The sequence below is a fragment of the Mycoplasma enhydrae genome (assembly GCF_025779955.1).
Taxonomy (GTDB): domain Bacteria; phylum Bacillota_I; class Bacilli_A; order Mycoplasmatales; family Metamycoplasmataceae; genus Metamycoplasma; species Metamycoplasma enhydrae.
Window position 1 is genome coordinate 1 of the sequence record NZ_JAOXHI010000002.1, and the last position, 57671, is coordinate 57671.

The 57671-nt window shown below is 25.8% G+C and carries 51 protein-coding genes, 1 tRNA gene and 1 other RNA gene (1 of these 53 running past the window's edge); 26 read left to right on the top strand and 27 right to left on the bottom strand.

All coding sequences use genetic code 4. The annotated features are described in order from the left end of the window. The 12 genes from OF364_RS00630 to OF364_RS00685 form a co-directional block, all read left to right on the top strand. Nucleotides 1–3424, top strand: a 3424-nt coding sequence (locus OF364_RS00630) for a hypothetical protein (protein ID WP_263773932.1), incomplete at its 5' end; no start/stop codon positions are given. 246 nt (nt 3425–3670) lie between these two features. Beyond that, nucleotides 3671–4105 (top strand): 50S ribosomal protein L13, encoded by a 435-nt coding sequence (rplM, locus tag OF364_RS00635; protein ID WP_205851258.1) that lies wholly within the window; start codon nt 3671–3673, stop codon nt 4103–4105. A 1-nt stretch (nt 4106) separates the two neighbouring features. After that, nucleotides 4107–4502: a 30S ribosomal protein S9 gene (gene rpsI, locus OF364_RS00640; protein ID WP_205851259.1), complete on the top strand. Its 396-nt coding sequence runs from the start codon at nt 4107–4109 to the stop codon at nt 4500–4502. A 49-nt stretch (nt 4503–4551) separates the two neighbouring features. Then, a tRNA-Ile gene (locus tag OF364_RS00645) sits at nt 4552–4628 on the top strand. 144 nt (nt 4629–4772) lie between these two features. Next, entirely contained in the window at nt 4773–5039 is a 267-nt protein-coding gene (gene rpsO / locus OF364_RS00650; RefSeq protein WP_205851260.1) for a 30S ribosomal protein S15, read from the top strand. Between the two features lie 164 nt (nt 5040–5203). Further along, nucleotides 5204–8428 carry a DEAD/DEAH box helicase gene (locus tag OF364_RS00655; protein WP_263752572.1) on the top strand — a complete coding sequence of 1075 codons (3225 nt, stop codon included), beginning with the start codon at nt 5204–5206 and terminating at the stop codon, nt 8426–8428. 53 nt (nt 8429–8481) lie between these two features. Beyond that, on the top strand, nt 8482–9009 hold the full coding sequence (locus OF364_RS00660) for a tRNA (cytidine(34)-2'-O)-methyltransferase (RefSeq protein ID WP_205851262.1): 528 nt from the start codon (nt 8482–8484) through the stop codon (nt 9007–9009). Between the two features lie 21 nt (nt 9010–9030). Next, a complete protein-coding gene (ylqF, locus tag OF364_RS00665; protein WP_205851263.1) occupies nt 9031–9876 on the top strand; it encodes a ribosome biogenesis GTPase YlqF in 846 nt (281 codons plus the stop codon). Between the two features lie 2 nt (nt 9877–9878). Then, nucleotides 9879–12020 (top strand): SGNH/GDSL hydrolase family protein, encoded by a 2142-nt coding sequence (locus tag OF364_RS00670; RefSeq protein ID WP_263773933.1) that lies wholly within the window; start codon nt 9879–9881, stop codon nt 12018–12020. Between the two features lie 185 nt (nt 12021–12205). Then, nucleotides 12206–12328, top strand: coding sequence for a hypothetical protein (locus tag OF364_RS00675; protein WP_263773934.1), 123 nt, complete (start codon nt 12206–12208; stop codon nt 12326–12328). A 219-nt stretch (nt 12329–12547) separates the two neighbouring features. Continuing rightward, nucleotides 12548–13078, top strand: a complete 531-nt coding sequence (locus tag OF364_RS00680; protein WP_263773935.1) for an HpyAIV family type II restriction enzyme — start codon at nt 12548–12550, stop codon at nt 13076–13078. A 2-nt stretch (nt 13079–13080) separates the two neighbouring features. After that, entirely contained in the window at nt 13081–14178 is a 1098-nt protein-coding gene (locus OF364_RS00685; RefSeq protein ID WP_263773936.1) for a DNA-methyltransferase, read from the top strand. A 170-nt stretch (nt 14179–14348) separates the two neighbouring features. Here OF364_RS00685 and ffh read toward each other — a convergent pair whose 3' ends face one another. Further along, on the bottom strand, nt 14349–15674 hold the full coding sequence (gene ffh / locus OF364_RS00690; RefSeq protein WP_263752562.1) for a signal recognition particle protein: 1326 nt from the start codon (nt 15672–15674) through the stop codon (nt 14349–14351). 230 nt (nt 15675–15904) lie between these two features. Between ffh and OF364_RS00695 the strand changes: the two genes are divergently transcribed. The 4 genes from OF364_RS00695 to OF364_RS00710 are packed head-to-tail and all read left to right on the top strand — an operon-like array spanning nt 15905 to nt 21602. Next, nucleotides 15905–17287 carry a glycine--tRNA ligase gene (locus OF364_RS00695; RefSeq protein ID WP_263773937.1) on the top strand — a complete coding sequence of 461 codons (1383 nt, stop codon included), beginning with the start codon at nt 15905–15907 and terminating at the stop codon, nt 17285–17287. 5 nt (nt 17288–17292) lie between these two features. Beyond that, nucleotides 17293–19194, top strand: coding sequence for a DNA primase (gene dnaG, locus OF364_RS00700; RefSeq protein WP_263773938.1), 1902 nt, complete (start codon nt 17293–17295; stop codon nt 19192–19194). A 3-nt stretch (nt 19195–19197) separates the two neighbouring features. After that, nucleotides 19198–20739: an RNA polymerase sigma factor gene (locus OF364_RS00705; RefSeq protein WP_205851270.1), complete on the top strand. Its 1542-nt coding sequence runs from the start codon at nt 19198–19200 to the stop codon at nt 20737–20739. Nucleotides 20740–20756: 17 nt separating this feature from the next. Next, nucleotides 20757–21602 carry a deoxyribonuclease IV gene (locus OF364_RS00710; RefSeq protein WP_205851271.1) on the top strand — a complete coding sequence of 282 codons (846 nt, stop codon included), beginning with the start codon at nt 20757–20759 and terminating at the stop codon, nt 21600–21602. Between the two features lie 48 nt (nt 21603–21650). Here the strand turns inward: OF364_RS00710 and msrB are convergent, their stop codons facing one another. The 7 genes from msrB to holA form a co-directional block, all read right to left on the bottom strand. Further along, a complete protein-coding gene (gene msrB, locus OF364_RS00715; protein ID WP_263773939.1) occupies nt 21651–22607 on the bottom strand; it encodes a peptide-methionine (R)-S-oxide reductase MsrB in 957 nt (318 codons plus the stop codon). A gap of 133 nt (nt 22608–22740) precedes the next feature. Beyond that, nucleotides 22741–23784 (bottom strand): aminopeptidase P family protein, encoded by a 1044-nt coding sequence (locus OF364_RS00720; RefSeq protein ID WP_205851273.1) that lies wholly within the window; start codon nt 23782–23784, stop codon nt 22741–22743. Between the two features lie 23 nt (nt 23785–23807). Further along, a complete protein-coding gene (gene rpmG / locus OF364_RS00725) occupies nt 23808–23960 on the bottom strand; it encodes a 50S ribosomal protein L33 (RefSeq protein ID WP_205851274.1) in 153 nt (50 codons plus the stop codon). A 137-nt stretch (nt 23961–24097) separates the two neighbouring features. After that, a complete protein-coding gene (gene pgsA / locus OF364_RS00730; protein WP_205851275.1) occupies nt 24098–25000 on the bottom strand; it encodes a CDP-diacylglycerol--glycerol-3-phosphate 3-phosphatidyltransferase in 903 nt (300 codons plus the stop codon). Continuing rightward, nucleotides 24990–25499, bottom strand: coding sequence for an MHJ_0274 family protein (locus OF364_RS00735; RefSeq protein WP_205851276.1), 510 nt, complete (start codon nt 25497–25499; stop codon nt 24990–24992). The genes pgsA and OF364_RS00735 overlap by 11 nt, the downstream gene beginning before the upstream one ends. A 102-nt stretch (nt 25500–25601) precedes the next feature. Further along, nucleotides 25602–27131 (bottom strand): alpha-amylase family glycosyl hydrolase, encoded by a 1530-nt coding sequence (locus OF364_RS00740; RefSeq protein ID WP_263752548.1) that lies wholly within the window; start codon nt 27129–27131, stop codon nt 25602–25604. Between the two features lie 15 nt (nt 27132–27146). Beyond that, nucleotides 27147–28124, bottom strand: coding sequence for a DNA polymerase III subunit delta (gene holA / locus OF364_RS00745; protein ID WP_263752546.1), 978 nt, complete (start codon nt 28122–28124; stop codon nt 27147–27149). A gap of 81 nt (nt 28125–28205) precedes the next feature. On the opposite strand from holA, the gene OF364_RS00750 reads away from it, so the two are divergent. The 3 genes from OF364_RS00750 to OF364_RS00760 all read left to right on the top strand — a co-directional run bounded on the left by OF364_RS00750 (nt 28206) and on the right by OF364_RS00760 (nt 30871). After that, the gene (locus OF364_RS00750) at nt 28206–28937 is read left to right on the top strand and encodes a YebC/PmpR family DNA-binding transcriptional regulator (protein ID WP_205851278.1); all 732 of its coding nucleotides are present in this window, start codon (nt 28206–28208) and stop codon (nt 28935–28937) included. Between the two features lie 111 nt (nt 28938–29048). Continuing rightward, nucleotides 29049–29567, top strand: coding sequence for an MAG0490 family ComEA-like DNA-binding protein (locus tag OF364_RS00755; protein ID WP_263773940.1), 519 nt, complete (start codon nt 29049–29051; stop codon nt 29565–29567). Further along, nucleotides 29492–30871: an MAG0480 family ComEC-like protein gene (locus tag OF364_RS00760; RefSeq protein ID WP_404824617.1), complete on the top strand. Its 1380-nt coding sequence runs from the start codon at nt 29492–29494 to the stop codon at nt 30869–30871. Before OF364_RS00755 ends, OF364_RS00760 begins: the two co-directional genes overlap by 76 nt. Here the strand turns inward: OF364_RS00760 and ligA are convergent. Genes ligA through OF364_RS00780 form a run of 4 tightly spaced genes read right to left on the bottom strand, consistent with a single transcriptional unit; the run spans nt 30850 to nt 35620 of the window. Next, on the bottom strand, nt 30850–32853 hold the full coding sequence (gene ligA, locus OF364_RS00765) for an NAD-dependent DNA ligase LigA (protein ID WP_263773942.1): 2004 nt from the start codon (nt 32851–32853) through the stop codon (nt 30850–30852). The two genes, OF364_RS00760 and ligA, sit on opposite strands and share 22 nt — an antisense overlap. 3 nt (nt 32854–32856) lie before the next feature. Further along, on the bottom strand, nt 32857–33807 hold the full coding sequence (locus OF364_RS00770) for an energy-coupling factor transporter transmembrane component T family protein (RefSeq protein WP_205851282.1): 951 nt from the start codon (nt 33805–33807) through the stop codon (nt 32857–32859). Next, nucleotides 33807–34832 carry an ATP-binding cassette domain-containing protein gene (locus OF364_RS00775; RefSeq protein ID WP_205851283.1) on the bottom strand — a complete coding sequence of 342 codons (1026 nt, stop codon included), beginning with the start codon at nt 34830–34832 and terminating at the stop codon, nt 33807–33809. The genes OF364_RS00770 and OF364_RS00775 overlap by 1 nt, the downstream gene beginning before the upstream one ends. Continuing rightward, nucleotides 34817–35620 (bottom strand): energy-coupling factor transporter ATPase, encoded by an 804-nt coding sequence (locus tag OF364_RS00780; protein ID WP_205851284.1) that lies wholly within the window; start codon nt 35618–35620, stop codon nt 34817–34819. The genes OF364_RS00775 and OF364_RS00780 overlap by 16 nt, the downstream gene beginning before the upstream one ends. Nucleotides 35621–35798: 178 nt before the next feature. On the opposite strand from OF364_RS00780, the gene OF364_RS00785 reads away from it, so the two are divergent. After that, nucleotides 35799–37853 (top strand): hypothetical protein, encoded by a 2055-nt coding sequence (locus OF364_RS00785; protein ID WP_263773943.1) that lies wholly within the window; start codon nt 35799–35801, stop codon nt 37851–37853. Nucleotides 37854–37880: 27 nt separating this feature from the next. On the opposite strand, the gene hpt is transcribed toward OF364_RS00785, so the two are convergent. The 13 genes from hpt to ruvA form a co-directional block, all read right to left on the bottom strand. Beyond that, entirely contained in the window at nt 37881–38447 is a 567-nt protein-coding gene (gene hpt, locus OF364_RS00790; protein WP_205851286.1) for a hypoxanthine phosphoribosyltransferase, read from the bottom strand. Beyond that, nucleotides 38429–39088, bottom strand: coding sequence for a deoxynucleoside kinase (locus OF364_RS00795; protein WP_263773944.1), 660 nt, complete (start codon nt 39086–39088; stop codon nt 38429–38431). The genes hpt and OF364_RS00795 overlap by 19 nt, the downstream gene beginning before the upstream one ends. A 172-nt stretch (nt 39089–39260) precedes the next feature. After that, nucleotides 39261–40145: a bifunctional 5,10-methylenetetrahydrofolate dehydrogenase/5,10-methenyltetrahydrofolate cyclohydrolase gene (locus tag OF364_RS00800; protein ID WP_263752531.1), complete on the bottom strand. Its 885-nt coding sequence runs from the start codon at nt 40143–40145 to the stop codon at nt 39261–39263. A 5-nt stretch (nt 40146–40150) separates the two neighbouring features. Beyond that, nucleotides 40151–40327 (bottom strand): DUF2188 domain-containing protein, encoded by a 177-nt coding sequence (locus OF364_RS00805; protein ID WP_205851289.1) that lies wholly within the window; start codon nt 40325–40327, stop codon nt 40151–40153. Nucleotides 40328–40556: 229 nt separating this feature from the next. Next, nucleotides 40557–40942, bottom strand: a transfer-messenger RNA (tmRNA) gene (ssrA, locus tag OF364_RS00810). 7 nt (nt 40943–40949) lie between these two features. Continuing rightward, nucleotides 40950–41381, bottom strand: a complete 432-nt coding sequence (smpB, locus tag OF364_RS00815; RefSeq protein ID WP_205851290.1) for an SsrA-binding protein SmpB — start codon at nt 41379–41381, stop codon at nt 40950–40952. 32 nt (nt 41382–41413) lie between these two features. Next, nucleotides 41414–43558: a ribonuclease R gene (gene rnr / locus OF364_RS00820; RefSeq protein ID WP_263773946.1), complete on the bottom strand. Its 2145-nt coding sequence runs from the start codon at nt 43556–43558 to the stop codon at nt 41414–41416. Nucleotides 43559–43561: 3 nt separating this feature from the next. Then, the gene (secG, locus tag OF364_RS00825) at nt 43562–43816 is read right to left on the bottom strand and encodes a preprotein translocase subunit SecG (protein WP_205851292.1); all 255 of its coding nucleotides are present in this window, start codon (nt 43814–43816) and stop codon (nt 43562–43564) included. After that, nucleotides 43809–45494 (bottom strand): aspartate--tRNA ligase, encoded by a 1686-nt coding sequence (gene aspS, locus OF364_RS00830; RefSeq protein WP_263773947.1) that lies wholly within the window; start codon nt 45492–45494, stop codon nt 43809–43811. The genes secG and aspS overlap by 8 nt, the downstream gene beginning before the upstream one ends. Further along, entirely contained in the window at nt 45494–46753 is a 1260-nt protein-coding gene (gene hisS / locus OF364_RS00835) for a histidine--tRNA ligase (protein ID WP_205851294.1), read from the bottom strand. Before hisS ends, aspS begins: the two co-directional genes overlap by 1 nt. A 36-nt stretch (nt 46754–46789) precedes the next feature. Then, nucleotides 46790–49432 carry a protein translocase subunit SecDF gene (gene secDF, locus OF364_RS00840; protein ID WP_205851295.1) on the bottom strand — a complete coding sequence of 881 codons (2643 nt, stop codon included), beginning with the start codon at nt 49430–49432 and terminating at the stop codon, nt 46790–46792. 68 nt (nt 49433–49500) lie between these two features. Further along, the gene (gene ruvB, locus OF364_RS00845; protein ID WP_263773948.1) at nt 49501–50460 is read right to left on the bottom strand and encodes a Holliday junction branch migration DNA helicase RuvB; all 960 of its coding nucleotides are present in this window, start codon (nt 50458–50460) and stop codon (nt 49501–49503) included. Then, nucleotides 50444–51055: a Holliday junction branch migration protein RuvA gene (ruvA, locus tag OF364_RS00850; protein ID WP_263773949.1), complete on the bottom strand. Its 612-nt coding sequence runs from the start codon at nt 51053–51055 to the stop codon at nt 50444–50446. The genes ruvB and ruvA overlap by 17 nt, the downstream gene beginning before the upstream one ends. Before the next feature lie 108 nt (nt 51056–51163). Between ruvA and OF364_RS00855 the strand changes: the two genes are divergently transcribed. From OF364_RS00855 to OF364_RS00865, 3 genes are all read left to right on the top strand, one after another. Next, complete coding sequence (locus OF364_RS00855; RefSeq protein WP_263752519.1) at nt 51164–51712, top strand: inorganic diphosphatase; 549 nt, start codon at nt 51164–51166, stop codon at nt 51710–51712. A gap of 159 nt (nt 51713–51871) precedes the next feature. After that, nucleotides 51872–52273 carry a hypothetical protein gene (locus OF364_RS00860; protein ID WP_205851299.1) on the top strand — a complete coding sequence of 134 codons (402 nt, stop codon included), beginning with the start codon at nt 51872–51874 and terminating at the stop codon, nt 52271–52273. 214 nt (nt 52274–52487) lie between these two features. After that, a complete protein-coding gene (locus OF364_RS00865) occupies nt 52488–53591 on the top strand; it encodes an MHO_1580 family protein (protein WP_205851300.1) in 1104 nt (367 codons plus the stop codon). Nucleotides 53592–53621: 30 nt separating this feature from the next. Here OF364_RS00865 and nadE read toward each other — a convergent pair whose 3' ends face one another. Further along, the gene (gene nadE, locus OF364_RS00870; protein WP_205851301.1) at nt 53622–54377 is read right to left on the bottom strand and encodes an NAD(+) synthase; all 756 of its coding nucleotides are present in this window, start codon (nt 54375–54377) and stop codon (nt 53622–53624) included. Between the two features lie 102 nt (nt 54378–54479). Between nadE and efp the strand changes: the two genes are divergently transcribed. The 3 genes from efp to OF364_RS00885 are packed head-to-tail and all read left to right on the top strand — an operon-like array spanning nt 54480 to nt 57187. Beyond that, the gene (gene efp, locus OF364_RS00875; RefSeq protein WP_205851302.1) at nt 54480–55037 is read left to right on the top strand and encodes an elongation factor P; all 558 of its coding nucleotides are present in this window, start codon (nt 54480–54482) and stop codon (nt 55035–55037) included. Nucleotide 55038: 1 nt separating this feature from the next. After that, nucleotides 55039–55350: an MMB_0454 family protein gene (locus OF364_RS00880; protein WP_205851303.1), complete on the top strand. Its 312-nt coding sequence runs from the start codon at nt 55039–55041 to the stop codon at nt 55348–55350. Then, complete coding sequence (locus OF364_RS00885) at nt 55343–57187, top strand: transketolase family protein (RefSeq protein WP_263773950.1); 1845 nt, start codon at nt 55343–55345, stop codon at nt 57185–57187. The genes OF364_RS00880 and OF364_RS00885 overlap by 8 nt, the downstream gene beginning before the upstream one ends. Here OF364_RS00885 and OF364_RS00890 read toward each other — a convergent pair. Then, nucleotides 57184–57671: the 3' portion of a pseudouridine synthase gene (locus tag OF364_RS00890; RefSeq protein ID WP_205851305.1), read on the bottom strand. It continues 232 nt past the right edge of the window; 488 of the gene's 720 nt are visible here — the last part of the coding sequence; its start codon lies off the right edge, out of view; the stop codon is at nt 57184–57186. The two genes, OF364_RS00885 and OF364_RS00890, sit on opposite strands and share 4 nt — an antisense overlap.

Genomic DNA, 57671 nt, shown 5'->3' on the forward strand with positions numbered 1-57671 from the left:
GCTTTTAGAGAGCCTAAAAGAATCTTTAAAAACTGCTGAAGATAAAGCTAAGGGTGAAGAAGAAAGAATTAAAGGTATTATTGAAGAAATTGATAGAAAACTTCAAGAAACAGCTCAAAAACTTCAAGCTGCTAAAAATGCTGAAGGAAAATATGATACTTCTGTAACTGCTCTTGATGCCTTAAATGCCCAAATCACTCAAAATAATGATTATCAAACAAACCTAAATAAAGATGCTAAAAATAAAACTCCTCAAATTAAAACTAAATTAGAAGAACTAAAAACTAAAACAACTGAAGCTAAAAATGCATATGATAATTTAGTAGCAAAAAATAATCAATTGAAAACTCAAGTAGAAGCTAAATATACTGACGCTCAAAGTTCATGAAGCACAGCTAGAACAGGTTTAGATGCAGCTCTAACAAACAAGAATGAAACAAAACTAAAAGAAATAAAAACTGCTTTAGAAGCTTCATTAGAATTAGCTAAAGCTGCTAAACAGCTGGCAGCTGATAAAGATTATGGTGCAGTTAGAATAAATTCAGATGATTTAATCAATAACATTGAAAGAGATCTAACTAAAATCAAGGATGCTCTAGAAGGTGTTGAAAGAGACAGAATTGCTAAAGTTAAGGAAAAACTTGAAACTGTTATTAAATCTCTAGATGATTTAATTAAGAAAAATGATCATGCTAATAAATATGACAGTACAAGAGCATATGTAACTCAATTAAATAATTTAATCAATACCATTGAAAATGATGTTTATGATATATACAACAAACCAGAAAATACTAGTGTTCCTGAACTAAATCAAAAATTAACAGAACTTAAAAATAAACTTGATGAAGCTAAAAGACATTCTGAAGCACAAACTAAAGCAGCTGATGACATCAAAAAAGCTCACGATGACGCATATCAGAACTGAAAAAATAATGAATATAAACAAGCCAAAGATGCTGATAACGCTAATCCTCAAACAGAAGTTAAAATTAATAATGCTATTGGCAAATTCAATACAGCAAAAACTAAGCTCGAAACATTGATGGCTAGGGCTTTAGCTCAAGAATACAATGACAATAAAGCAGATCAACAACAAAAACTAGATGAAATAAATACTAAAATCCAACAACTAGAAGACAAGATTAAAGAAACTGTTTGAAAACAAAAAGCACAAGAACATGCTCAAAAAATTCAAGAAATTTATAATCGACTTGAAATGCTTACTAACTTCAAGAAAATTAATGAAGATATAGCAGCACTAGAACCTTTAATCTCAGCTGCTCAAGACTTTATTAATAATGAAGTTAAGGACAGTAATGCTGCTTTCTTGACAAACCTAAAAAATACAATTCAACTAGCTCAAACTTTAATTCAACAAAAAAGAGATTATATTGCTCAAGAAACAACAAAACACAAAACAGAGTATGAAAATATTAAAAATCAACTGGAACACCTTATTAATTTATTTAATTCTATTGGTACAAAATCAATCGAATTAACAAATGCGGAATTCTGACGAGCAAACGAAAACATTTTATCTAATGAAAATTTAGGAAAATTAAATAATACAGGGGATAAATTTGCAGAATTAGCTAAAAAAACGAAAGAATTAGGTGATGATAAATATGAAAAGTTAGCTCTTGAAGAATTAGAACCATTAATTTCTAAAGCAAGAACTTTATGATGATTAAAAAAAGCTCAAGGTTTAGAATTTTCTCTTAGTCACGCACATCAATTACCTTCTTCTGTTGTAACCGCCAACATTACTTCAATTGGTCATGAACATGATAGATATGACTTTGTAGTTGAAAAAATGACCTATAACGATTTAAAAGGTTATGTTAATATAAGAGTTAAATATTGATTTAAAATATATGGCGATACTTTAACTGAAACAAGAGATTATAGAATAAAAACTACTATAAAATATGAAGCTTTTGAGTTTAAAAATTTACAACTAAAAGAAAATGTTTATGATTATGAGGCAATGAAAAGAAACTTACAGTATGATAATAGTTATGAAATTTTTAAAAAATACTTTGCATGAGAAAACAATAAACTTAGTTATGAACTAATACTGATTGAAAATATATATGAAGATAAACTTAAATTCATTGTAAAAGCACAAGTTCCTAATTCAGAGCATCCAGATGCCCAAACAGATAAATCTAATACTGAATATGTTGTTGTAAACTTTCCTATAAAAGCAAAAATTATTGAAAACCGTAATAAATGAATTGAAGATAATAAAAGTGCTATAGCTAATAGTTGAGAATTAAAGCGAACAGATTTAATTACATCTCTAATAACTGTCAACGATGTGAAATTTAAACCTGATGCTTTAAATTTAATACCAAATTTAGAAATTATTCCAGCCTTTATTAGTCCTAATGATCATGAAGGTACTTTAAAAATTCACTTTAATATTCATGATAAAATATCTAATTCAAATATAGAATGATATTCTAAGACATTTAGTGGACTAAAAAAATATGAACCTACATTTAATTTTCAATTTAGTGATTATTTTATGAATTTAATAAATAAATGAAGAGATTTTGGTCGTGCACTTAGAAATTTAACACATACGGGTGCAAACTTAAAAATTGATAATAATCTTTTTACAACACATTATAAATTAATTTGAAATACAGATAGTTCATCAACTGATCCTAAAACAAAAGATCTTAAAGATGTATCAATAAGATTCTCAGATGATAGACATGGATTAATATTTAATTATAAAATTAAATACTCTTTTGTATTAGGAAGAACAGCCCCCGGGCAAGATATTATAGATTTTAGAGAAGTTGAAGTAAAAGATAAATATATAGATTACAGTTTGGTAGCCAAATTAACATTTTTTATTCGAATGATTACAGACGATTTAAATAGAGAATCTGTAAATGGCTATCATCTATTTGACAAAGATTTGAAACATTATCGGGAAGGCGGGGATTTAGGTTTAATTAGGTTCAAATATAGTAAAATTTATCAATTCGATGGACCATATAGACTTTTCTGACGAAACTGACCACGAATTAAAAAAGATTCTCAAGTAGTTAAAATAGCAAACAAATACAAGGATAATAATGATGGTTTTTTTCAAAGTTTCCAAGATAACTTAGTTCTTCAAAAAGATCTTTTGCAAAATTGATTGCAAATTGCCAACAATGTTAATATCCTGTTGAAATATATTGAACTAAAAACACCCGACGAGTATAAAGATAATTTTAATTCCGAATGTGAAGAATGAAAATTCACCGGTTATGTCACAAAAAGAGAAGGTAACCCAGATAGACTATTTAAAGAATCAGTTATATTTATAGGTGACAATGAAGACCAATCTAATATCAGAAATTATATTCAAAGAGAATTTGACATTTTAGAAAAAAAACTAAAGGAATCAAATAAACCTTAATCACAACAATATTGTAAAATATAAATGTGTAACACTGAATATTTCATTTAAGAATCAAGATTAAAAAAACAATCTTGATTTTTTTTAATTCATTAAAATGAAATAGGCTTTTGGATTAATTCAAATAAGTACACTAATTTCTAAATTTTAAATCCACAAAAATTTTTTTGTTATAATTGATAAGCATATTTAAATTGCAATTTAAAACAAAATTATAAATACTATAAATACATAGAAAGAGAAAGTATGCGTCAAACTACAATTATTAGAAAAGAATTAGTTGATAAAAAATGATACATCATTGATGCAGCCAACGTACCGCTAGGTAGACTTTCAACTCTTGTAGCTTCAATCCTTAGAGGAAAAAATAAACCGACATTTACTCCAAATGTTGACATGGGCGACAATGTAGTTGTTATTAATGCCAAAGATGTTCTTTTGACAGCTAAAAAAGATGAAAAGAAAATTTATTACCACCACACCGGATATCCAGGTGGTTTAAAACAAATTACTGCAGCACAATTAAGAGCTAAAAAACCACAAGTTCTTGTTGAAAAAGCAGTTAGAGGTATGTTACCTCATACAACCCTAGGTCGTAAACAATTTAAAAACTTATTTGTTTATGCTGATGCAAATCATAAGCAAGAAGCACAACAACCAGTTAAAATAGAGGTTAAATAATATGGCAGATAAAGTTAGATACAATGGTCTAGGACGTCGTAAATCATCTGTTGCCAGAGTTTATTTAGTTCCAGGTAAAGGAAACTTTTTAATTAATAATAAACCTGCAAAAGAGTACTTAAATTCAGAAATCTTATTAAAAGATGCTTTAAGTCCTTTTGTAGTAACAGAAACACAAAATCAATTTGATATTTTTGCAAATGTTAATGGCGGTGGTTTAACAGGTCAAGCAGGAGCAATCAGATTAGGTATTGCTAGAGGACTTTTAGAGTCTTCAACTGAATATCGTAATAAACTAAAAGATGCTGGTTTTTTAACAAGAGATGCACGTGTTAAAGAGCGTAAAAAATTCGGATTGAGAAAAGCCAGAAGAGCAAGACAATTTTCAAAACGTTAATTTATTATGATATACTTATATGGGTTTTTTGTACACCCATATTTATTATGCGAGCATAGCTCAGCTGGTTAGAGCACACGACTGATAATCGTGAGGTCGATGGTTCAAGTCCATTTGTTCGCACCATTTCAATTTAATTGATCACAACATGCAAAATTGCATGTTTTTTATTCAAGTATTTTTTTGTTTTTATTATATAATTTACCTTGAATATTATTTATTCCTTGGTAATAATTATGATTATTGCTAGGTTATGAAAGGATTTTAATTATGGTATCAAAAGAAAGAAAAAGTGAACTAGTTAAACAATTTGGTAGAAATGCCAAGGATACAGGATATCTACCAGTTCAAATTGCAATTTTAACTGAAGATATTGAATCTTTAAAAAAACACTTTGCTATTAATAAAAAAGACCTACACTCAATGCGTGGTTTTATGGCAAAAGTTAATCATAGAAAAGCATTACTAAATCACTTAAAATCTGAAAATTACTCACTATATCAAGAAACAATCAAAGCTCTAAATATTAGAAAATAAACCTTCTTGAAACTTTCTAAAGCGCAAATTGCGCTTTTTTTGTTTTAGTTTTAAGGACATTAAAAAATATAATTAAAATAATTTTATTAGTTAATGAGCATAATGCTTATTAATGTATAATTTATTTAAATTTACAAAAATGATTAATACTAAGGGGCTTGTGCATGAAACAAATATTTGTTCCAGATTCAACATCAATAAAAAAAGTTGATATTAAAAAACTTCATTCATCAAAATACTTAAAACTAGTTAATAATTTACTTGATATAAAAAGTCGTGGAGATAATGCCACATTTTTTAAAACTTCGAATTTAAGCTTAGATTTAAAAAAAATTATAGGTGCCAAAAATCTTCGTTACATATTTAAAAATAGAGAATTTAAGATTCCTCTAAAAAATTCTTTTGATTCAAAATCATTAGTAGAGCTTAAATATGTAAAAACCTATCAAGAATTTATTACTTGAGCTAAAGAATATGATTATTCAATTACACCTAAAATGACTTCTAATTTAGAATCAAACTATGAAAAATGGCTTCCAGCTTACAAAAATCGAATCTTGGACCAAAATAGTGATTTTATTAAGACATGAAAAACAAATGCTAAAAGAATTGAAGAAATTTATGCTGAAACTAGTATTTGGCCTCTATTTATTGGAACTTATTTTATTAAATATCGCAAAGATGATGTGTATTTATATGCTCCTTTTATTTTAAAATCAGCAAAAATTACTTTTTCTGGAAATTCTGTATATTTAGAAAATGCTGATGAAAATATTATTATTAATGAAAAAATCAAATATTTAATAGAGCAACATAGTGACACTAAATTACCAATTTTAGTTAATGGTGAAGAAACAACTATTTTTGATGCTATAGAAAGCATTAAAAATATAAAAGAATTGCAATTTATCAATAACTATGATGAAAACATTTTTTTTGAAAGCTTAGTTGAAATGTCAAAAAATGATTTTGCTAATGATGGTAATTTAGAAATTTATCCTGGTACTACTTTATTTGAAGTAAATCCTGGCGGTACTAAACTGCGTAAAGCAATGATCAATTTAATCTTAGGAGATAAAATTGATAATCTAATTAGAATTGATGACTTACGTGATTATAGCAAAGAAGCATATGAAAAAGCTTTAGAAAAAAATAATATAGCGCGTGTAACTCCTTCGGATTTTAGTCAAGAAAAAGCTATTGTTGGAACTCTAAATAATTCTTCAATTATTATTGGCCCACCTGGAACAGGTAAATCACAAACTATAGCTAATATTTTAATTAACATTGCTAAAGCCAATAAGACAGCATTATTTATTTCACAAAAAAAAGTGGCTTTGGACGTGGTTTTAAAAAGATTAAATAAATATCAAAATATGATGTTTCAATTTTCAGAATCGGCTAAGGTTAACCAAAGTGAAAAAGAATATTTCTACAAACCTATAATTGAATATTTCAAGCAAATAAACACTGCTTATAAATTTAGTGATTTAAGTGATTATAATTCAAGTTTTTTTACCAAAAATGAACTAAATTATTTAGATGCCAAAGCTGAATTGGGTGAGATATTTGCTCGTGATCTTAAAGCATATCATGGTATAAAAAACCGTGGCATGGTGCATCAAAATATTCAAAATTTTGCACATTTTTATAAGCTGTATAACAAAATGACCTCAAAAGTCGAGTTTTTAAAAATATTTGAAAATTACAAAAAAATATCTCGGCGTAAATTAGCCAAAAAATTAGGTTATGCCAAAAAAGAAACTTCTTTATTTCAAATTCCTAGTTTGAAATTTGTAAAAATTTATAATAATGCCAAACGGGTAATTAATTTTTACAATTCAAAACTAGCAAGATATGACATAAAAGATTTAGTGCAATTATCTAATTTTATTAGACTAAATTCATTTATTGAATTTGATGAAAAAGAAAAAGATTACACTAAATACTGAGACCTTAAAAAATTGGATAACACCACCCCTGAAATGTTAGAAGCAATTTATGATAACTCAGCTTTTTTAGCTAAAAAAAGATTAGATGAATATCGCCAGCAAGGCGAAAATGAGCGCCAAAAACTTAATAGATTTTTTGGAAGACTAGAAAGAAAAATAACTCCTCCATATATAGTTACATCACTATTTTCAGATATTATTAAAAAAGTTTATAACATCTATGTTGGAACTCCAGAAATTTTGGGCAACTTTGTTGATTTTGAAAAAGATCATTTTGATTATGTAATTTTTGATGAGGCTAGTCAGATCTATATTGAAAAAGCTATACCTTTTATTTCAATTGCTAATAAAGTAATTGTGGCGGGTGATAGCCAACAAATGCAACCTTCAAATTGATTTAGTACTCGTGATGAATCCGAAGATGAATATAGCGAAGAAGAAATTACATCATTATTAGATTGAGCAATTAATAACCACCTTCCAAAATATGTACTAGAAATGAACTATCGTTCAAATTCTAGTGAATTAGTTTTATTTTCAAGTAAAGAATTTTATGATTCTTCTTTAAAAGGCTTAGATAGCTATGCTAAAAGAGAAAAAGCAAGTGTGGAAGTTATTGATGTAAATGGAGAATGGATTGATAATAAAAATGCTGTGGAATGTGAAAAATTAATCAGCATTTGTGAAAAGAACTTAAAAAAATATAATTCAATAATCCTACTAGCCTTTAATAGAAAACAACAAGATTATATTCGAGAGCAAATTGCATTATTATCACCAAAAATCTTTGAAGTTCTTGAAGATAAAGTAATTTTAAGAAATATAGAAAACATTCAAGGTGACGAAGCTGAATTAGTTATAGCTTCTGTAGGTTACACTGCTAAAACCTCTTTACATTCAACTTATATTGGCTCTAAAAAGGGCAGAAATGCGCTTAATGTGGCCATCACGAGAGCCAAAGATAAAATGATAATAATTAAAAGTATTAAAACAAATGAAATTGATCCTAAAAATGAAAACTTGATGACTTTCAAGCGTTGATTAAACTATATTCAACTAAAATCATCTGACCAAAAATCATATGTAAATGGCAATACTTCTGAATTTAGTCGTTCTGATAAGAGTCAATTTATTTTTGAAATTCAATCATGACTAAATGAACAAAGTTTTGCTGCAGATATTAAAACTGAACTAAAATACTGTGTTGGTTCATACAATATCGATATGGCAATTTTGGACAATAGAAACAATTTTATAGTTGGTCTAAACATTGATGATTCTTCTAATGATGTTAATTTAGATAGCTTTATTGAAAAAAGAATTAAAACTGACTTTATGTCAGTTAAGGGTTATCCAATTTATCGGATTTCAAGTTTTAGATTTAATGAAAATAAACCATCTATGTTTAAGTTTATTAATACATTAATTAACAAATAATGAAAGCACCTAATCTTAAAAAGATTAGGTTTTTTTACTATAATATATAAATTATGATTAACATTATTTTATATCAACCAGAAATAAGCCCAAATACTGCAAATATTATTAGAACAACATTTGCAGCTAAGGCTAAATTACATATTATTAAGCCTACTGCTTTTGATTTACATCCACATTGACTAAAGCGTAAAGCTGCAGGCCATTTTCTAAGTGAAATTCAGCATGAAATTCATGAAAATTATGATTCATTTTATGCTAAATATGGTTCTAAAAATATCTATTACATAACTCGCTATGGCCTAGAAAATTATTCAAACATAGATTATAAAAACATTTTGGGGAACGATAATGAAATATGAATTATGTTTGGCACAGAGAGCACTGGCATACCCAAAAAAATAATGCAAAATAATATTAAAAATTGCTTACGAATTCCAATGAATTCTGAGTGTAGAAGTTTAAACTTAGCAAACTCAGTTGCAATTGTATTGTATGAAATTTTAAGACAAAATAGTTTTGAAGGCTTATCAGCTTTCGAAAGTCAAAAGGGCAAAGATTTTATATTAAAAAAAGACTAATTACATTTTAAAGGATAGGTTATGATTCATTGATTTCCTGGTCATATGGCTAAACAATTTAAATTATTACAAGAGAAACAAAAACTCTTTGATCTTTTTATTGTTGTTTTAGATGCCAGAATACCTATTAGTTCTTTTAATGAAGAAATATATAAAATTATTAATAATAAACCAATTCTATTTGTAATTAATAAATCTGATAAAAGCAATATGAATCTTTTAAGACCATTAATAACTAAATATGAATCGAGAGGTCAAGTAATCATAACCAATTTAAAAAAGCATGATAGCTATCACAAAATTAATTTGGCTCTAAATAAAGAATACCTTAAATTTAAGGCTAAAAATGATGCTAAAAATAAATTAACTCCACCACTAAAATGTGTTGTATTGGGTGTGCCTAATGTAGGTAAAAGCACTTTAATTAATACGCTTTCAAAATCAAAATCTACAAAAGTAGGTGCCAGTGCAGGTGTAACTAGATCAGAGCAATGAATTAATTGCAAAAACTATATGTTGCTAGATACACCCGGATTATTAATGCCTAAAATTGAAAGTGATGAAATTGGAGCTAAACTTGCTCTAGTAGGCTCAATTAGACAAGAAGCAATTGCTTTAAATGAATTGATTTTAGCGCTATATCGTTTAATGACTAGATATTATCCTTCAAGACTTCAAGAATTAGGTTTAGATCCTTCTGAAGAAGAAACAATAATTTTTAATAATTTAAATGAATATGCAAAAGCTAATAATTATTTATTAAAAGACGGCTTATATGATACAAATAAAGCTAGTGTTGCACTTATCAATTATTTTAAGAACATGAATAATGTGATTTTTGATACAGATAAGAAAGAAAGGAAATAACTATGTCAGAAAAAATAAGCATAAAATACGTTGCTTTAGGCGATGGTTTAGTGGCCGGATTTAATTCTAAAATAGGATTTAATACTAATGGGCTTATGAACCAAGATAAAACAATAAATGGTTTAGGTTATCCTTCTTCTTTGGCTTATTTAATAAAAAATAATCCTAAATATGAATTAGAAAGTTTTTATAATTTAGGTATCATAACTGGTTCAACTGATTTTCTTTCTGCTTTATTTACAAATGATAAAAAAGCTTTAAAACAAAATATTAATAAAATTGATTTATTACAATCATTAGATTGATATTCACTAAATCCCTTTAAGGATTATTTTTCGCAACTATTTAAAGAATGAAATATAAGTAATAATGACTTTGAAATTATTTCAAAAAGAATTAAAGAAGCTAATTTAATTACTTTAACAGCTGGTTTATATGATTTTTTATCAATGCTTCCTTTTTATGAAATTAAATCACTTCACAATTTAACTGGTGAAATTAGAGATGAAAAATTAAAAAATATTAAGAAATTAATTTCAACAGTAAAAATAAAGGTTGAATCGCAACTAATGAATTTAATTAGCAAAATTAAAAACATTAATCCTAAAGCTAAAATTGTAATTACTAATTACCCTGAATTATTAATTCATCTAAAAGAAGCAATTAATTCATTCATAAATGTAACTAAAATGAACACATTTGATTTATATCACTTTATCTTAGCTTCTTTAAATGAAGCAATTAAAAACGCTGCTGCTAAGTATACAATTGATTACGTTGATATTAATGATCAAGAATATTGAACTAAAAATAAAAATTATTTATTTGAAAATATTTTATCTCTATATCCAACTGAAAAAGGATACAAAAAAATTGCTAGTGATTTATATACAAAATTATTTATAAATACCAAAACACTTAAAAACGATTTGCAAAACTATCAATTTAGCTCAAAATATATTATTAATGAAGAGTATTGAACAAATAATTTAGTCACATATCAACCAATAGATAATAATTCAAACAATCTAGAACTTTTTAAAGAGGTTTATGGTTCTAATAAAAACCAAAAAATCTATATTTATAGTGATAATGAAAATAAATATTCAACATATTTAGATTCGGGCATTAATTTGGCCAATTTTGTTTCATTATTTATAAGATATGGCAAGACACCAATAAGTAAAATAGCTAAAAAAGTTGTATTAGATAAGTTCTCACACTCATTTGAAAAATATAAGACAGTAGATAAAATCATTGAGTTTTTAAATAATGAACAAAGATCAAAAGAAGTAGCTTTAACTTTATTAAAAGATAGAAAAATAGATAATATATTATTTATTTTAGAAAAAGAATTATTTAAAAAATCTATTGTCGAAAATAGTCCTATTACTTTCAGTGACATGAAGGACAATTTGAATAGTATTTTAAAGAATAATCAAAACTTAGTTTATGACGTGCTTAAATATTTCTTTAATTCAGGTTTAATTAATGAATCTAAAACTGAAATAAAAGAAATATTTGAAATTGCAATTAAAGAAGCATTAAATACAAGCTTGCTAAGCTATTTATTTAATTTCAAAAACAATAAAAAATTCCAAAAAGTTAGAGAATATCTTTCAAGTTTAGATTCTTTTAAAGAATTTATTGATTTTTTAGTTGAATCAATTATTAATTATTCTGATGTTTATGTTAAATTAAATAATTTTGACGAATTTTGAGCTTCTTTTATTGTTAAAAATAAATATAATTTAGTATTTCTGTTTGACAAAATGTTTATGGAACTATCATCAGAGAGCAATTTTGAAAAAACAATTGATTTTATTATTCAAACCATTCAAACTTCTATTCGAATGCAACATTTAAATGCAAAAGACTATAAAAATTTCAGAAATGCTATTACTAAAATATTTTTAATTTTAAAAAATAATCCTAAGTATTTGAATAATATTTTTCTTAGATTCTTAGATAAGATTAAAAGCATCTCACTTTATAATTTAGTGTTTAAATCAAAATCAAAAACCTCAAAAAGAAAAATAAAATGAATTAAATTCATTTCATTAAATAGTTTCTTTATTATAGGCCTAAAAGTAGCTAAACACTTAATTACAATCCAACTAATAATTTCAAAAAACAAGTTGTAAAATAATAAAACCTAAAAACTTGAACACACTTTAGGTCAATCGATATAATTTACTATAATTATTAATATTCTATTTTTCGCTTATTTTTCTTATTAATATTTATTAAATATTAATAGATGATACACTTTATATATAATCAATATCAATATAAATAACAAGTGTTTAATGCAAATAAGGAAAAAAATATGATTTTAAAATATGAAGAATTTTGTGATTTAATTACTAATTTTATAGATGAAGGACAAAACTTTTATTTGAATTTATTAAAGAAAATTCTAAAAAACAAAAATAAAGTTAGCGTCTGCTAGCTTTTTTATATTTTTTTGCAAAAAGATTAAAAAATATGATAATATATAGTTGTAAAGGGTCGGAGCGAAAGCTGATGGCCAACCATAGAAAGCCGGATAAAACCGGCTTTTAAACTTTATTTTAATAAAATATAAATATAATTTAAGTATGAAAAAATTTTAAAGCAAAATATTGGCAAAAACGAAAAGCAGGAAAATTTTTTAGTTGACAATCTTTTTATGTTTAAAGAACAATTATTTTTAGTCGAAATGAAAATAAGAGATGACCATGATAGTTCAAAAAAGAGAGGCCAATATTTAAATTTTAAAAGCAAGGTTGAATTAATCACAAAAAAATATGTCGATAAAAAAATTAATGCAATAATGTGATTTGTCGATTCCTCATTAATAAAAAATAAAAAATATTATTTATCTAAAATTTCTGATGAAAAAACACCAAATTGTGCTTTCTATTTGTTTTATGGAAAAGATTTTTTTGTTCAGATATTCAATAACGAAGAACCTTGAAATGAACTTGTTTCATATATTGAAAAATATAAGAATGAGGCACATACTAAAAATATAAAAATCATTGACTTTGATAATAATAAAGAAATATATGAAGCAATGATACAATTACCAGATAAATATTGAAATAAATTAATATCAAATGATGAACAATATGTAACTCTTCGTAAATCTTTATTTAAAAATGAGGATTTATTTAATAAAATACAAATAATACGAAATCAAACTAAAAATGGGGGTTAAATATGAATATTAAAAACTCAATTATAAAAGGTGATGCAATCGAGGAACTTTCAAAAATTCCAAGCGAAACCTTTGATTTTTGTTTTTCTGACCCTCCTTATTTTTTACAAATAGACAATAATAAAGAACTTTATAGAGTGGAAGGCTCTAAGTATAATGGTTGTGATGATGATTGAGATAAGTTTTCTTCGATGGAAGAATACAAAAAATGAACACATTTGTGACTTTCAGAAGTAAAAAGGGTTTTAAAACCAAATGGAACTGTTTGTGTAATTTCTGGAATGCTATCTATTTATGAAATTGGCAGCATTTTAAAAGACTTGGGCTTTTGAATAATAAATGATATTATTTGACAAAAAACCAACCCTACTCCCAATTTTTTAGGCACTAGACTTAACAATAGCCATGAAACAATAATATGAGCTGCAAAATCTAAGAAAGCCAAATTTACTTTTAATTATAAAACAGGAAAGTTTTTAAACGATGGCAAACAAATGGGTTCAGTTTGAAAAATACCAATTTGTTCTGGAAAAGAAAGATTAAAAGATGAAAACAATATTAAGGTTCATACAACACAAAAACCTAAAAAGCTTATTGATAGAATCATTTATTTATTTACCAAGCAAGGTGATTGAATATTAGATCCCTTTGGCGGAACAATGACTACTGGTGTATCTGCTAAAGAAGCTGGTAGAAATTACACTTTAATAGAACGAGAACTAAAGTATATAAAATATGGCCAAAAAAGACTAGATGAAACTAAACCAAATATTGGTGACATCCAAAAAGGTGTTTACGATATAAAACCAGCTAGAATAAAAATAGAAGACCTAGTAAAAGAAGGATATTTAAAATTAAATGAGTTTTTCATACACAAAAATGGCGAGCAAGCAAGATTAGTAAATACCAAAGGTCAATTAGAATATAATGGCAATATAAATTCCATGCATGATATAGCTTCTGCTATGATGAATAGAAAAAATAGAGTTAATGCATACGATTATTTATTTGTTAATAGAAATGGAAATAATGTGTCTATTTCGGATATAAGAGAAAAATATAGATTGGATCACAATTTGCCATTAAAAGTTGATTTTTAAAAGTCAATAATGTTTATAATAGACTAAAATTCACAAAATAATGTAATACAGCTTTATTCATATATATATATAGAACATTAGTTAACTGAAAAAAATGACACCTAATCAGTATAGATGTCATTTTTTTAACCATTATTTTTTGCTATCACCCTTTGTATTTTCAGGGTTTATTATCCCATAATACCTTTTTTTAGTTGAGGATTAGCTGCCATTTCCTTCATTTGTTTTGACATTCTTTCGAAGTCACTAACTAACATATTAAATTCTCTAGCACTTCTTCCTGAGCCTTTAATTATTCGTTCTTTTCTACTTGAATTCTTCAATAATTTAGGGTTCTTTTTTTCTAATTCTGTCATTGAATTAATTAAAAAAGTATATATTTTGAATTTACTTTCAGCTTCTTCAATTTTTTTATCATCAATTTTATCTGCCATTCCTGGAATCATTCTTAAAATAGCTTTCATTTTACCTAGTTTTTTAATTTGAGCTAAGGAATTCATTAAGTCACTCAAATCAAACTTTCCAGTAATCATTTTGTAGCCGATTTTTTTCATCATTTTTTCGTCTACTTCTTCCGAGGCCTTTTCAATTAATGTTAAAACATCTCCCATTCCCAAAATACGGTCTGCCATTCGATCAGGATAAAATATTTCCAATCCAGACATTTTTTCACTAACCCCAATAAATACTATTGGAATATTTAATAAATGAGTAATACTTAATGCAGCCCCACCTCTAGCATTAGAGTCTAATTTGGTTATTATTGTTCCATCTAATTTAAGCTCTTCGTGAAATATTTTGGCAGTGTTAATAACATCTTGACCACTCATTGCATCAATTACTAAAAATATATAATCTGGTTTAGTATATTTTTTGATATTCTTCAGTTCATTCATTAATTCTTCATCAATTGCCAAACGACCTGCGGTATCAATAATCACTAAATCATTTTTATTTTTTTCAGCGTGTTCTATTGCATTTTGAGCTATTAAAACAGCATCATTTTCTTTTTGAGTATAAAAATCAGTTTGAGTTTGTTTAGCCAATTGTTCCAATTGTTCTCTAGCTGCAGGACGGTAAATGTCATCCCCAACTAATAATGTGTTTTTGAAAGTATTTTTTTTCTTAAAAAATACTGATAATTTAGCAGCCGTTGTTGTTTTACCTGAACCTTGCAAGCCCACCATCATAATTTTAGTTATTGAAGATTTAGGCTTAATATCAATTGATTTTTGACCTAATATATTAGTTAACTCATCTTTAAATATTTTTAAAACTGTTTGTTGTTGATTTAATTTACCAATAATTTGACTGTTAATTGCTTTTTCTTTAACTTGTTTAATAAAGTTTTTAACAACAACAAGATTAACGTCAGCCTCCAACAACGCTAATTTCACATCACGCAATACTTCAAGTATATCTTCTTCATTAATAGATAATTTTTTATTAATTTTATCCATTGATTTTTGCATTCTTTTTTGTATAAAATCTAACATGTTAAATATTATAGCAAAGATACTTTAATTAATATTAATTAAAGCTCCTGGTTTAATTTAAAGGTATAAATCTTAAAAAATTACTAAAAAGGTCAATTTGTCCAATAATTAAATATTAACGTTCAATATTTAATATAAATATATTAAAAATGGAATAAAAAATTATTTTTTGGTAAAATTTTATTATTATTTTTAGATTTAATTTTAAAAATATATTAGCTTGGAGGGTTATGACTAGTAATGATAATAAAAATATTCAAGATGTGATAGCTCATTTAAAAAATCAAGGTTTTGTTTTTCAAAATTCAGAAATATATGGTGGAGTTATTAATACCTGAGATTATGGTCCGTTGGCAACAGCAATGATGTCAGAAATAAAACAACAATGAATTAATGATTTTATTAGAAAAGAAAAAAACTATCAAATTGATTCGAAAATAATAATGCATAAAAATATATGAAAAGCAAGTGGTCACATTGATAACTTTTCAGATTTTTTGATTGAAAATAAAATTAACAATAAAAGATATCGTGCTGATCATATTGTTAAAGACTTATTTCCAGATATTAATGTTGAAAAGTGTAGCTTTGAAGATTTAGAACAAATCATAAAACAAAAAGTTAAAAAATATGATGGTTCAGAAACTAATTGAGGGACAATCAAACCTTTTAATTTAATGTTTAGAACTCATATGGGCGCTATTGATACTAATGCTTCTGAAACTTTTTTAAGACCTGAAACTGCACAAGGGATATTTGTAAATTTTAAAAACCTAACAAGAACTTCAAGAGCTAAATTACCATTTGGTATAGGTCAAATTGGAAAAAGTTTTCGAAATGAAATAACACCTCGTGATTTCATCTTTAGAACTCGTGAATTTGAACAAATGGAATTGGAGTTTTTTTGTGAAGAAAAAGATAGTGACCATTTTTATAAATACTGAATAAAAAAATGTGAGCAACTAGTTATTTCTCTGGGTTTAAAAAAACAAAATATTAGAATTCGTCCTCATGAAAAAGAGGAACTTAGCCATTATTCAAAAGGAACAAGTGATATTGAATACTTATTTCCATTTGGTTGAGGCGAATTACTTGGAATAGCAAATCGTGGTAATTATGACTTAAGTCAACACATGAAGCATTCAAATCAATCATTGGAATACTTAAAAGAAGACGGTTCAAAAATTATTCCATATGTAATTGAGCCTTCAATTGGACTTGATAGATTATTATTTGCTCTTTTAATTGATGCTTATGAAGTTGAAAAATTAGAAGAAGATGAAAGAGTAGTGCTGAAATTAGATTATAAAATTTCGCCCTACCAATTAGCTATTTTGCCTTTAATGAAAAAACTATCACCTAAAGCTAAGGAAATTTTTGAAAATTTAATTGAAAATACAAATATTAGAGTAACTTATGATGAAACTGGTTCAATTGGTAAAAGATACCGTAGACAAGATGCTATAGGAACACCTTATTGCTTAACTATTGATTTTGATACTCTAGAAAAAAACACTGTAACCATTAGAAATAGAGACACCATGAAACAAGATGTTGTTTCTATAGAAAATATTGAACAATATCTAAGAAATAATGGTTCTAAAAGAAGATAGGTTTAATGACAAAAGAAAACATTTGAGAATTTATTACATCTAATGTAGACATAATAAGTGTAATTGGTGAATATGTATCACTTCAAAAGCAAGGCAAAAATTACAAGGCTTGTTGTCCATTTCACGGTGAAAAAACCCCTTCCTTTATCGTTAGCAAAGATAAAGGAATATTTAAATGTTTTGGATGCAATAAAAGCGGAAATGTTATTAAATTTATAGAAATAATCGAAAATTTAAAAGGAATTGAAGCATTAAAATTTTTAGCACATAAAAATAATTTAGATATTAGTGCATTTGGTAGTTATTTAAATAGCTCAAATATTTCTTCAGAACACACCAAAATATTTGAAGTTAATAATGCTGCTTTGGATTTTTTTAAATATCAAATTACTTTTGAAAAATATGAGGCACTAGATGAATTTTTAGCTTCAAGAAATTTAACAAAATCAATTATTAAAGAATTTGAAATTGGTTTTGCACCTAAGAATAAATCAATTTATGATAAATTAAAAGAATTAAATTTTGAATCTTTTGCTATTTTTAATTCATCATTAATTTCTTCACATGATAATGTTAATTTTTTTAATGATAGATTAATATTTCCAATTCATGATAAATTTGGAAACGTTGTAGCTTTTTCGGGAAGAGATATTACCAATCAATCAGATCCTAAATATTTAAATAGCTCTGAAACAATTGTTTTTAAAAAAAATGAAGTCATGTTTAATTATTATCATGCTAAAGAAGAAATAATTAAAACTAACGAAGTTTATTTGGTTGAAGGTCAATTTGATTGCATCGCTTTATATCGAATTGACATTAAAAATGCTGTTGCTATTATGGGAACGTCCTTATCTGCTATTCATCTAAAAGAATTAAGTAATCGAACAATTAATTTGTTTTTCGATAATGATACAGCTGGTATTAATGCAACACTTAAAAATTTAAGAATTATTTTATACTATGCCCAAGAATATAAACTAAATGTTAATTTCATAAATAACACTTTAAACAAAGATCCTGATGATTTATATAAACTAGATGAAGGTAAAACCTTAAGGCAAATTGCACTTAATAAAATTGATATTGTTGAATATTTATATAACTCCTTTAAAGGAATATATGATTCAAATATTTCAGAATCTAAGAAATTTGAAAAATATAAAATATTATTTGAATATATTTATTACATCAATAAACAATTGGTTATTACATTGCAAAATAAACTAGATGAAAATAAAATCATTGAATCTAAATTATTTGAATCATATTTAAAAGATTTTGCTAAACCAAATTTTCCTTCAGATAAGTATTTTATTTCTAAGCTAAAAGAATATAAAAAATCAAGTTCTGAACAAAAACAAACCAACCAAAATTCAATTGATTCATATTTTAATGTTGATGCAACTAATTTAAATATTGAATCACTTGCACCTAATGCTCAAATTAATGGTCTGGCGCTAAATAATTTAAAATTTAAATCAATAGAACTGAAAAAACGCTTAAGTCCACATTGAAATTTATTAAATGATATTTTAATAGCAACCTTAAGTCAACCTAATTTTGCTCAAAACTTTACAAATGAACAGTTTCATTTTTTAACTTTTGATGAAATAGTTCAGCCTACTAGAGAACTTATTTCTTATATTATTGCTAAATCTAAAAAAGGAACCAAAATTAGCATTGATAATATCATTCCAATTCTTGAAGAAGATATTAAAAAAACAACTAATGATTTATTGAAAAATAAATACAGCCAATACTTAGCTGAAGCTCAAACACTAAAAAATATAGCCTTAAATAATCAAAGTATTCTTGAAAAAGATGTCTATGACCAAAAAATCAAGGAACTAATCGAACAAAAACACAAACATAATCCTAAAGAATTGATTACAAAGAAAGGATAAATTATGGAAGAAAAAGACTTAATGAATTCAATAGAATTAACAATCCAAATTATCGAAAAAGAACTTAAAAAACTTCAAAAAAAGAATGCTTCAAAAAAGAGTTTATCTCAAGAAGAAGTTTTTAACATTATCGAAAAGAAAAAATTATTTGTAGATGAAGAAGAATCTGATTTGCTTTTAATGAAATTACTTGAAAGAAAAATTGTTGTTAATGATGTTGATGAGGGCGATGAAGATGATGTTCTTGGTTTGCTAGAAGATTCGTTATTAGATGAAAAAGACTTAAAAGAAATAGATAGTGAAGACATTGATAATGAAGAAATTGATGTAGATTCAGAATATGACGATTCTACTGTTGTCCCACGTGATAATTTACCAATTAATCCAAAAGAAGAAGAAATATACGACGAAGACCAAGACTATATTTCAAATAGTTTACATTTATCTGATGACGATGACGATGAATTTAGTGAATATGGGCTTGACGATTACGATGACGATTATGATGAACTACCTTGAAAATCAAATAAAAAGGGTGATGAATTTGATGCTTCTAAATTACTAAAAAACTTTGAGAATCAGGAAATTAGAATAGATAGCAAAAAAAGTAATTCTGAAAATGACAATTTATCAAATAGATTAACCGAAACTAATGATATTGTTAAGTGATACATGCGTTGAATTGGTAAATATGGTAAATTACTAACTGCTAAAGAAGAACGCGATTTAGCTGAAAAAATGGAAAATGCTAAAGCAGCAGGTAATGAATATCGGTTCAAAAAAGCTAGAGACCATTTAGTAAATAGAAACTTACGTCTTGTTATTAATAATGCCAAAAAATACAAAAATAGAGGGCTTAGTTTTATTGATTTAATTTCTGAAGGAAATTTAGGAATTATGAAAGCTGTTTCAAAATACGATTATAAAACAGGATATAAATTTTCAACTTATGCTACTTGATGAATTAGACAAGCAATTACAAGAGCAGTAGCAGATCAAGCTAGAACAGTTAGAGTACCAGTTCATATGGTTGAAACAATTAATAAAATCTTAAAAATTGAACGTGAGCTACAACAAGAACAAGGTTATCCTCCTACTGATGAACAAATTGCGAAAGCTTATGGTCCAGATTTCACTGCTGAAAGAGTTAGATATATTAGAAAAATAAATATTGATCCAATTTCACTTGATAAAAATATTGGTAAAGAAGAAAATTCTAACTTCTCAGACTTTGTTAAGGATGAAAGTATTATTAGCCCTACAAATTTCGCTAGTCAAGAAGAACTTAGTGTTATTTTAAATGAAATGATAAATTCTTTAAGTGATGAAGCTGATCGTGTATTGATTAGAAAAAGATATGGAGTAGCTGACCCTAATGGTGAACAATATCGTCCTCATTCTTTAGATGAATTATCAAAAGAATTAGGTATTAGCAAAGAAAAAGTTCGTCAATTGGAATCAAAAGTTTTAAGAAAACTAAAACACCCACAAAAGCGTAAAAGATTAAAAGAATTTTATATGAATGAAAGTTACGATTTAGACTAGAAATTTGGATATTAATTATGATTAAAATCGGAAGTCACATTTCATTTTCAAAGCCCGGTTATTTAGTAGAAGCTGCTAGAGAATCTATTGAAAATGGAGCTAATTGTATGATGATATATTTAGGAGCACCACAGACAACTTTTAGGATAGATAAAGCTAACTATCAACTTGATGAATACAAGCGATTATATTCTTCTAAAATTAAGCCAGAAGATATTATTGTACATGCTCCTTATATTGTTAATCCTTCAAATCCTGCTAAAGCTAATTTTTCAATTGAATTTTTAGTTTCTGAAATTGAAAGAATGAATTATATTGGTGCTAAATATTTAGTTTTACATCCCGGAGCTCACACCACTTATACAATTGAAGAAGCTAAAAGCAGTTTGATTAATTCTATTAAAAAAATCCTAGATAGAACTAGTGATGTTATTATAGCTTTAGAAACGATGGCAGGCAACGGTTCAAATTATTGCAATACATTTGAAATACTAAGAGATATTATTAATGAAATAGATAATAATAGAGTGTGCATTTGTCTAGATACATGTCACATTTGGGATGCTAATTACAACATTAAGCAATACCAAGAATTTAAACAATATTTAATTAAGAATGATTTTTTGAAATTGATTAAAGTAATTCATTTAAATGATTCTAAGAATCCTTTAAATTCTAAAAAAGACCGCCATGAAAATATAGGTGAGGGTTACATTGGTTTAGAAGCGCTACAAAAATTCATTTATGATAAAGACTTTGATAATATTCCTATCATCTTAGAAACACCTTATATTAATAATAAGCCTCCTTACAAAGAAGAAATTGCTTTATTATTAAACAAAAAAGAACCTAGTTTGTTCTAAATACTAAAAAAGACACTTAAGGACATTTTTTTCCATTAAGTGTCTTTTTTATTTTTGCAATTCTACTATTTCTCTAAAATAAGGTAAGTATTTTTCATATATTGTATTCTCTAAATCTTTAATACTAATAAATTCTAAAGAAGCACCATTAATACAATATCTTAATGAACCCTTATCTTTAGGACCATCATTAAAAACATGGCCCAAATGCGAATTTTGAATATTAGAAAGAGTTTCAGTTCGTTTCATATAATGAGAATTATCAATTTCATATTTTATTGAATCGGTAATTATAGGTTTTGTAAAAGAAGGTCAACCACAGCCCGCATCGTATTTATCTTCACTAGAAAATAAAGGCTCTTTGCTAATTTTATCCACATATAAACCAGATTCAGTATTGTCGTTCAAGTTTGAACTAAATGGACGCTCTGTTGCTTTGTTTATCATTACATTTAAGCTTAAATCATCCAAATCAAGAGAACTAATATCTTTTTGGTTTAGTTTGCTAAATTTTGCTAATGGCTGGTTTAAAATTGTCAAATCTATGTGGCAATAACCAGATGGATTTTTTTGTAAATAATCTTGGTGATATTCTTCTGCTTTTATAAAATGATTTAATTCTTGTATCTCAATAACAGTTTTTTTGTTATTGCGATTTTTTTCATATATTTTTATAGTTAAAAGGGCACATTTTCGATCATAGTCATTTAGATAATATATACCTGTGCGATATTGTCTGCCGATATCATTTCCTTGTTTATTTAGAGAATAAGGATCTATTAAAAGCATAAAACGTTCGTAAATTTCAGCAATATTAATAATATTATTGTCATATTCAACTTCAACAGCCTCAGCATGATCAGTGTTTTTAAGATCATAATAACTAGTATTTTTAGTTAAACCGTTAGCATAACCAACTGTAGTTTTAATAACTCCTTTAATTTTGCAAAAATATGCTTGTAAACCTCAAAAGCAGCCTCCTGCTAAATAAATTTTAGATATCATTTATTATCTCCTTATATAAGTCTATATATTGTAATATATTAAGTATTTTTCGTTTTAAAAATCAAGCGCATTATTTAATTGCGCTTGAATGTAATTTGTATTTTTAAGATCTTAAATTAATCTTGGTATTAGTTTATTTATAATCTTCAGGACGACTTAAAACTCTAGCTCCGTCTTTTGTTACAAGAATTGTATCTTCAACTCTAGCGCCACCTAGACCTTCAACATAAATTCCAGGTTCAACAGTAATTATCATGCCTTCTTCTAGCACCACATTACCTGCTCTTCTACCAACACCTGGCATTTCATGTACATCAATACCAACACCATGTCCAGTTGAGTGTGTAAAGAATTTACCATAACCTTTTGATTCAATGTAATCACGACATATTTTATCAATTTCAGAACTTTCAATTCCAGGTCTTACAGCTTCTCTTCCTAATTTTTGAGCTTCAGTTACAATTTCTAAAATATTAATCAATTCTTGTGATTTTGGTTTACCAAAGAAGAATGTTCTAGTAATATCACTTGCTCAACCTTCAAATTGAGCTCCAAAATCAACCTTGACAATATCTCCATCAGCTAGTTTTCTATTTGTTGGATGGTGGTGTGGTTCAGCGGCATTAGAGCCAAAAGCAATAATGCTATCAAAACTTTCTTTTTCAGCGCCAAATAAACGCATTAAATATCCTAATTTATTAGAAGCTTCTAATTCGGTCATTCCTTCGATTAGAATTTTCTTTAGTTCTTCAAATGCTTGTAATGATATTAAACAAGCTTCTTGAATCTTTGCTATTTCCTCTTCATCTTTTTTAATTCTAAATTGTTTTGCTTTAACATTTTTGATTGTAGCTTTTGGTAATAAAGTCTTGAAGTATTCTAAAGTTTGAACTTGTAAATAATCTTCTTCAATACCAATAGTTTTGTAATTTTTCTTTGCTAAAAATTTCCCTAATGAATCTTTTTCTAATAAAATTACTTCCACATTTCTAGCGTTTTTGGTGGCATATTCAATATATCTACCATCTACAAATAAAAACGCTTTATCTTTTTCAATAACCAAAAAACCATCTGAAGTTTGAATATTAGCATATCACAATCTTGTTTGTGGAGCCTCTGATATAATTGCATCTAATTTTGATTCTTCGAATATTTTATTTAATTCTTGTTTTAACATTTAAATCTCCTAAATTTTATTGATTATTTTTTTTCTTTATGATCTGTATGAGCATTACATTTCGAACAATATTTTGTTACTTCCATTTTTTCAGGATGTAATTTTTTATTCTTTTTAGTAATGTAATTTTCCATTTTACACTTTTCGCATCTTAGTGTTAAACCTTCTCTAGGCATAGTTCCTCCTGTGTTTAAAAATGCTCAATTATATGCATTAAAAATAATAATAAATTATATATTAAAAATGCTTATAATGTTACATTTTATTAGTAAGTTCTAAATGCTCAATTTTAAATAAAAAAGCTAGATTGGCTCTAGCTTTCAAAAAATGGATCTTCGTTTTCAATTCTTTGTGAATTAGATATTTGATTATTTTCATTTTGCTGTTCTGGGATTTCAATTTCTGTTTCAATATTAGAGTCTGTTGGAATTTGAATTGAATCACTAGTCATTTTTTCTAGTTCTTCTTTAGCTTTTTGTTCGCTAATATCAATATTATATTGTTTAGAAATACCTTTTAAGTATTTAGATAGATATATAATTCCACTTACTCAAGAAAACACTAAACCAATTATTAAAGGTATATTTACATATAAAATAAATAGATCATTTGCTATTCATTCACCTGAACCTTCTTTGGTTTCTTTTACCATTCAAGGTGCTGAAAAAGCAACAGTTATTAAAGCAAATGATACAATGATAGTTTTAACTTTTCCTCATCAGCTTGAAGCTACTTTAATATCTTTTTTAACAGCATAAACTCTTGCTCCATCTACTAAAATATCTCTTAGTATAAATAGAATTGCAAGTGGTAAATAGCTATAGTTCATTACTGATAAAAATATTAGCATCAAAGTAGTAGCAATTTTATCAGCAATTGGATCAAATATTTTTCCAAATTGCGATACTGTTTTAGTTTTTCGGGCTATGTGTCCATCTACAAAATCGGTAATCATTGCTAATATAAAAATGGTTACACTTACTCAATAAATGGCTGATAGACCTACTTTATAAGTTTGGTCACCAACTAGTGTAATTTTGTCATATCAAAATGTGCCACCAAAACGCACCATAATAATAAATGCAGATGACATCAAAGCAATAAATGGTATCATTAGCACCATTCTCAAAACTGTTAATCAGTTTGCAACACCAAATTTTTTTAATGGTTTATTTGTATTTGGTGTCATATCTTTCTTATTTTTTTTATTCTTCATAAAACTTTCTTTCTATTGATTCGTTTGTAAGTTGTTCTAATTCATGTTTTCTTTCACCTTCAGGAACATGTTTATATTGATCTTTAAAAAAATCAATCACATTGGGAATTTTTTTAGCTCATAAATTAGCTTGAGTTAAAGTAATTAATTCAGCATTTGTAACAAATTCCTCATATTTTTTATCACCATGAAAATGAATTGCAAAATCTTCTCTGGAAATTAGAATATTTAATAATCTTTTAGCACCTAACTTGATTTGACCCATTTTATAATCTGTAGTTTTAGCTTCAAATTTCGCTAATTCATTTTCAGTGTAATTAATGATTAAATTGTATGTCAAAATAAATTCATAGTATAAAGACAATGCTTCTTTTAATTTCTTGGCTTCTAGTTTTTCTTGTTTTCTCTTTATTATTTTTGGTTTGGTAAACTTTCAAATTATATAAGCAATAATAAAAGCTAATATAATCGAAAGTAAAACATAAATTATTGACTGCATTGCTTTTTTTCTCCTTTATAAAATAAAATAGCCAAATTTATATCAAAATTATACTATTTAAATAGTTTTTAATAAGTATATTATACTTTGCTAAATTACTTTTTACTTTTGATCTTTAAATTCTTTAAATAAAATCAAACTTTCAAAGGGTCCAAGAGTTTTAGGTGTGTCTGAATAGAATTTATTGGCATAGGTTGAAGATAAGATTGAATATTCATTTAAGGGTACAACTTTGTTATGTTTATTAGAAATATTAATTAAAAATGTAATTCGTTTATTGCGACTTTTTTTAGTAATTTTAAAAATACCTTTTTTATTGTATCTAATATTCAATTTTGCTGAATTAAGAAATTCTGTGTAATCAGAATCAAAAATAAATTTATTTAAAAAATAAACATAATTTAGTGAACTTTCTTTATTATCTAATTGATTCTTTACATTGATATATGAATAATTTAGGGCACATGGGACTTTTTGGGGATTGCTTTTAGTAGCTCCTGCAAAACGATCGTTATTTCAAGACATTCAAGTGTATGAAGTTCATTTATTGAAATATCATTGATATTTAAAATACTCTTCAGAATTGATATTTTTAGATTGATAGTATCTTTTTTCTTCATTGTAATCTTCATTATTAAAATCAAAATTATTATTTATTTTTGCTCTTAACATTCCAATTTCGTCGCCATAATAAATTCCTATAGAATTATTAGCAGCATACAATAAACTAAAAAAAGATTTAGCCGATTCATTAAAATAAGCTTTTTCATTGCCTCATTTAGATATCATTCTTCCTGACAAATCAGATCCTAGAGAAATGATTGCTCGTTTATCTTTCAGCAGCACTTCGAGTAGTTTAAATAATTGCTGAAAATTTAAGTTATTTTTTTTATTATGTTTAAGGTCTTCTTTATTGTTTAATGTTGAAATCGAATTAACATATAAATAGTCAAAACAAATACTTTTAGTTAGCAATAATTGTTCTAATAATATTACATTATCGGTATTAGATTTTAAGATAATGGTTATCTCAGGTCTTTTTCTTTTAATAATTTTGTACAAATCTTCTAAAAATTGAAATTTGGTTTCATCTTTCAAATTTGATTTTATTAAAAATTCAAAATTATCTAAAACAATTGCTTTAATATCAAGTTTCAAATAAAAATCTAAAATTTCTTCAAAGTATCTAATGAAATTAGCAATTTCTGACAATGAAATTTTTTGAATATCTTTATTAATTAAATAAGGATCTAATCTGGTTAAATATTGAGGCGATTCTTTATCTTTATCTAAGTTATATAAACTCATCATATTGCATCAGTTTATATATGATTGTTTAACTGAAACTAAATCAAGAGTTGGAGCTATTTTAATATTATTTTCATAAAAACCTCTTACAAGTTTTACAAAATCCTTAACTGAGCCATATTTTGTTCTAATAACATCTAAATTAAACTCATTTTGATATTGATTAAGTACATTATCCAAAACTACATAATTTACATTTAATTTTTTGAAATATTCTAGTTTAGTTAAAATTCCATTAAAGTCACCCACACCACTATCATTAGTATCAAAAAATGTATTTATTTTAAGTTCATACAATATTATTCTTTTAGTAAATAAATCCATAAATGTACTCTCCAATTATTTTATAAATTCTAATGTTAGCAGGTCAACAAATATTTCATCTTTAATTTTGCCTTGTTTTAGTTCAACATCAATTTTGGCAATATTAGTAATTAGACTATCTAGTTTTTTCAAACCAATTTTATTTAAAAACTCTCTATGTAATTTAACTCGATATGGATGAATATTAATAACTTTCGAAATTTCATCATTAGTAGGTTTTGTATTCTTTAAAACTGCAATGTTTTTTGAATTAATTAGAATTGAGGCAATTTGATTTAGAATTTGATTTGAATCAATTCCATAGTTTAATTGTTCTTGAATCTTTTTAACAATATCCTGAGGATTTTTTCATTTTAAAATTGCTTCAGTTAAAGCAAAATCAATATTATTAGACATTGAAAAATTATTGTCGTCAATCATTTTTTGGCTAATATTTTTATCAACTAAAATTAATTTATCTATTTCAGATTCGATTAAGCTTAAATTATTAGGCATATTAACTAAGAAGTTGGCCAAAGTAATTTCTGAAATGGTGGCATTTTTTTGTTTTATCATCTTATAAACGAATGCAAATAATTCACGTTCTTCAAGTTTATTAGCTTCTATTATTTTAGAAAATTTAGATACAAATAAATATGCGCTCGAGGGGCTAAAAGAAGTATCATATTTATAAATTTCTTGACTAAAAATGAATGTGCAATTTCCAGCATTATTCAATTGTTTTATTAATTGTACAAATTCATCAATAACACTCTTAGAAATTTTATTTTTTAAATTGAAAAAATATGGATTTTTAATAATAACAACTTTTTTAGCACTAAACAATCCTAGATTACTTAATGTTTCAGCAAACTCTTCAATACTAAAAAAATCATAGAACTTTATAAGATCTATTTCTTCTTTAATAGCCTGTTTTTCAGCATTTAATATTTCATCAATTTTTTGGTTAATAAAATATTGCTCATCACCTCTAATTAAATACATATTGTTCATGTATTATATTATAAAGACTTTATTTTTTGATATAATGAACAAATATTATTTACTAAATTTATTTTATAGAATGGAGCAAAAATGGCAGGACATTCAAAATGAGCTACAACTAAAAATCGCAAGGCTGCAATGGACTCAAAAAGAGCAAAAATGTTTCAAAAATTTTCAAAAGAAATAATTGTTGCAGCGTCTTTAGGTGGACCCGATCCTGATTCAAACCCCTCACTAAAATTAGCAATTGCTAAAGCTAAAGCTAAATCTATGCCAAAGGCAAATATTGAAAAAGCCATTGCTAAAGTATCTGGCGCATCTAAGGAAGCTGTTAATTTTCAAGCGTATTTATATTCAGGTACAGCTTTTGGTGGTATTAACTTTGTTGTAAGCTGTCTAACTGATAATTTCAATAGACTAGCTTCTAATATTAAACATTATTTTAATAAATACAATGGTCAACTAGGTAAACAAGGAACAGTACCTTATGTATTCGACCAAAAGGGTTTAATTGAATTTCCTTCAGATGTAGCTTCTGAAGAAGAAGTAATGATGATTGCTTTAGATGCCGGTGCTGAAGATTTTAAGATGGAAGATGATTTATATATAATCACAACTCAACCTTCTTCTTTTCAAGCAGTTAAACAAGCATTGGATGAAGCTTTGGCAATTGAAAATTATTCGACTGCTGAAGTTACATATATTCCTAATTCAGAAATAGAAATTGATGCAGAAAAAGCAGAACAATTAGAAAAATTTGTAGATTTTTTAGAAGACGATGAAGATATTCAAGAAGTTTGACACAATGCAATTTTTGAATAAAATAATTAGCAAAAAAATTGATTAATCTTAGATTAAATTTCTGGGATTATTTTTTTCTCTTATTTTTCTTCAAAAACATTAAGTTAAAATCATTTTTTTTATATTTAAAATATGAAAATAAAATTAAACAAGAAAAAACTCGCTTTAGGCTTAAGTTTATTTTTGGTTTCATCATCAATTTTGATTGGAGGCATTATTACTAAAACACAAATAATTGATAAACTAAAGCCAAATGCAAACAAAGAAATTGAAGACAAATATATAACAGTTAAAGTCTCGGGAGCAATAAAGTATCCTGGTGAATATTCAATTAAAAAAGGTTCTACATATCAAGATGTTTTTAAAGAATGCATACTACTATCAGGTGCTGAATTAAGTGGAATTAATCGACAAGAAGTTTTGCTTGAAAATAAGAATATTTATATTCCCTTTTTAAAAGATAGAAAGCTAAAACTTAGTGATATTACCAATGCTGAAATACTAATTAAAATTGGACTAAAACCTGGTATAGCTAAAAAAGTATTTGATTATTTAAAGGATAATAAAATTATAAGTTGAGATGAAGTGTTAAAAATACCAGGAGTTGGTGAAAAAACTTATTTATTACTAACAAAAAATATAGCTATATAAATTCAATTTTTCCTAGTGTTTTAGCTAGTTTTCTTGTTGTTTGTATATTTTTAAAAATCAGCTACTTTATTACTATTCCTCTTTTAATTGTTGTTTGCTTTTTAAATAGTCTAAATTTAAAGTTTTGAAATTTATTTTTATTTTTTAGTGTTATTTTAGTAATTAGTTTGCTTATATATCAATTTTTATTTAAAAAGTATGACGGTCAAGAAATTGAAGGAAATTATGAACTAATCAAGAAATACAAAAATAAACTAATTTTTAGATATAAACAATTTAATTTTCAAGTAAATATTAAGGATAATAAATTTAATTTAAATGAAAATTTAAAAACCAATCTTCTCTTTTATGTGTCAGGAAAAATGCAAAAGTTGAATGAAATTAGTTTATTTAATATAAGAAATCAAATATTTTACAATTTTAATTATTCAAATTTAGCATATATAAAAGAAATTCCAAACAGCAATTTTATTTATCATTCTAATGAAATTGTGCAAGACTATTTAAATATTATTGTATTAAATAGATATTCATATGTAAGTTCAATATATAAAAAATTAAGTGATTTAAATATAATTCATTTTTTTACTATTAGCGGGTTTCATTTTAGTTTAATATATTCTTTTTTATCTTTCATTTTTAAAAAAATCAAAATTAAAAAACCATATAATGAATTAATATCATTAATGTTCTTGCTAGTTTATTTAATAATATTAGGTCACAAAATTAGCGCAATAAGAGCAATGCTTTTTCTTTTACTAAATTTTATTAATAAAAACTTTTTAAAATCAAAATTTAGCAAAATATCATTACTAGCAATTAGTGCTCTAACAATGAGTTTATATAATCCGTTTGAATTTTTTTCATATTCATTTATTCTTTCATATATAATTACACTTTTAATATTAATTACATATGATTTGTGCAAGAAACTAAATATTTATGCCAAGAATATTATTGTTATTTTAGTTGCTCATTTGAGTTCGACTCTAATTATTCACACTTTTAGTGATAAGTACAATATTTTTTCAATTTTTATTCAAGTTTTAGTAGCCCCTTGAATATCATTTAATTTTATTATCAGTATATTATTATTTAAAACAGGTTTTTTAATTGAAAAAATTATTTTAATGATGGATAGTTTTTTAAATTTACTTAACACTTCTAATTTTTATTGATATTTCAAAATTTCAAATGAAATTTGTATATTACTTATATCTTGAGTGTTGATTATTAATAGAATAAAAATATTTGAAATTTTTGCAATTCCAAATATTAAACGTTATTCATTAATTAATTCATAAAATTCATTTTCATCAATTACTTTGATTGAAAATTTTTTAGCTTTAGATAATTTTGAACCCGCATCTTCTCCCGCTAATAAGTATTTAGTGGTTGATGAAATGCTAGAAATAACTTGGCCGCCATGGCTTATAATAAGTTTTTCAAAATAATTTCTAGGTTTAGAAAGCTTGCCTGTAATAACAAAACTAAGATTTTCTAATTTATTGCTAATTTTAGATTCCTTGTATTCTGGATTAAGTCCTAATGATATTAAATTCTTAATTAATTCTTGATTCTCTAAGTTTGAAAATCAATCAATTAAATTATTTGTTATTTTAGAGCCAAATTCATGATAAGAACTAAATATACTAAAATCAAAAGTTAAAGCATTTTCAAATTTTTTCAATTTAGAAGCAACAAATTTTGCTGTTTTGGCGCCTATTAACGGTATTGAAAGGCCAAAAATTAGCTTATCTAAGGATTTGGTCTTTGATTCTTCAATCGAAAATAGCATTTTTGAAATTGATAATTTTCCAAAACCTTCAATTTTGATTAATTCATCTTCATGATCTTTTAGTTTAAAAATATCTACAACATTTTTTATAAAACCTAATTTATTAAAAGTGATAATATTTTTTTCACCTAATGTATTTATATCTAAACCTTCTTTAGAAGCAAAGTGTATCAATTTTTTGACTTTAATTTCAGAACAGTTTTCATTATTACAATATTGTTCTAAAAAAGTTTCATTAAAAACTAATTCACTATTACAATAGGGACAATTTTTAAAGTAATTGAATGGTTCTAAATTATTTTTGTTAGCAATGCCAATTACACAAGGTATTATTTCACCGGCCTTTTGAATGTAAACTTCATCGCCTATATTTATGCCTAAATCACTTATAAATTGAAAATTGTTTAATGTTGCAAAAGCCACTTTGGTGCCTGATATTTCAACTTCTTCTAAAGAAGCGTTATAAGTAATTAAACCTGTTCGACCTACTGTAATAAAAATGTCTTTCAATAATGTTGAAGCTATATCAGGCTCATATTTAAAAGCAATGGCTGAATGAGGAAATTTAGAAGTGGTTCCAAGTTTTTCGTAATATTTAAGCTCATTTAATTTAATTACAATACCATCTGTTTCATAATTTAAGAGTTTTCTTTTTTGTTTAAATTCCTTTATATAGTTTTCGATGTCTTCTAAACTATGAACTTTTTGAGACTCAGCTGTAATTTCAAAACCTAATTTTTTTAGAAAATTAAAAGATTCTTCCATAGTTTTGAGCCCATGTTTTTCAGCTAAAACTACATAATATAAAAACGCAGATAATTGTCTTTCTCTTACAATAACAAGGTTAAGCTGTCTTAATGTCCCAGCAGCTGCATTTCTTGGATTGGCCATTGCGGGTTTATTTTGTGCTAATAAATTTTTATTCAAAGCATCAAATTTATCTAAAGCTAAAAATACTTCGCCTCTAACTTCTAAATCTTCGAAATAATTAATATTTTTAGGAACATTTTCAATTTGCAATATATTTTGAGTAACATCTTCGCCAACTAAACCATTTCCTCGAGTTAAAGCTTGAAATAATTTACCATTTTTATATTTAATTGAAATTGAAAGTCCATCAATTTTAGGTTCTATAAAAAAACTAAAATTTTTGGCTATTTTCTTAATATTTTCAATAAATTTAATAATTTCTTCAATTTTGTATGCTTTATTTAAAGAAAGCATAGAATGTTCATGTGATACTCTTTTAAATATTTTAGCAGCATGAGCATTAATACAATTAGTAGGAGATAATTCTAGTTCCTCATCACTAAAAAGAGAGCTATATTCTTGCTCTAATTTTTTTAGTTTATTGAACTCTATATCATATATTTCATCACTAACAATCGGATTGTCCAAATCATAATAATGTTTATCTCATAAACTAATTTTGTCTTGTAATTGCTTGATTTCTAATTTTATTTTTTCATTATTAGTCTTATTAGTCATATTCTAAACTCTTTGGAATGTTAATAATCATCAAGAAGGTAAATAAACTTGGTCAATCTTAGTAACTATAATCATTGATGTTAGACCTACAAGTATGATAGTTGTAATAATATCTCTTCAGTTCGGTCTTAAAACACGATAATGTGTTCTTTTTGAATATGGTTCATATCCTCTTGAAGTCATAGCATCCGCTAGATCATTTGCTTTATTAAATGATGAAACAAACAATGGAATCATTAAAACTATAAAAGATTTTGTTTTATCTTTAAAACTTCCATTTTTAAAATCTATTCCACGACTAGATTGAGCTTTCATAATTCTTCCCGCTTCATCTAGTAATGTTGGAATAAATCTTAAAGCAATTGAAATAATCATAGTTATTATTTCTGTTGGAATTTTAATTAATTTCAAGGGATATAACAAATCATTAATTGCTCTAGTTAATAGCACAGGTTTTGTTGAAACTGTTAGAGATGTAGTTATTAGAATAACTCCGTATATTCTTAAAAAGATGGTAACTGAGCGATGAATTGTAAACAAATTTAATTGGAAAATTGATTTTACATCATTTTTAGGGGCCAAATATGTAACATTAACAATTAGTTTTCCTCGATAAATAACATATGCATCAGCATTAACTTCTGAAGAAAGGGGAATATATTTATCAACATCATTAAACATAACAGCACCTTTGACTGTAAACATGTTAATAATTAATAAAAATAATGCAATGTATAATGGTAACTTTAGTTTTTTAAATACAGATTTAACTGATTTTGTTGCCAAAATATATATTACCATACTTAAAATTACTAAAACTCCTAAGGTTAAATAATGTTCAGCTAGAAAAAATAAAACAATAAATAAAATGTTGCCTAAAAATTTTAGACGAGGATCTAATTTATGAATTGGAGTATCAATGTTTAAGTACTTACCAATAATTGACTTATTCATTATTTTGCTCCTTTTTTAGATCTTATTTGTTTATTAATTTCATTTGCTAGTTCATTAATATTTGTTACTTTTCCAATATTAAAACCTTTTTGTTTTAGCTCTTCTACATAAGAAAGCAGTTTGGTAGGAATTAAATTGTTCTCAATTAAGAATTTATTATCATTCAAGATATCATAAGTATTGCCATCTCTAATAATTTTGCCCTGTTTTACAAATATTGTTCTATTTGTTCATCTTAAGGCATTATCTAAGTCATGAGTAACAATAATTATTGTTGTTCCATTTTTATATAAGTTATAAAACAGTTGCAACATATCTTCTACGCCCTGAGGATCTAGCCCGGCTGTAGGTTCATCTAAAACCAAGAATTTTGGTTCCATGGCTAAAATTCCTGCTAGTGCAACTCTTCTTTTTTGACCTCCAGAAAGATTAAAGGGACTTCTTTGTAAATAATCTAAGGGTAAATTAACTAATTCTAAGTATTTAGCAGCCAAAGCTTTAGCTTTTTGTTTTTTAACACCCATAGATACAGGACCAAAAATAATATCTTTTTCAATTGTTGATTCAAATAATTGATATTCTGCGAACTGAAAGACAACACCTACTTGTTTTCTTAATGATTTTATATTTTTTATCTTAGACTTTGTTTTTTTAACATTTATGTCTGTATATACAATTTCTATTCTTTCTTTTTTAGGGGTTGATTTTCATTCAGATAATTTTGTTAAATAATCTTGAAAATCTTGTTTATATAATTCCTCTGATTCGTATTTTTTTCTATCTGGTTTGGATGGTCTTGAACGTTTTTTATCTTTTGGAACATCATAAAAATTAATTTGGCCAGCATCTGGAATTAATAATGCATTAAAATGTTCAATTAAAGTTGTTTTACCTGAACCAGTAGGTCCAATTATTGAAATAGCTTCGCCTTCTTTTAATTCAACACTTACTTCATCTAGAACTTTTATATAAGTTGGTAATTTTTTATTGTATTCCTTAGTTATTTTATCTACTTTAATTTGCATAATTTCTCCAATAATTCTTTACCATCGTAAGTGGGCTCAACGCCATTTATTAATTGACTTAGTTTATAAATGAAAGGCGAATCTATTTTAGCTATTTCAATAATTTCTTTATTATTTAAAATTTCAATTGGTTTTCCTTGAGCTATTACTTTACCTCCTGAAAAAACAATCAATTTATCTGCCAATAATGCTTCATCCATATCATGAGTGATTGAAATTAATGTTTTTTTTGTTTTAGCATGCAAATCATGAATAATTTTATAAATATCATTTCTTCCTTTAGGGTCTAACATTGAAGTTATTTCGTCAAAAATTATTATTTTAGGATCTAGTGCCAAGGTTGACGCTATGGCAACTCTTTGTTTTTGGCCACCTGATAAATTCTGAGGTTCATGGTCTAAAAAATCGCCCATGCCAACTTCATTAGCATAGTTTTTAATAATTTCTTCCATTTTTTCATGAGACATGTTTTTATTTTCAAGACCAAAAGCAATATCATCTTCAACGGTTGAACCAATAAATTGGTTGTCAGGATTTTGATATACAATTCCTATTTTTCTTCTAATTTCTTTTAGATTTTCAGAATTAATTTCAATTCCATCAATAAGTATTTTTCCACTGCTTGCCTTATAAATAGCAGCTAATAATTTTGAAAAAGTACTTTTTCCCGAACCATTGTGACCTAGTATTGCTACATATTGGCCTTCATTTATCGTTAGATTAATATTGTCTAATGCTAGCTTAGGTGCGCCAGGGTATTTATAACATAACTTCTTTATTTCAATCATATTGTTATATTATATTAAAAAGATAAAAATATAGTTTAAACTGGAAAACAATTTGAGGGAAAAATTGTGCTTTTTATTAATATATTAATAAGTTTGTGCGAACAACTAAAAAGTTTAGTTTTTCAAAAACCTAAATTTGTGTTAAAATTACCTTATATTAAACAACAAGAGGTTATATATGAACAAAAACAAAAAAACTATGCTGATTTTAAGTTCAAGCGCATTACTAGTTCCTGCAATTGCAGCTATTTCAGCAAAATGTAAAAACGATGAAGTTCCAAATACAAAAACAGAAGAGCAAATTAAACAAGAATTAAACGAATTAGCTAAAAATCTTGATATAAATATTGATTCAACTAAATATACAATTGAAGAAGCTTTAGATATTAACAAATATACTTTTACACTTGCTAAAGAATACAAATTGGAAGCTAACATTGTAAAAAAAGGTACTGATAAAGTTGAATTAACTTATACAATAAAATCGATAAAAGACAACATTTCATCAAACCCTTATAAAAAAGAGTTTTCTAATTTTGTTAATCCACACACTGAAACAGAGCAAGAAAAAATTAATAGAATTGCTAGAAATCTAAGCATTACATTAGATAAAAAATTCGGAATAGATGATGCCTTAAGTATTTCAAATTACAAATACACACTAGAGCATCCATATAAACTAAAAGCTACTATTACTAAAAAATCTAGCACAATTATTGTTTTGAAATATAAGATAATAAAACCAGGCACTCCAAAAATTGAATCTGAAGAAATTGAAAAAGAATTTTTATTTGAGATTAAAAATTTAGGTGAATGAAAAGACACTCCAGCAGAAGTAAATGGATTAAATTTTGATAAATACTCTGCACTAGGATCATTTTATAACATTAACAATAAAATGACAGTTTCAGAAGCTTTAGAGATACTAAAAAACAATAAAACTTCTGGAAATATTAAAGTATATAATGTTGTTTTTGAACAATATGATGAAAGTAATGGTAATTTAAAATTAAAATTTGATTTAGAAATTGAAGGCAACAAAATAAACACAGGTTTAGTATCCATTTCTGGTTTTAAAAAGATTGAGGCATTTGATATCACTCTTATAAATGTGGAAATAGATCGTGACAAACTAATTAAAGAAAAAAAACAAATATCTGATATTGAAAACAATAATTTATCTGAATACTTAAAATTAATTACTAAAGATGAAACAAATCAAAATGTTAATATTTTAGATTTAACTAAGAAATATCCAAATAATTATGTTGTAACAAAAGCAATTACTTTTACAAATAATAAAAAAGAAAAAGTTAATTTCGAAATTGAAACAAGATATAAAAAGAAAACTAGTGCTGCTCAAGCAGAAGAAGTTGTCGTTAAAAAAATTGATGGTATAGCTAAAGAAATATTAAAAAGTAAAATTGAAGTACAAGAAATTTTGAACTACATAATCGATAATGAAATTGAAGAAAAAGACATTGAAAACAAGCAAGATAAATATGCTTCTTCTTATCTATACAGGAACAGAATTCTAGATCAAATTGCTTCTGATTTTGTTGTTAATAAAAAACAAGATTATTGAGATAATGGTTCAAGAGCCATTGAGTTTGTAACTCAAGAAAATTGATTCAAAATTGATGATAACTTAGGAAAAATTGAACTTACTTTCAACCTAAAGGTCACAATTGATGGAAAAACTCACCTATCAAAATATCGTACTTTTGAATTTTTAGGTTTTAAAAAATTAGATGAAAAAATTGTAGATGAATTTCAATTAACTTTTAATCAAAACGAGAATAATGCCAAAAAATTTTTTGAAAAAATAAAGGCAGAATATAAGAAGAATCCAGGACAAGGTTTTACATTAGATAAAAATTGAGTGGGAACAAATTTAATGTTTGGATATGAAAAACAATTTCTAAGAACCGTTGGTGTTCATCCTCATAATAAATTAGAATATCAAAAAAGTTCAATACTAACACTAAATCTAGGTGGAGAAACTGTTGAAAATGCAATACAAAACAATACACAACTAAAGGGACCTGGAGCTAGATCAGAATTCGAAATTGTAAACTTATATGCTTATTTTAAAAACATTACAATTGAATCTATAGAATCAAATAGAGTTTATTTTAAATTAAATTATGATCTTAGAATTAACATTAACTCTCATACAAAACCTTTTGTAGAAAAAGAACAAAGTGTTTCATGATACTTCAATCTACCATAATTTAAATAACAAAAAATCGGGAAATCATTATTCCGATTTTTTAATCATGTTTCTTTTGATTGTTCCAATATATGGTAATTGGCGCATTTTTTCTTCTCAATCAAAGCCAAAGCCTACAACAAAGTCATCTTTATTAACTAAAAACCCAAAATTGTCTGGCTCAAATTTAACTATTCTACCGCTAGGTTTATTTAATAGCGATAAAACTTTTAAACTCTTAGGATTTCTGGATTTTAGAATTGATACTACTTTTGTCATCGTTCTAGCTGTGTCAATTATATCTTCAACAATTAAAACATCTCTATCTTCGATATTATTAACTAAATCTAAAATTATTTTGACATTTCCAGAAGATTTATCGGTTCCTTCATATGAACTTGTAATCATAAAATCACTAACAAAATCAATATCAATGCTTTTAATTAGTTGAGCATAAAAAGGAAGACAACCTTTTAATAATCCGACAATTATTAAGTTATTGGAATGCTTGTATTCTTCATTAACTCATTGGCTTAATTCATGTATCTTATTTTCTAATTCTTCTTTGGAAAATAAAACTTTTTCAATTCGGTTATCTATTTTTTGGTTTTGCATTTATTTTCCTCTTCATCAATTATTTGAACTACTCTATTATAAACTTCTTCTTCGTTTAAATCGTTGGTGTCTAATATTTTGAAATTTAAATTGTAAGTTTCTGCCAACTCTTTAAAAAGCTTAAAATAATTTTCATGTAAATTTTTAAAGTAGTTGTAATTTAAATCTCAGTTTTCAATTTCACTTTTTCTTCCTCTTTCAAAAATTCTTTTTTTGAATGTGTCAAAATTTATATCCAAAAAGATTACTAGATCAGGTAATTCTTTTTTTGTTATAAGTTTAGAAAATAAAGCATCATATGCTTCTAAATATTTAGGTTCTTTTTCTTTTAATATCAGTTTAGCAAATATATAGTGTTCAATTGAAAAACGATCTAAAAATAAGTGTCTATTGCGATCTGGTTTTTTAAGTAATTCTTTATATATTTCGTCAAATTTTGCGCTATGGTTTTCGATTATAAAGCTTTGAAAACCTATTGTTAAATTAGGTTTCTTTTCATAAAGTCATTTTAAAAAAGTATTAAAAACTTCATCATTTTCATCAAACTCATGCAAGATTAATGAGTTTGGGTATGAATCATTTAATTTTTTAGATAGCGAACTTTTGCCGGCAGCTATCATGCCGCTTATGCCAATTATCATATTACTCCTTCTTAATTTAAAATTTATTTAAATTATTTTACTAAACTTTAAGTTATAAAGTACTATTTTTGTACAAAAAAACAACTAAAATAATTTAATTAATTTTTGGCAAAATTTCTTTTAAAATCATAAAAAGTAATAAAATAATTTGCCATCATAAATAGCAAATTTTTTAAAACTGTTTTTTGTAGTTTCTTAAGATATTTTCATATAGATTCTTGTTATTTTGAATGTCATATGACTTAATTAAATTTAGTATTAGTCCAATAATAGTCATTGGGCCAACTCCCCCAGGTACAGGACTTAAATATGAAATAGGTGTTTTAATATTATTAATATCAACATCGCCAACAATATCATTATTTATTCGATGAATTCCGACATCTACTAAAATTACATTGTTTTTTAAATTAATGTCTTTTAAACAATTTCTAGTGCCTGTTGCAACTATAACTATATCATTATTAGTCATATTGTTTTTTGGTGTATTTTTATCATATCTATTAACAATTAATCCTAATTGCTCAAAGTAATTAGCTAAAGGCCTGCCTACTATTTTGCTTTGACCAACTATTCCTATAGTTTTATTTTTAAATTCAATATTATATTCTTTTAATAAAAGTAATATGCCTAAGTCTGTAGCAGGAAGAAATGATTCAATTTGAGAGATGTAATTAGATGATTGATTTGCATCATTTAAACCATCTATGTCTTTAATTTGAGGAATTTTATTAAGTATTTCATCAACATCAATTTTATTTGATGCGTCCATAGGTAATTGGACTATAAAACCTGTTGTTATTTCATTAAGTTTTTGAATAGCTTCAATAATTTCGACTTGAGTTGAACGTTTAGATAATTTTATAAACTCTGTGCTTATACCTAGTTCATGTGCTGCTTTTAGTTTATGCTTAATATAAATATTAGATTCTTCCAAATCACCAACTTGTAGAATGCCCAAAATTGGCATATTATTTAATGCCAATTTTTTAAGTTCATCTCTAATCCTATTTTTTAGCTTTTCAGAAGTCTTTTTTCCATCTAAAATCTTATACATTTAAATTATGCTTTTCTAAATGCACCTTTTCTGCTTTGTACATTGGTGCCTGTTGTATCTTTTAGTGATCTAGCATAATCTATTGCTTCTTTTTGAGTTTTAAAAATTCTAATTGCTTTCTTACCTTTTGGGTTTTTTACTGCTCAACCATCGGGGTGGTTAACTATTAATCTGACTGCCACAAATTGCCTCCATTATTACTAATTTGAAACTTATTAAATAAATTATAAGTTAATTGTCCGTTTTTCTTAGAAAATAAGATTGTTTTTTAAAAAAACAATTATATAAAGATTTAATCTGACCTTATTCAATGATTAATTAACGAATTAAAAAATTATTTGGTCCTTATTTCGGTTTGCTAAAAATAAAAATATTGGCACTTTCTAAGTACCAATTTGGCGATTTATCATTTGGTGGAGATGCGGGGAATCGAACCCCGGTCCACACACTCTAGTGAATTTGATTCTACAGTTTAGTTTATTTTTGATTAACTTGCTACTTTAAAATAAACAAAAATCATAACAAGTTTTAGTTTGCGTTGTCATTTAGCTATAAACTAAAAAGTCACTAAATCAAAGCCCTCTAACAAACATTCCTCAACCGGGCTAATCAAGGGTTTGACCAATTACAAATTAAGCGTAAACTGGGTTTGAGTGATTCATCATAACATTTGTCATCATGAATTCTTCTTGTTTTTTGTTTTCTAAGTTTGCATTTAAAAAGCCTAGAAAGTATTATGGTCTACAAAACCACTGCTACAAAAGCATTCGAGTGCCTGTCGAAGCCATTACACCCCCGTTTGTATTAATATAATGTCTTCAAATTTCTTTTCAAGTCTTCTTGTTTAATTTTTTCACGTTTGTCATATTTCCTTAACTTTTTAGCTAAGGCTATTTCAATCTTTATATTGTTATTAATTCAATACAAAGAAATCGGAATAATTATCAACGATAAACGATCACAAGTGTTTTTCATTCTTAAAATTTCATTTTTGTGCATTAAAAGTTTTCGAGAACGGTCTAAATCACCTTTTACTAACATATACTGAGATATGTGAGCATTATTTAGCCAAAGTTCATTTTTAGTACTAATTGAACAAAAAGCGTTATCCAATTTTACGTTTTTTGCTCTTAAACTCTTAACCTCTCATCCTAGTAATGAAATGCCGGCTTCATATGTGCTGTGAATTTCATAATCAGATTTGGCAAATTTATTTTTAACTATTAACTTTGACATAAGTTAAATTATAAGATATAAAAAAAGAAATACTAACACAATTGAGCGTTAATATTACCTTTTTCACGTTCGATGCTTACAATTTTAATTCTGCGATTATCACCGACTTTAAAATTTAAATGTTGGCCCTTAGCTTCAAAATTAGATACTTTTAGTACATAATCATTTAAGTCTTCAAATCTAATTAAAACACTAGTTTGATATTCATTAATATTAAAGAATATACCAAATTTCTCAATCGAAACTAAAGTTGCAATAAATTCTTTATTAATTAAATTATTAAAGAATTCGGCTTTTCTTATATCTACAATATCTCTTTCAATAGTCATAGCTATTTTTTCAGATTCTGAATTTAACGCTGCTATGCTTGAAATTTTAGATTTAAGCTCACTAAAATCATTAATGTTAAATTGAGCTTTAGTTTTATTAAGTAAATATTTCTTAATTATACGGTGTAATAACAAATCGGGATATCTTCTTATTGGCGAGGTAAAATGAGAATAATGTTCAGAAGCCAATCCAAAATGTCCTATGTTATCAGAAGAATAAATTGCCTTTTGCATTGTTCTTAAAAAGGCATTTTTCATATATTCACTAGAGGTATTATTTGATATTTCATTTACCATTTTAGCAAAACTTAATGGCTCACCATCATAAGGAACTTTTATATGTTTTAAACCCGAAAAATTGATTAATTCTTGTAATTCAAGTAATTTCTCTGAAGATGGTTTATCATGAATTCTATAAATTGAAGGAATTTTGTTTTCTGTCATCATGGAAGCCACTGTTTCATTTGCTCTAACCATGAAATCTTCAATCATATTTTCACTTTCGCCTTCTTCGCGAATGATAATGTCTTTTACAAAGCCATTTTCCATTACAATTTTTGGTTCTTTAATATCAAAATTCACATATCCTTCAGCAATTTTATTTTTTCTAATAAGTTTAGATATATCCCTAGCTATGTTTAGCATACTTTCAATTTCAGGTTTCAATGATATTTTTTTATCATAAAATTCATTAACTTCCTTGTAATTAAGTCGATAATCTGAATTAATAACACTTTCATACAATTCTTGTTTAACATTTTGACCTATAGGATTTATTTCTAATTCCAAAGTAATGGTATTTCTATCTACATTAGGATTTAGTGAACAAATACCATTTGATAGTTCAGTTGGCAACATCGGAATAACTTTGTCTGGTAGATAAATACTTGTTCCTCTTTTTAGCGCTTCTTTATCAATTGCACTATCTTCAGGAACATAATACGAAACATCAGCGATGTGAATAAATAGTTTTGTATTACCATTTGGTAATTTAAAACAAGAAATTGCATCATCAAAATCTTTTGTATCAAGACCATCAATAGTAACTGTTAATATATTTCTTAAATCACGTCTATTGCTAATCTCTGTCGCACTAACTTCTTTAGGCAATTCAAATGCTTCAACTAGAGTTTCTTGGTTAAATGAAGTGTCAATTTCATTTTCGGCTAATATTTTTTTAAATGGATATTCAAAATCACTTTTTGTTGTTAATATATCTTCATACTTAGCTATTACTGCTTTATCATTTGGTTCTAAAACTTTTAATTTAATAATTTGATCTTCAGTTATATTCTTAGGAATTTGCATTCAATTTAAAATTTCCACTCTAGCTGAGGATTTTTCATTCGAAGCTACAAAATTATATTTAGAATATTCATTCTTTATTCAAGAACCAGTAATTGTTTTAATTTTGTGTTCTATTAATTTAACAATTTTAGCTCGATATAATTCTTGATTTTCTTCATTATAATATGCAAAAATTTGTGCTATCACTAAATCACCATCTAATATATTTTTGATTTGAAATGGAAACAATATTGCTGATTTAAGTTCATTATTTCTTTGGTCTTCAAAATCAATAAAACCTAGGCGTTTATTAGTAATCGAAATTCTTGTTTCTAATTCACTAAGAAAATAAAGAGGGAAGTATTTATCTTCTTTATTTATATCAATTTTATTTTCTTGAACAAGAATTTTTAGAAGTGTTGATAGCTCATAATTTTGTGAATGATGTATTTGTAATTTTTTGGCAATTTGTAAAAAATTTAGACCTGATTTGTGATTTTGAATAAACTTCAAAACGCTTTCAGAGTCTAAACTTTTTCTTTTATTATTTTGAAATTTCATTTGTTAGCCTCTTTGTATAAGCACTCTTAATACAATTGCAAATACAAATAACAACACTCCCAAAGAAATCATAGATCATTTTAAAACCTTTTTAATTCCACGTTCTTTTGATACTTTAAATAAATCAAGGTCATTGCTTCCAACTAAGGCACCACTAAAACTATTTGAATCTGGAGCCATCATAAATGAAATACCCACAATTGCTAAAGAAATAAATATTGTTATAGATACTAATACTCATAAACCGGCACTACTCATTTTTATCTCCTTGTTTTTTAATTTCTAATCCGTATTCAAATAATTGTTCTTTAGTTACTTCTGAAGGTGCTGAAGTTAATAAATCTACACCTTTTGCATTTTTTGGAAACGCAATAACATCTCGAATTGAAGAAGATTTTGTTAATATCATTAAAACTCTTTCAATTCCAAATGCTATGCCACAATGTGGAGGAAGACCATATTCAAATGATTTTAGGAAAAATCCAAATCTTGAATTTTGCTCCTTTTCTGACATATTTAGTATATCAAACATTTTTCTTTGTGTTTTTAAATCATAAATTCTAATTGAGCCAGATCCTAATTCAAAGCCATTTAAAACAAGGTCATAAGATTTAGCCTTAACTTTTGAGTATTCTTTTGAATCTAGATATTTAAGTGTATTTTCTTCAAATTGTGTAAATGGGTGGTGTGCTGGTGCATAAGTTTGGTTTTCTTTATCATATTCAAACATAGGTCAATTTACAATTCAAATAAAATTTAATTTATTAGGATCGGCCAAATTATAAATTTCATTTAATAATGTTCTAATTGCACCTAATGATTTTAAAGCATCTTCTTCATCATCAGAAGCTGATACAAGACCAAATTTTGAAGTTTTTGATTTACAAATACTTGATAGATGATTACTAAAATCACATTTAGGAAAACTTAAGTCTAAAATTTCAAAGAAATCTCCATTATTTTTCTTAAATGTTTCATTAATTATTTTGATGTGTTCAGTTACATCACGATCAAATATAATTGCTTTAACATATTTCTTTTTGAACTTTGAACTAAATTCAGCTGAATAATCTTCAATTAAATATTCATAACGCGTATCTGGCTTGTCATTTCCATAGTGTTTCATTGCATAATCAAAATCCATGCGAGGAAAGTTGTTTTCAATTTTATAACCTAATTCATTTAAAACATATACTCACATATCTTCACATATTTTGAATATATCTTCTTGATTAGCAAAAGACATCTCAATATCCAATTGTGTAAATTCGGGCTGTCTATCTTTTCTTAGATCTTCATCTCTAAAAACTCTAGCTAATTGAAAGTATTTTTCAAGTCCTCCTGCCATTAATAATTGTTTAAATAATTGAGGCGATTGTGGTAGGGCAAAAAACTTACCTTTTCGTCTTGTTGGAACTAAATAATCTCTTGCTCCTTCAGGTGTTGATTTAGCTAGAATTGGTGTTTCAACTTCAATAAAATTTTCTTTATCAAAAAAGTTTCTAATTAATAATAAAAGTTTATGTCTTAGTTTCAAATTATGTAGAACTTTAGCATTTCTGATATCTAAAAATCTATATTCCAGTCGCAAGTCCTCATTAGCTGAATTGTCACGGTTGTCATTAATATCAAAAGGAATTTGTTTTGAAGAATTTAAAATTTCATATTCTTCAACTAAGATTTCAATTTCTCCTGACTCTAATTCTCTATTAGCTTCAAGTCTTTTTTGAACCAAACCTTTAATTTTTATACAACTTTCTTTGGTTAATAAAGGATCGACTATATTTTGAAAAACCAATTGTACAATTCCACTTGAATCTCTCAAATCAATAAACATTTGGCCTTTAAATTTTCTTTTATTAGCAATTCAGCCAAATAATTCAACTTCTTGACCAATATTATTAATATTTAGTTTAGAACAATAATTTTGCTTCATTATAATACTTCCTTTATTTTTTGTTTAAAGCTTTCTAAACCAGTATATTCAAATTCAAGTTCTTTATTCTTAGATTTTAGTTTTATGTAATTAGGTTTTGAATTCAATTCCTTAAATAATAATATCTTAGGATTGTGCTTAAAATTAAGCTTAAAAAGTTGTTTTATATTTATTTTAAAATTCTGAAATTCAACACTAAATTCTTTACGCAAGTCATAGACTATTTTAATAATTTCATCTTTTTCATCTTCATTCAAATAACCAGCTAAAATTTCTAGATTATCTTTTAAATTATCGTATTTGTCCAAATTATAATTAATGATTTCAACAAGTCTATCAACGCCAAAAGCAAAACCTATTGAACCAATATCAGGTCCTCCAAATGACTTAATCATGCCATCATATCTTCCACCACCAAGGATGGTCGACTTTGATCCTAAAGCTTTTGAAGTTGATACAAATTCAAATACTATATCAGTATAATAATCTAATCCTCTAACTAGATAAGGATTTTCAACATATTTAATTTGGTTTTTATCTAATAATTGCAACAGTTGTTTATAATCATCTTTTTCTTTTTGACTTAAAAAATCCACTAGTTTTGGAGCATTTTTTACAAAATCTTTTTCAATTTCATCTTTATCGTCTAAAATTCTCAAAACATTTTTTTCAAGTCTGATTTGTGATGTTTCACTTAATTGTGATTTATATTCCAAAAAATATTTTTTCAAACTATTAACGTAGTTATTTCTAGTTTCAAAATTACCTAAATTGTTGATTTCTAGTACAAAGTCTTCAACTTTTATTTCTTGTAAGAAATCATATGCCAATTTTATAATCTCAAAATTACTCAAAACACTTTTAGGTTCAATTAATTCAATTCCACCTTGAATAAATTGTCTATATCTACCTTTTTGAGGTCTTTCATATCTAAACATGGGACCAAAATAGTATAATTTTGCATTTTCTAAATTATTAATTTTGTTTTCGATATAAGCTCTAATGACTGCAGCTGTTCCTTCTGGTCTCAAAGCAATAGTACGATTTCCATTATCTTTAAAAACGTACATTTCTTTAGTTACAATATCGCTTGTTTCACCTGTAGCTCTAACAAACAAATTATAATCTTCAATAATCGGAGTTTCAAGATGCTTATAGTTATATCTTCATGAAACTTTTTCAAAAGATTTATGAATGAAATCGATAATTTTTGCTTCATTATTGTAAATATCTTTTGTACCTTTTAGCCTACTAAACATCTTTTACCTCCATAATTTAATTTAATATTTTTATATTTATATTGAAAAATCATTTATACCAATAAATGTTTGTTCTTGAATTTTTTCTGTATTTCAAAAATCATTTTGAATTCTTTTTAGCTTATTAGCATATTTTAAATTGGTTAATGATTCTCATATTTTTGGCATTATGAATAAATTTAAATATCACAATGCAATGAAACCTACACCAATTGCCATGATTGCACTAAATGATATTGTTACCAACAAGAATGGTGCAGAAATCATGAAGCCGATTGCTATTAACATATTAATTCTTTGAATTGGTAATGTATCTGTTAATAATACCTTAAAAATAGTATGAACTTGTTCTGGTGTGTATATGTAATTTTTTGTATTTAAATCCTTTTTAGTTTCCGCTTTAATTCTAGATGCATTAATTGCAGAATCAAAAATATTAATAAATGAAATTAATACTAGTGAATCATAAGCCTGAACATTCATTTTGGTTCTAAATATTGCAAATGAAGCAAGTAAAATGCCAATTAGTAAAATTTGTTTAATAAAGAATATAAATGCTGCTTGAAATGAATATCTAAATGATAAATAAATAATACTACTTATTGTAATAAGCACTAGTAATAAAGTGTTTCAACCAATTGCATATCCTATGTTAGTTGCTCCTAAAACATTTGCACTTCTAACTAGTTCAACATCGGTGTAACCTTTAGAATTAAAGTAACCAACTAAATTAGTATCCATAAAATCATTTAAATTAACTTTAGAATTAACAATAATTTCATTAAAACCTTTTTCACTATTTAAGGTTAATTTAACTAATGCTTCAGGGTGGTTTGAAGTTATATAACTGTTTAAATCAAGTAATATTTTTTGATGTGTTTCTAAGTTAGATTCATTTTTAAGATTAATACCAATTGAATATATGTGATTATTGTAAATTTCTGAATTAACATTTAAACCAGCAAAACCGTGATTTTCTTTAATAGCAAAAGAACCATATACAATTATTCCCACAACTAAAAATACAATTACAGGAATAATAAAATATTTAGCTTTAAATAAAACTTCAATTTTTGCTAAGAGTTTGCACTTAGGAACTTTTTTAGTTAAAAGTCAATTCGTTTTTTTATCAAAAGATTCAGTTTGTATCAAAGCTCTTAAAACAATGGTGTTTAAACCTATTAATATTAAACCTATTAATAATACACCTATTCCAACTAGTGCACCTATGGTTGAAGAATGGTTTACATTTAGATAATAAGTAATTATTGCACCAAGACCCATAATTGCAACTACATCTAAACCAGAGATAAAAGTTTTTTTGGTAGCTCTATTAATTGCTTTGTTAGGATTTGCGCCTTCTAACATTTCTTTACTAAAGATTTGAAGTTTTTTAGCAATGATGTTAAATGCCACAAACATGATTAACATAATTGAAATAACAACTAATGAGTTTATTGCTAATCCAAAGGCAGTAATTATTGATAAGAATACAAATAATAGAAATGCCATGGCAATTGATGAAATAGCACCCATCATTCTATGTTTAATTATTAGATATAGTGCTAATGTGGTATATAAAATAACTATTGCTAAGACAAATGAATCAAATTTATAAACTGGTTTTAGTTCATAATAAGAAAATTGTTTAGTCAATGTAAACGGTGTATATGAAAAGTTAATTAAAGAAGCTAATTGACTATTGGAATATCCATTTGGACTATTATTAATTAAATAAAACACTGAGTCTCTTTTTTGCGAAGAAATTAAAGAGATTGGTGAAGTTGCTGATATTAAATATTTTTGTGCAGTTATTGAATTTTTTAAAATAGGATCAATCGAGCTAATAACATTACCTTTTTTATCCTTTTTTTCTTCAACATCAGGATTGTTATTTACATAAGCATATTTAACAGGATTTTTTCCTGCTTTTTCTCAACCTTCTTTGTCATTGGTTTGAGCATTATGTATGAATTCATCAATATTTAATCAAAAATAAATTTTGTTTTGTGAAAGAGTTGGACCACCTTGACCTTGTTGAAAACTTTTTAGTCAATAATCAAAAGCTAATCTTGTAAATTGATCTCAAGCATAATCATTTAATTTAATTTGGATTCTGTCTGCATAACCTTGCGGAATTTTTGATATTGCAGGATTTGCATCTAAATCCATGTTGAAGTTTTGAGCACCTTCAGCAATTAATTCATCTAGTCCATGACTTGTAGCACCTTGGCCTTGATATTGACCTTTATAAAATAGGGGTTGACCTTTATGGTCTGTTATTGTTAAATATGGTTTTTTAGTAAGTGAAGAAATTAATTCTTGTTGCAGTTTATCATTTGTAGCTAATAAACTCTTCACTTCTAATAAATCACTAGATAACAAACCAACATCAAAGTTTGATGTTAGCTTATCATTTTTTTCTTGTAGATAATTTTTAACTATATTTGCTATTTGACTTGGTTGTAATTTTTCCTTTGGACTAACTAAATTTTTATCCTCATCGATTCTAAGGGTTACTTTTGAGCCCACAATCTGGTTATTTACAATATTACTTTTTTTAATATTTGGCCCTAAATAAAATATTGAACCAAAAATTAAAGAAATAAGCATAGCAAAAATTATAAAAATACTAAAAGCTCATTTTAAAGCTGGACTAATTCTTATTTTTTTATTCATGGTTAAAATTATATTAAAATTTTTGAATTTAAATAGCAATATATTTAAAAATATATAATCGCTAGTTTTTAGAAACTTTTTTTATCTTCAAGACCATTTAAATAATTTAAACCTGCTTCAGTTATTTTTCTTCCTCTAGGACTTTTTTCGATAATTTTTTTTACTAACAAAGAGGGTTCTAATTCATTAACAATTGTCATTCTATCATCTTTAATTATTGAACTTAAAGCGTCTAATGAAGCACTTTTTTTATTAAAAACTTTTTTTAAAGCATTTAAATACTCAATTTGAGGAACATTTAGACCTCCCGGATAAACTTCAAGATAATTAAATGTTTGATTAACAATATTTTCATTAATTTCAACAGCATTATTAAAAATCGCAAAATCATGCACTCTTTTTAATAAATTATTAGCTATTCTAGGTGTAAATCTGCAATTTTTAGCTATTAGACATATTGCTTCTGAATTGATAGCAATATCATTTCTTTTTGCTGAATTTTTAATAATTTTTTTAATATCATCAATTGTATATGATTGTAGTTTACCAATATAACCAAATCTATCCTTTAGTGGATTTGAAATTAAATTATATTTAGTGGTCGCTCCTATTAATGAAAACCTTTTTAAATTCAGGCGCATTATTTTAGTATCACCTTCAACACCAATAGGTAAATCAATTACATAATCTTCGATTGCTGAATACAACAATTCTTCAACGTTTTTGTTAATGCCATGAATTTCATCAATAAATAAAATGTCATTTTCTTGTAATGATGAAAATATTGTTAGTATATCGCTTCTTTTTTGAATTAATGGCCCTTGTACATAAACAATTTTAGCTTTGGTTTCATTAGCAATTATTTGAGCTAAAGTCGTTTTGCCCAATCCTGGAGGTCCATAAAACAAAATATGATCAATTGCTTTGTTTTGAACCATTGAAGAATTTATCATTATTTTTAAAGTTGATGTAATTTTATTTTGACCAATAAAATCTTCAAAGCTCTTAACTCTATACTCTTGCTTCATTTTGTTTTTGGCTAATAATTTTTATAGCATTTTCAACTGATTCTTCAATGTCAGAACTTAATTCCATATTATCTAAAGCCAATTTAATTTGACTACTCTTAAAACCTAACATTTTCATTGTTTCTTCAAATTCTTTTAAATGAGAATTTTGCTTAGTTTTATTGTTAAATTTAGCCAAATCTTCTTCTGGCATTTTAGCAATAAATTTAATGTATTTATCTTTGAAAGTTAAGATGATTGCATTAGCAATTCGATTAGAAACATATGGTATTTGAGTTAATGCTTCTCTATTTTCATTAGCAACATAATGAATAACATTTTCTCAACCTACATTTAATATTGAAATAGCTGTTTTAGGTCCTAAACCTTGTAAACTAATTAAATCTTCAAAAACCACCATTTCTTTAAAACTCTCAAAGCCATATGTAACTTTTGAATATTCATTAACTATTTGAGAAATAAATATTTTTTTATTTTCTCCACTCTTAAATCTTTCAATTTTTGGTGTATAAATTAATTCTCCTGTTCCATTGTGGTCTAAAATAAGGTAATTTGTATTAACGTGTACGATTTTTCCATATAAATAAATTGTCATTTTCTCTTCCTCCAAAATTAACTATAAGACAACAAAAAATATCGTGATTAAGAAAATGAAAAACTGATGAAATTATTGAGAAAAAATAAAAATTGGTAAAATTAAAATATGAAAAATATATTAGTAAACATTGAAATTCCTATGAATTCTAGTATTAAATATGAATATGATAGAAAAACAGGAAAAATTAAAGTAGATAGAATATTAAGAGGGGGTTTTAAATACCCTGCTAACTATGGATATTTATCAGAAGCATTAGATTGAGATGGTGATGAATTAGACGTCTTGGTTTATTCACCTGAACAATTTATGCCTGGAACATTAGTAGAAGCGAGAATAATAGGTGCAATGAAAATGATTGATTCTGGAGAAACTGATACCAAATTAATTGCTGTTCATGCTGATGATTATCGTTTAGAACATATTAAAAGTCTTGATGATATTGACAAAATGTGATTAAAATCAATTGAAATATTCTTTAAAAATTATAAGTTCTTTAAAGGCCCTAATATTACTGATGTTACAGGATTTGAAGGTATCGAGTGAGCCCTTAAAGAATACAATGAATGTGTTGAACTCATGAATAAATATGGTTCATTAGACAAAGAAGAATTTATTAAAAAAATGAAAAAATTGCACCCAGATAAATATCTATAGATAATAGTGGCCTTTTTTAAGGCTGCTTTTTTTAGCAATTTTTTAATTTTAATGAAACACTAACTAATTGTTTATATATTAATATATAAACTACTTTCAAAGTCTCATAAAATCTTTTTTGTCTAGAAATATTCATAAAATGAAAAAGAGGAAAAAAATATGGCTAGTAGAAAGTATAAAGAATTAATATCTCTAAGACCTTTTGTTAGCTCGGTCTTACAAGGATGTCTTGGTAATAGACCTAAAAACTTAACGGATCAGCAAATTAAAGCTAAAGACTTAAGAAATAACAACAGTGAATTAGAAAAAGAATTTTCAATAAAAATGTCAAACTTTAAAGACCTAAAAAAGCAAAAAGAGATTATTGATAAAAACTATAAAACACTATTATTAAATGCAATCAACAATTTACAATCTATCGATAAATCAATTTTATTAACTATTATATTTAAAAGAAATTTAAGTAATATTTCTTGAAAAACTTTTAATATTTCAAAATCAACTTTTTATAGAAAAATTAAATTCATTGAAAAAATCCTCAAGTGGTGTTTTTTTGAATAAATAACATCTAAAACTGAATTAAATAATCAAATATTTACATTGTCATGTAAATAGTTTTGATTTTGTTTTACAAATAAAAATGTCTTATTAATTAATGGGACTTTAAATTATTTTATTTATATATAAATAACGATTTTTTTAGTGCTTTAAAAACATATTTTAATCCTCTTTCTGGTGTACTTTTATTAGGTCATAAAGACTGTTAGGAGGTAAAATGTTTTTATACAATGATATTCAACAAGTTTCAAAAATTGATAATAAAAAATTTGAAACATATAAGGAAGATGTAGCAATTAAAATTGAGCCTATATATTTTAGGCGTAAAATAGTTGACAATAGTAAACTTGGTTCTTCAAGTGTGGATATAAACATTTTAAGAGAACTGCAAAGCAATAGGTGAGTTTTTCATGTAAGAATGCCTAAGCATCTTTATCACTTACCAAAAACAAAAAGGGTTTTATTGAATGATAAAAAAATTAAAGTTGAAAAATTAGAAGATGATGGTGGACTTACTAGATTTCAATTTGATAAATATGAAAATGGAACAAATATTGATTTTAGTGATTTAAAAAGTTTAGAATTTCAATTTTATAGTCATTGGCAAAGAGAAAGAATTTGACATTTCGCATTTAAAATATTATTTGATATTAAGACAGAAAAGAAAAATTTTACATATTTAAATGTAAGAGATAAAAATATAGGTTTGAATTTTATGGAATCTATTAATTTAAATGTTAGAAGATCTTCGGTTTCCACTTCAAATCCTTTAAGAAATAATACAGCTTATATTAACAGATTAAATTATCGTCTAAAATTTAATACTTTAAAACAAAATGAACCATTACATAAGGTATTTGAACAAGAAATTGAATTAAGTAGTCCAAATAAATACTTCAAGCCAGATAGACGTTATTTTTTTGAATTTGCAGATACACTAAACATTAAAGATTCATTAAGTACTAAACAGTATAAACTTTATAGTTCATTTACTAGAATTAATAAATATAAACAAAAGATTGAATATTACATTAATAACCCTATTATTTGAAATAAAGAAAAGAAAGAGTTTATAACAGCAAATAATTCTGATATGTATGGTTATCATCTACCATTAGTACATGAAGGTGCATTCAAAATGGATTTCTTAGTTAAACAAAATTTAATTGATGATTTTAAATACATAGAATATCAAGATTCTTTTACTAAAAGATTATTTAATTCTAGAGATGCTTTAATTAAGTTACATGTCAATAATATAAATTTAACTACCGAACAAGAAGATTTATATTATGACGACTGAAAAGTAAAAAACTTATAAAAAATGCCCTATTTTGCATAACAAATAGTGCTATTTTTTAGGTCCTTTTGGAATTGAATTTCTTTTGTGTGCAGTTTTTAGATGTATATTCCTAATTTTTAAAGCTTTTTGTTTTGAAACTAGTGTCTCATTTGTGAGATATTTTTCAAATTCTTCATAACTAAAACCTAATTCTTCTTCATCTGATTTAGTGTTAACTAAATTAGCACTAGGTTGTTTTTTGATTATTTCACCTGGAACACTTAACAAATGAGCCATTTTGTAAATATCACTCTTTAATAAATTAGCAAAAGGCAATAAATCGCAGCCTCCATCACCTCATTTTGTAAAATAACCCAAATAGTATTCATCATAATTATCAGTTCCTAAAACCAAAGAGTTATTTTCTTGTGCTTTGGCATACAAAACACTCATAAATAATCTAGATTTTAAGTTCGCTTTAACATAATCATTTTTTACTTCTATTTTCTTTGAGAGTAATTCAAATTCTTCTTTTAAATTAATAAATTGAATGTCCTTAACTATGTTATTTAATTCAAAAACATGTTTCCTTGTTTCATTATCAACATCAGTTTCTAAATAGTATAAAAATGCTTTCGAACCCAATATTCTTTTAGCAATGATAGAAAGTGCAGCGCTATCTACACCACCTGAAACGCCTATAACAACACCAATGCTATTTGCTTCTTTTAGTTTTTTGATTATTCACTTTTGAATTTTTACAATTAATTTATTGTAAAAAGATTTTTCTTCATCATTTAGTTTTATATTTGACCACTTATGCATACTTATAATTTTATATTTTTATTAAATGAATAAATAATATTTATTTTATTTATAATTTTTTATAATTTAAAAATTAAAAACTTTAAAGAGAGGAATTACAACATGATTAATGTAAATGATTTAAAATCTGGTGTTACTTTTAAACTAGAGGGTAATATTTATGTGGTTTTAGAAGCACAACATTCTAAACAAGGAAGAGGACAAGCTAACGTTAAAGTTAAAGCTAAAGATTTAAGAACAGGTTCAACTACTATTAAATCTTTTACTGGTGGAGATAAAGTTGAAAAAGCAATGATTGATAAAATAGCTATGGACTATTTATATAATTCAGGAGAGGCTATTGTTTTAATGGACCAGGAAACTTTTGAACAAACTGAAGTTCCTTTGGCAAGTATTGAATGAGAACTTAACTTTTTAAAAGAAGGTATGAAAGTTGTTGTTAGAAAATATGAAGCAGAAGTGTTAGATATCGAATTACCTGCTAATGTTTCATTATTGGTTACAGAAGCTCCAGATGCAGTTAGGGGTAACACAGCTCAAGCAGCCCAAAAGAAAGTCACTGTAGAAACAGGATATGTACTAGAAACACCTTTATTTATTAAAGAAGGTGAAATGATTTCAATATCAACAGAAACAGGAAAATACGTAGGAAGAGCTTAATATGAGTGATTGTATATTAGTTAATACAAAAATGAATTTTGACTTTAAGGTTGAAATTAAAACAATTAAAAAAACAATTGAGCAAGTGTTTGAAAGTAGAAATAATATTATATTAACATCTGCTCCTCAAATTGTTGTTAATGCTTCAAAAAATAATGTTGAAATTTTTATAAATTACAAATTAAAAAAAGATAATGTTCTTTCGTTTCAAACAAAACAATTAATATTTATGATTGAACAAAGAATATATTCGCTAATTAATGTTAAACCAACAAACATTAACTTAGTTTTTGAAGGTGTTCAAAATGTTTAGAACTAAAAAAATAAATGAAATAGCCATAGACAATATTAAAATTAATGCTCTGGCTCAAATTGCTAATGCAAAAGTTGGAAATATTCCTATTAATATAAGTGCTGCCAAGATTTTTCATACTTTATTTGCTTTTCATTACAAATTTGATTTTGAAAATCCTCAATGAATAAATAGAGATAGATTTGTTTTAAGTGATGCAAATGCTATTTCTACATATTATTCAGTTTTATATTTATTGGGTTTAATTACCAAAGAAGAATTACAAAATATAAATAAGCCTTCTTGTAAATTAGCTCATCACTTAAAAAAGAATAATGCTTTGGGAATCGAAGTTTCTTCAGGTTGTGCAGGTCAAGGTATTGCCGAAGCAGTAGGTTTTGCAATTGCAGAAGCTAATTTATCAGCTAGTTTTAAAGAAATATCTCACTATACATATGTATTTGTATCAAGTAAGGATTTAGAAACAGGTTTAGCTTATGAAGCACTTGAATTAGCTGGTAATCTTAATTTAAATAAACTAATTGTTTTATATGATTCAAATTCATTATTAAGTGATTCGGAAGAAAACAAAAAAAGTAATGTTGATATTAGAAAAAAATATGAAGCATTAGGTTTTAAATTTCATCGAATTAAAGGAGCTAATTATAAATCAATTTCAAGCGCTATTGGTGATGCTAAAAAATCTAAGAAACCTAATTTTATTGAAATTAAAACAACTTTGGGAGAACTGAATTTAAATATTCTTGAAAACTTCTCAGTTAAAAACAAAATTTTAAGTTTTGAAGAAATTGATGAATTTAAAGAAACATTAAACTTTAAGAAAAATGATTTTTTTGATGTTTATTCAGAAGTTGTTTCTTCGTATGCTAAAGTTAAAAAAAGAAATAACAATATTTTTAAAAAATGAACTCCCTCAGATCAGTTACTTAATTTTTTAAATGAAGAGCTTAAAGAAAATATAAATGACAATTTTCTTTCAAGTGGTTGTGACATCGATACAAACTTGTTTACAATAATGAATAATATCTTTGATAAGTATAAAAATACATTTGCCTTATCTTCAACTCTAAAAACTCTTTTTAAAATAAAATCTTCAAATGGTGTTTTTGCTAATAATAATCAAGAAGGAAGAAGTTTATTATATGGACCTAAAAGAATGGCAGCAGCTTTAATTGCAAACGCAATTAGGTTGCATTCTAATTTCAAGCCATTTATTATAAATAACCTTCTTCAAGCTGATTTATTTATTAGTGGAATTAGAAAAGCTGTTGATGACAATCTAAAAATTTTATATTTACTAGATAATGATATAAATAGTGCTAAGAGTTCAAAAGTTTCATATCAACCTGAAGAACAAATTAGTATTCTAAATTCAATCGAAAGACTAACAATATTATATCCATCTAATTTATATGAACTATTAGGTGCCATTGAATATTATTTAAATAAAGCCAGCGGGCCAGTCGTGATTATTAGTAATTTTGCAAGTAGTTGAATTTGTGAAAACACTTCAAAACAAAGCTTTATTTCAGGTGCATATTATGTACTAAAAAATAATTCAGAATTTACATTATTAGCTAAGGGTTCAGATATGAAATTAGCTCATAAAATTGCTGAAAAAAATAATCTAAATTTAATTTCTATTTCTAATGAAGAAAATTTAGATAAACTTTCATATAATAAAAAATTCGCCATTACTTTTAGCAAAGATATTGGCGAAGGTTGAATGAAATACGCTAGATTTAATTTAAATATTAATAATTCAAATAACAAATTAAAATCTGATTTTAATTTAGTTGATAAAACTATTAAAAGTATAATAAGCAAAAAAAATTAGGGTTGCCTAATTTTTTTAGTCTCTTTTTTAAACTGTTCTATTTCACTAGATTTAATTTCTCTAAATTCGCCAATTTTAAGGTTTGTATCATCTAAAATACCATATCTTTTACGATGTAATTTTTTTACATAATTATTTACCAATAAAAATAGATTTTTAACATGATGATTTCTACCTTCATTTAATTTAATTGAATAAACTAAATCCTTGATTTTTGTAACTTTCTGTTTTGAAAAAACACCATTTAGTTTTACAAAATTTGAATTTAAATAATTTAATTCTTTGTCAGATAAGGGCTTTTCAAGTGTAACAATGTATTCACGTTCAATTTCTGAAGAAGGATGAGCTAATATATTAGCAAAATCACCATCATTAGTTATTATTATAACTCCTGTTGTATTGTAATCTAGGCGTCCTATAGAATAGCAATATTTATTTATATTAATTCATTCATAAATTGTTTTTCTGCCTTGAGGATCTTTAA